At 45.4% G+C, this 51,336-nt stretch carries 48 protein-coding genes; 29 read left to right on the top strand and 19 right to left on the bottom strand.

Annotated elements, in window-relative coordinates; translation table 11 throughout:
- The first annotated feature begins 103 nt into the window (after positions 1-103).
- The 5 genes from QUB77_RS27010 (at position 104) to QUB77_RS26990 (ending at position 2,217) form a co-directional block, all read left to right on the top strand.
- On the top strand, positions 104-262 hold the full coding sequence (locus tag QUB77_RS27010; RefSeq protein WP_333179378.1) for a nucleotidyltransferase domain-containing protein: 159 nt from the start codon (positions 104-106) through the stop codon (positions 260-262).
- Between the two features lie 214 nt (positions 263-476).
- Complete coding sequence (locus tag QUB77_RS27005; protein WP_333179377.1) at positions 477-860, top strand: hypothetical protein; 384 nt, start codon at positions 477-479, stop codon at positions 858-860.
- Positions 850-1,197, top strand: a complete 348-nt coding sequence (locus QUB77_RS27000; RefSeq protein ID WP_333179375.1) for a DUF5615 family PIN-like protein — start codon at positions 850-852, stop codon at positions 1,195-1,197. The genes QUB77_RS27005 and QUB77_RS27000 overlap by 11 nt, the downstream gene beginning before the upstream one ends.
- 27 nt (positions 1,198-1,224) lie before the next feature.
- On the top strand, positions 1,225-1,500 hold the full coding sequence (locus QUB77_RS26995; RefSeq protein WP_333179373.1) for a nucleotidyltransferase domain-containing protein: 276 nt from the start codon (positions 1,225-1,227) through the stop codon (positions 1,498-1,500).
- A 345-nt stretch (positions 1,501-1,845) separates the two neighbouring features.
- Entirely contained in the window at positions 1,846-2,217 is a 372-nt protein-coding gene (locus tag QUB77_RS26990) for a DUF4342 domain-containing protein (RefSeq protein ID WP_333179370.1), read from the top strand.
- A gap of 86 nt (positions 2,218-2,303) precedes the next feature.
- Here QUB77_RS26990 and QUB77_RS26985 read toward each other — a convergent pair whose 3' ends face one another.
- The 4 genes from QUB77_RS26985 to QUB77_RS26970 form a co-directional block, all read right to left on the bottom strand.
- Positions 2,304-3,635 (bottom strand): serine hydrolase, encoded by a 1,332-nt coding sequence (locus QUB77_RS26985; RefSeq protein WP_333179367.1) that lies wholly within the window; start codon positions 3,633-3,635, stop codon positions 2,304-2,306.
- A gap of 121 nt (positions 3,636-3,756) precedes the next feature.
- Entirely contained in the window at positions 3,757-3,897 is a 141-nt protein-coding gene (locus tag QUB77_RS26980) for a hypothetical protein (protein ID WP_333179365.1), read from the bottom strand.
- Positions 3,898-3,926: 29 nt separating this feature from the next.
- Positions 3,927-4,259 (bottom strand): hypothetical protein, encoded by a 333-nt coding sequence (locus QUB77_RS26975; RefSeq protein ID WP_333179362.1) that lies wholly within the window; start codon positions 4,257-4,259, stop codon positions 3,927-3,929.
- A gap of 44 nt (positions 4,260-4,303) precedes the next feature.
- Positions 4,304-4,477, bottom strand: a complete 174-nt coding sequence (locus tag QUB77_RS26970; protein ID WP_190659259.1) for a hypothetical protein — start codon at positions 4,475-4,477, stop codon at positions 4,304-4,306.
- A 277-nt stretch (positions 4,478-4,754) separates the two neighbouring features.
- On the opposite strand from QUB77_RS26970, the gene QUB77_RS26965 reads away from it, so the two are divergent.
- Both QUB77_RS26965 and QUB77_RS26960 read left to right on the top strand, forming a co-directional pair.
- A complete protein-coding gene (locus QUB77_RS26965; protein WP_333179359.1) occupies positions 4,755-6,620 on the top strand; it encodes an AAA-like domain-containing protein in 1,866 nt (621 codons plus the stop codon).
- A gap of 211 nt (positions 6,621-6,831) precedes the next feature.
- Entirely contained in the window at positions 6,832-7,431 is a 600-nt protein-coding gene (locus tag QUB77_RS26960; protein ID WP_333179356.1) for a Uma2 family endonuclease, read from the top strand.
- Between the two features lie 13 nt (positions 7,432-7,444).
- Here QUB77_RS26960 and QUB77_RS26955 read toward each other — a convergent pair whose 3' ends face one another.
- Positions 7,445-8,203 (bottom strand): 5-formyltetrahydrofolate cyclo-ligase, encoded by a 759-nt coding sequence (locus QUB77_RS26955; RefSeq protein ID WP_333179353.1) that lies wholly within the window; start codon positions 8,201-8,203, stop codon positions 7,445-7,447.
- Positions 8,204-8,321: 118 nt separating this feature from the next.
- On the opposite strand from QUB77_RS26955, the gene QUB77_RS26950 reads away from it, so the two are divergent.
- Positions 8,322-11,129, top strand: a complete 2,808-nt coding sequence (locus QUB77_RS26950) for an AAA-like domain-containing protein (RefSeq protein WP_333179351.1) — start codon at positions 8,322-8,324, stop codon at positions 11,127-11,129.
- A gap of 46 nt (positions 11,130-11,175) precedes the next feature.
- On the opposite strand, the gene QUB77_RS26945 is transcribed toward QUB77_RS26950, so the two are convergent.
- Positions 11,176-11,640 (bottom strand): COP23 domain-containing protein, encoded by a 465-nt coding sequence (locus tag QUB77_RS26945; RefSeq protein WP_333179348.1) that lies wholly within the window; start codon positions 11,638-11,640, stop codon positions 11,176-11,178.
- Between the two features lie 344 nt (positions 11,641-11,984).
- On the opposite strand from QUB77_RS26945, the gene QUB77_RS26940 reads away from it, so the two are divergent.
- The 5 genes from QUB77_RS26940 to QUB77_RS26920 all read left to right on the top strand — a co-directional run bounded on the left by QUB77_RS26940 (position 11,985) and on the right by QUB77_RS26920 (position 20,310).
- Positions 11,985-12,482 carry an HNH endonuclease gene (locus QUB77_RS26940; RefSeq protein ID WP_333132866.1) on the top strand — a complete coding sequence of 166 codons (498 nt, stop codon included), beginning with the start codon at positions 11,985-11,987 and terminating at the stop codon, positions 12,480-12,482.
- Between the two features lie 238 nt (positions 12,483-12,720).
- Positions 12,721-13,995, top strand: coding sequence for a bifunctional oligoribonuclease/PAP phosphatase NrnA (locus QUB77_RS26935; protein WP_333179345.1), 1,275 nt, complete (start codon positions 12,721-12,723; stop codon positions 13,993-13,995).
- Between the two features lie 729 nt (positions 13,996-14,724).
- Positions 14,725-18,369 (top strand): diguanylate cyclase domain-containing protein, encoded by a 3,645-nt coding sequence (locus QUB77_RS26930; protein WP_333179342.1) that lies wholly within the window; start codon positions 14,725-14,727, stop codon positions 18,367-18,369.
- 67 nt (positions 18,370-18,436) lie between these two features.
- A complete protein-coding gene (sixA, locus tag QUB77_RS26925) occupies positions 18,437-18,931 on the top strand; it encodes a phosphohistidine phosphatase SixA (RefSeq protein WP_333179340.1) in 495 nt (164 codons plus the stop codon).
- A gap of 233 nt (positions 18,932-19,164) precedes the next feature.
- The gene (locus QUB77_RS26920) at positions 19,165-20,310 is read left to right on the top strand and encodes a citrate synthase (RefSeq protein ID WP_333082657.1); all 1,146 of its coding nucleotides are present in this window, start codon (positions 19,165-19,167) and stop codon (positions 20,308-20,310) included.
- A gap of 310 nt (positions 20,311-20,620) precedes the next feature.
- Here QUB77_RS26920 and QUB77_RS26915 read toward each other — a convergent pair whose 3' ends face one another.
- Positions 20,621-21,127 (bottom strand): hypothetical protein, encoded by a 507-nt coding sequence (locus QUB77_RS26915; protein ID WP_333179338.1) that lies wholly within the window; start codon positions 21,125-21,127, stop codon positions 20,621-20,623.
- Between the two features lie 290 nt (positions 21,128-21,417).
- Between QUB77_RS26915 and QUB77_RS26910 the strand changes: the two genes are divergently transcribed.
- Both QUB77_RS26910 and QUB77_RS26905 read left to right on the top strand, forming a co-directional pair.
- Positions 21,418-21,921, top strand: a complete 504-nt coding sequence (locus QUB77_RS26910; protein WP_333179336.1) for a hypothetical protein — start codon at positions 21,418-21,420, stop codon at positions 21,919-21,921.
- A 105-nt stretch (positions 21,922-22,026) separates the two neighbouring features.
- A complete protein-coding gene (locus QUB77_RS26905; protein ID WP_333179333.1) occupies positions 22,027-22,524 on the top strand; it encodes a tetratricopeptide repeat protein in 498 nt (165 codons plus the stop codon).
- Between the two features lie 308 nt (positions 22,525-22,832).
- On the opposite strand, the gene argZ is transcribed toward QUB77_RS26905, so the two are convergent.
- The 3 genes from argZ to QUB77_RS26890 all read right to left on the bottom strand — a co-directional run bounded on the left by argZ (position 22,833) and on the right by QUB77_RS26890 (position 29,987).
- Positions 22,833-24,947, bottom strand: a complete 2,115-nt coding sequence (gene argZ / locus QUB77_RS26900) for a bifunctional arginine dihydrolase/ornithine cyclodeaminase (RefSeq protein ID WP_333179331.1) — start codon at positions 24,945-24,947, stop codon at positions 22,833-22,835.
- Between the two features lie 378 nt (positions 24,948-25,325).
- Positions 25,326-28,478: a PAS domain-containing protein gene (locus QUB77_RS26895; RefSeq protein ID WP_333179329.1), complete on the bottom strand. Its 3,153-nt coding sequence runs from the start codon at positions 28,476-28,478 to the stop codon at positions 25,326-25,328.
- Between the two features lie 570 nt (positions 28,479-29,048).
- Positions 29,049-29,987: a glycosyltransferase gene (locus QUB77_RS26890; RefSeq protein ID WP_333179327.1), complete on the bottom strand. Its 939-nt coding sequence runs from the start codon at positions 29,985-29,987 to the stop codon at positions 29,049-29,051.
- Between the two features lie 571 nt (positions 29,988-30,558).
- On the opposite strand from QUB77_RS26890, the gene QUB77_RS26885 reads away from it, so the two are divergent.
- Complete coding sequence (locus QUB77_RS26885) at positions 30,559-31,767, top strand: argininosuccinate synthase (RefSeq protein WP_333179324.1); 1,209 nt, start codon at positions 30,559-30,561, stop codon at positions 31,765-31,767.
- 356 nt (positions 31,768-32,123) lie between these two features.
- On the opposite strand, the gene QUB77_RS26880 is transcribed toward QUB77_RS26885, so the two are convergent.
- The gene (locus tag QUB77_RS26880; protein ID WP_333179321.1) at positions 32,124-33,593 is read right to left on the bottom strand and encodes a GTP-binding protein; all 1,470 of its coding nucleotides are present in this window, start codon (positions 33,591-33,593) and stop codon (positions 32,124-32,126) included.
- Between the two features lie 212 nt (positions 33,594-33,805).
- Here QUB77_RS26880 and QUB77_RS26875 point away from each other — a divergent pair, with 212 nt between their 5' ends.
- Both QUB77_RS26875 and QUB77_RS26870 read left to right on the top strand, forming a co-directional pair.
- Entirely contained in the window at positions 33,806-34,639 is an 834-nt protein-coding gene (locus QUB77_RS26875; protein WP_333179318.1) for a type II CAAX endopeptidase family protein, read from the top strand.
- Between the two features lie 81 nt (positions 34,640-34,720).
- A complete protein-coding gene (locus tag QUB77_RS26870) occupies positions 34,721-35,095 on the top strand; it encodes an S-layer protein (protein ID WP_333179315.1) in 375 nt (124 codons plus the stop codon).
- A gap of 81 nt (positions 35,096-35,176) precedes the next feature.
- Here QUB77_RS26870 and QUB77_RS26865 read toward each other — a convergent pair whose 3' ends face one another.
- From QUB77_RS26865 to psbH, 4 genes are all read right to left on the bottom strand, one after another.
- A complete protein-coding gene (locus QUB77_RS26865) occupies positions 35,177-35,443 on the bottom strand; it encodes a DUF3146 family protein (RefSeq protein WP_006633689.1) in 267 nt (88 codons plus the stop codon).
- Positions 35,440-36,102 carry an aminoacyl-tRNA hydrolase gene (gene pth / locus QUB77_RS26860; RefSeq protein WP_333152462.1) on the bottom strand — a complete coding sequence of 221 codons (663 nt, stop codon included), beginning with the start codon at positions 36,100-36,102 and terminating at the stop codon, positions 35,440-35,442. Before pth ends, QUB77_RS26865 begins: the two co-directional genes overlap by 4 nt.
- Positions 36,103-36,363, bottom strand: coding sequence for a TatA/E family twin arginine-targeting protein translocase (locus QUB77_RS26855; RefSeq protein WP_333179312.1), 261 nt, complete (start codon positions 36,361-36,363; stop codon positions 36,103-36,105).
- A gap of 151 nt (positions 36,364-36,514) precedes the next feature.
- Positions 36,515-36,718, bottom strand: coding sequence for a photosystem II reaction center phosphoprotein PsbH (psbH, locus tag QUB77_RS26850; RefSeq protein WP_015176007.1), 204 nt, complete (start codon positions 36,716-36,718; stop codon positions 36,515-36,517).
- 212 nt (positions 36,719-36,930) lie between these two features.
- Between psbH and psbN the strand changes: the two genes are divergently transcribed.
- The 8 genes from psbN (at position 36,931) to QUB77_RS26810 (ending at position 45,386) form a co-directional block, all read left to right on the top strand.
- The gene (gene psbN, locus QUB77_RS26845; RefSeq protein WP_006633693.1) at positions 36,931-37,062 is read left to right on the top strand and encodes a photosystem II reaction center protein PsbN; all 132 of its coding nucleotides are present in this window, start codon (positions 36,931-36,933) and stop codon (positions 37,060-37,062) included.
- A 244-nt stretch (positions 37,063-37,306) separates the two neighbouring features.
- Entirely contained in the window at positions 37,307-38,407 is a 1,101-nt protein-coding gene (aroC, locus tag QUB77_RS26840) for a chorismate synthase (protein ID WP_333179309.1), read from the top strand.
- Between the two features lies 1 nt (position 38,408).
- On the top strand, positions 38,409-39,320 hold the full coding sequence (locus QUB77_RS26835; RefSeq protein WP_006633695.1) for an MBL fold metallo-hydrolase: 912 nt from the start codon (positions 38,409-38,411) through the stop codon (positions 39,318-39,320).
- Positions 39,321-39,617: 297 nt separating this feature from the next.
- The gene (locus tag QUB77_RS26830) at positions 39,618-40,709 is read left to right on the top strand and encodes a transposase (RefSeq protein ID WP_333179306.1); all 1,092 of its coding nucleotides are present in this window, start codon (positions 39,618-39,620) and stop codon (positions 40,707-40,709) included.
- 499 nt (positions 40,710-41,208) lie between these two features.
- Positions 41,209-42,132 carry a hypothetical protein gene (locus tag QUB77_RS26825; protein WP_333179302.1) on the top strand — a complete coding sequence of 308 codons (924 nt, stop codon included), beginning with the start codon at positions 41,209-41,211 and terminating at the stop codon, positions 42,130-42,132.
- Positions 42,133-42,982: 850 nt separating this feature from the next.
- Positions 42,983-43,594, top strand: coding sequence for a class II aldolase/adducin family protein (locus tag QUB77_RS26820; RefSeq protein ID WP_333179300.1), 612 nt, complete (start codon positions 42,983-42,985; stop codon positions 43,592-43,594).
- A gap of 594 nt (positions 43,595-44,188) precedes the next feature.
- Positions 44,189-44,743 carry an Npun_F5560 family protein gene (locus tag QUB77_RS26815; protein ID WP_333179298.1) on the top strand — a complete coding sequence of 185 codons (555 nt, stop codon included), beginning with the start codon at positions 44,189-44,191 and terminating at the stop codon, positions 44,741-44,743.
- Positions 44,736-45,386 (top strand): hypothetical protein, encoded by a 651-nt coding sequence (locus tag QUB77_RS26810; RefSeq protein WP_333179296.1) that lies wholly within the window; start codon positions 44,736-44,738, stop codon positions 45,384-45,386. Before QUB77_RS26815 ends, QUB77_RS26810 begins: the two co-directional genes overlap by 8 nt.
- A gap of 44 nt (positions 45,387-45,430) precedes the next feature.
- Here the strand turns inward: QUB77_RS26810 and QUB77_RS26805 are convergent, their stop codons facing one another.
- Positions 45,431-45,775: an STAS domain-containing protein gene (locus QUB77_RS26805; protein WP_333179294.1), complete on the bottom strand. Its 345-nt coding sequence runs from the start codon at positions 45,773-45,775 to the stop codon at positions 45,431-45,433.
- A 348-nt stretch (positions 45,776-46,123) separates the two neighbouring features.
- Between QUB77_RS26805 and QUB77_RS26800 the strand changes: the two genes are divergently transcribed.
- From QUB77_RS26800 to QUB77_RS26790, 3 genes are all read left to right on the top strand, one after another.
- On the top strand, positions 46,124-46,747 hold the full coding sequence (locus tag QUB77_RS26800) for a DedA family protein (RefSeq protein ID WP_333179291.1): 624 nt from the start codon (positions 46,124-46,126) through the stop codon (positions 46,745-46,747).
- Positions 46,748-46,939: 192 nt separating this feature from the next.
- Positions 46,940-47,674, top strand: coding sequence for a hypothetical protein (locus tag QUB77_RS26795; protein ID WP_333179288.1), 735 nt, complete (start codon positions 46,940-46,942; stop codon positions 47,672-47,674).
- A 62-nt stretch (positions 47,675-47,736) separates the two neighbouring features.
- Positions 47,737-48,357 carry a Uma2 family endonuclease gene (locus QUB77_RS26790; protein WP_333179286.1) on the top strand — a complete coding sequence of 207 codons (621 nt, stop codon included), beginning with the start codon at positions 47,737-47,739 and terminating at the stop codon, positions 48,355-48,357.
- Between the two features lie 36 nt (positions 48,358-48,393).
- On the opposite strand, the gene QUB77_RS26785 is transcribed toward QUB77_RS26790, so the two are convergent.
- The 3 genes from QUB77_RS26785 to QUB77_RS26775 form a co-directional block, all read right to left on the bottom strand.
- Positions 48,394-49,317, bottom strand: coding sequence for a type IV pilin-like G/H family protein (locus QUB77_RS26785; protein ID WP_333179284.1), 924 nt, complete (start codon positions 49,315-49,317; stop codon positions 48,394-48,396).
- Positions 49,318-49,366: 49 nt separating this feature from the next.
- A complete protein-coding gene (locus QUB77_RS26780) occupies positions 49,367-50,485 on the bottom strand; it encodes a hypothetical protein (protein ID WP_333179282.1) in 1,119 nt (372 codons plus the stop codon).
- A gap of 116 nt (positions 50,486-50,601) precedes the next feature.
- A complete protein-coding gene (locus tag QUB77_RS26775; protein ID WP_333179278.1) occupies positions 50,602-51,015 on the bottom strand; it encodes a hypothetical protein in 414 nt (137 codons plus the stop codon).
- Between the last annotated feature and the right edge of the window lie 321 nt (positions 51,016-51,336).

The raw sequence follows: 51,336 nt of genomic DNA, 5'->3' as shown, positions 1-51,336 counted from the left end.
TTATTCATTTTTTTATTCACGATCGAGTATTGCATATAATTGTATCATAGTCTTGATAATGATTTAGGATTGCTATACCTAAGAGAAAGATTGAGGAGGCTGAATGAAAACTCCGATCGCCCTACCAATTGACCAAATCACCAAATTCTGCCAACATTGGCAAATCATCGAACTCTCCCTCTTTGGTTCTGTCCTTGAGGACAACTTTCATGGAGACAGCGATATCGATATCCTAGTTGCTTTTGCCCCCACAGCCAACTGAGGTCTACTCGATCGCGCCCAAATGCAGGAAGAACTCGAAGCACTGCTAAGCAGACGAGTCGATATAATCAGTAAACGGGCGAACGATCGCAGTTTCAACCCGATTCGCCGTCAAGAAATTCTCTGTACCCCTCAAACTATCCCCAGTCAAATAATCGCGAGCGCGCTTCCTTGTACTATAATTCAGATACCAACCTTTGTTGGAGTATTTTTTTATGTCCTTGCAAGAGCTTAAAGAAAAAGCCAGCCAACTATCAGTCAGCGATCGCCTTGCCCTGCTAAGTGCGATCGTTCAATCGCTGCAAAGTACACCAGAAATCGAGAATTGGCAATATTTAACTGCACGTCCTCATGCTTGGCGCAAACAACTTTATATTAAGGGACGTAAATTACTGGTATCGACTATTTGGCGAGACATGACTGCTAATCAAATGTCCCCCGAACAAGCAGCCGAAAATTGGGATTTACCGCTGTCTGCTATCTATGAGGCCATTAATTACTGTGAAAGTCATCAGGAACTCCTAAAATTAGAAGCAGACGAGGAACGCTATCGATTGGAAGCAAAAGGAGTTCAACTTGAGTCTACGAATGCTGCTTGATGAAGATTCTCAAGCAAAGTATTTGGTCAATCTTCTTGAGGCAGTGGGTCACGATGTAGCCACAGTCAATACACTGGATTTAATGAATCGTCCAGATTCAGTCGTGCTAGGCGCTGCAAGACAAAATGAAAGAGTGCTGCTTACACGCAATTGTGATGATTTTCAACAATTGCATCAAGCCAACCCAGAACATTCAGGGATTTTGGCAGTTTACCAAGATTCTGAGGCTTCTAAAAACATGAGTTATCAGGCGATAGTGAAGGCAATTGATAATTTAGAAACAGCAGAATATGATCTCAATAATCAGTTTGTTGTTCTCAATCAATGGAGTTATTAATCTAAAGAGAAAGATTGAGGAGGCTGAATGAAAAGCCCGATCGCCCTACCAATTGACCAAATCACCAAATTCTGCCAACATGGGCAAATCATCGAACTCTCCCTCTTTGGTTCTATCCTTCGCGACGACTTTCATGCAGACAGCGGCATCGATATCCTAGTTGCTTTTACCCCCACAGCCAAAAGGAGTTTACTCGATCGCGCCCAAATGCAGGAAGAACTCGAAGCACTGCTAAGTAGACGAGTCGATATAATCAGTAAACGGGCGAACGATCGCAGTTTCAACCCGATTCGCCGTCAATAAATTCTCTCTACTGCTCAAACTATCTATGTCAAATAACCGCGATCGCGCTTCCTTCTCGAAAGTTTCAATAAAAAATTCAATACAGCAGCCACCCAGACGCGGGCTAGCAGTGTGAACCTTACTTGTATCTAGAGACGGGTTGTTTCAACAATATCTTCTCTACCTTTCGGAAGAGATAAACCCGCCCTGATTTAACGCCGCAGAAATAAAGTTTTGAGTAAAAACGCAGGGGTGGAAAGTACGAATGCAGATTGTAGGGTTTCCTTGCCTGTCATTCCCAAGTGCGATCGCCGAAGATAAGAGTATAGAAATTAAACGGCTGGTTTTCACCCGCCCTTACACAAAATGAACTCACAAATAGAACAACAAGTAACAATTCTACAAGACGAAACAGCAGCGGCAGGAAATTCAGCCAACCCAACATTTGAAACTCCTTTATACGCCTCAGAATTTGCCACAGAGGAAAAAGTCAGAGTGGAAGAATTTAAGATTAGCGGCGACAGCTTAATTGGCAAAGTTAAAGAGCTAATTCAGCAAGGAAAACTCCGCCGCCTTGTCATCAAAAACTCGCAAGGGCGGACTTTGGCAGACATTCCGCTGATGGCGGGATTGGTAGGTGGCGTTGCAGGCTCAGTAGTCTTTCCAATTGCTGCTGTACTTGCTACAGTGGGAGCAGTTGTGGCTCATGTGACTGTAGCCATCGAGCGCCAAGAATAGTCATTACTGATTAAAAATCTTCTCTTCAAGTCCGCGAAGGCGGACTTTGTTTGTTTAGTAGCGATTTCAATCGCCGAATTTTCTTATCAACGCAAATTATCCGGTACTCTCGCCGCAGGTTGGTCTAAATAATTGTAAACAATCCGCGAAATGCGACGGACAAAATCTCTCACAATCGGGTCATTGTAAGGACGTTTGACAAAGATTGCCGCTAAATAACGCTTGCCGTTGGGCATATCAATAATTCCCGCATCGCCAACCACAAAGCCGATATCTCCGGTTTTGTCAGCAATCACGGCTCCCTGCCCCAAACCGGAAGGCAACAGCGTTCTAGTTGTAGTATGTCGCAGTAATTCTAAAGCTTGTTCGCGACTCGATTCAGAGACTAATTTATCGCGAGACAGCATTGCCAGCAGCTTTACCATATCCACAGAGCTTGTGGTATTTGTTCCTTGAAAATCGCCGAGCCAATTGCGAATTCTGGTGTCAGTTAATCCCCAACTGCGAAAACGCTCGTTGAGTTTAGCAATTCCCCCCAAACGTTCAATAATCATGTTGGTGGCTGTATTGTCGCTGATGGTAATCATTTTATCTACGGTTTCTCTGATGCTAAACCGAGTTCCATTTGGTTCGTCTTGCATAGTGCCAGAACCGCTGGCAACTAAGTCGGACTTCATAACTAATGTTTCGTCTAGGCTAACTTTGCCTGCGTCTACATCTTGATAAAAAGCAATCAGAATTGGTAATTTGATGGTACTCGCGGCCGGAAATACTCGATCGCCCTTGATATCCAAATAGTTTCCTGTATCTAAATCCAGAAAAAACATTCCGGCGCTCAGGGATCTATACTGTTCGATCGCACTTTCGATTTGAGGCTTGATGGCTGTCATTTCCGAGCCTGTTGACAGCCCCAAATCAGCGGAATAGTTTCTCTGATTTCCCGGCGAAACAGTGGGCGTAACTTGACCGGCTGCTTGTTCTATGCGGGTAATAGCTGTTGGGATAAAAGACTCGTTCCCCGCTATTTGCTCTGGATTTGGCAACTGAAACGACCAGCGCGTGGCAGATTCTCTAATGACTCGGACGTTTTGCGGGTCTAACTTATAACCGGGAGTTAATTGTATCACTAACCTGGTTGTTTCGGTGTCAAACTGCCCGACTCTAATTTGTTGAATAGCTGAGTTGTAGCTTTGAGGAGTTTCGGGATATTCCAAGACTATTCCCGGTAAGTCAATTACTAAGCGGGTGGGATTGGCGATTAGTTTGACTTCCGGCTGAACTCCTGAATCTGTGGTTAAATTGAGTTGGTTTTGCCTGGGATCGAAGTGCCAAGATGTTAGTGTATCAGCTTTTGCGGGCAGGGCGATCGAGAAAAGACTAAGGGCGGCCGGCAACAGCCATCGCAGTTTTAGAGTCATGTTTAAAGAGAAAGAGTTTAACGGCTGCAGCGAGAAAGCGACTGGAAAGACGTTATCAACCGCTGTCGAGACGAAGCACCTAGCATCATACAGTCAACTCTTGCCCGCAGCCGTAATTTTTTTATTTTCTTTGAGAGTATTCCGTTTCCGGCACTCCTATCAAATCCGGTTCTATTACCCCTTTTTCTTCCCGTCTCGCGCAGGCCCACAAAACTTTGTACACTGGCGGATTCTCTTGGCAGAATTCTTGTTTTGTAGGCACAAATTTTATTCACCTGAGATGAATTCAAGTTAGGCGACTTCCCGATTTCTAGAATCTTCGAGCGAGTCGATCGCGGCTTTGAGAAAAACTTTTCCTTTCGCAACAAACCGGCGATCGCTCAAAGGATCGTAAGCTTCCCAATTACCGCTAACTTCGCGATCGCGCCACAAAAACCAGCAGCGGTAGATTTCCCCGCTATCTATATCATCGCACAAAGCCAGCCAATCGTCCCCCGTGAGAGCGCTAGCATCTAATGCTACCAATTCCATCCATGCAAGCGCTGTGCAGGCATCGATCGCCTCAGCGTCAACGGAGTCAGATTTGGTAGCTATAGGTTGTGGCGAACACAGTGTAGACTTCATAATTTCTCCTTAATTCAATTAAATCAATCAATCAATGAATTGCCCTATTTATGCAACTGACCCGGTACACCAAGTGGAAAAATTGTGTTTTGATAAATTTCTGGTTGGTCAAATTTACCAGCGGCTGATGCTTCTGTTAAATTATTAAGTGTATTAATTGTGAAAATGGCGGCGGTTCCCAAAGCGGCCATTGCCAGTCTGTGTAAGATTTTGCTCATTTGGCTGCTCCTTTTTTGCTTGGTGTATCTACTCTAAAAAGTTCAGTGGTGATTAGCGGCGGAGATTGGGGAGTTAAGAAAAACTTTTTCTCCTCAAATATATTCAACTGTTGAAGCCGTTATCAGGACAGAGTTTGAGGAGTCGATCGCCCTAAAAAACCTCTCCAAGTAAAATCCCTTAAATTCCGGCTGGCTGATTATCTTCCTTAAAATCGCCCAAAATAGGAACTTAAGGCGTTAAAATTTCTAGATTCGTTCCCCTTTCACTGCAAGCGAAGTGCTCAAGTCAAAACGCGATCGCGGCCGCATTCTCACTGCCTCTGGCTTAAAGAAACTTAACGAGGCGCTCCAAGAATGGTCTGACCGAAATAATATTAGAGGTACTCTGACTGAAATCGAGGCTGAATCTGGCGTTGGTGCCGATACAGTCAGCAAAATTAAGCAGGGTAGAGAAGGTGCGGATTTGAGTAAAATTCGCCAGTTGTTCGCGGCTTTTGAAATGACTCTGGCTGCTAGCGACCACCGATCGGCTAAACTGGAGGAACCGGAAAATTTAGACGAGCTCGACAATTCGCCGCCAGCGGAAGATACAGCCAGCAGCAGAATTGTTAAAGTATTTGTCAGTTATCGCAGCGCCGAACCCGATCGCGAGTTAGGAAAACAGTTAGAAACGACCTTAAGCGCGATCGGTCATACAGTTTTCACAGCCGAAAATAACATTAGATTGGGAGATAATTGGTTCGACCGCATTAATTTATTCCTCCAAGAATGCGATTATTTGGTGCTACTATTGCCACCAACGGGATACCAAAGCGAACTGCTAACATATCAAGTTCAGCAAGCAAAAGAACTGCAAGACTCCCGCCCTGACAGAAAACCAATAATTCTCCCCATCCGCGTCGGTTTTCCGTTGAATGCGCCTCTCAATCACGACTTGCGGGGCTATCTGTACCGCATCAAACAGAGGGAATGGAAAACCACCGCCGACACTCCAATTATTATCGAAGAGGTTCTGAATTTACTAGCAGAACAACCCGCACCCATCATAGAAGAAACGGAAGATTTAACACAAAAACAGCTATTAGAAATTAGCAGCGACGAAATACCTCTACCCGCCGCCGAACCTGAATTACCGGGAGGACAAGTCGATGTCGCTTCTCAATTTTATGTAGAACGCCCGCCCATCGAAGAACGCTGCTATCAAACTATTGTGCAGCCCAGCGCGTTAATTAGAATCAAAGCACCAAGACAAATGGGCAAAACTTCCTTGATGGCCAGAATTTTGCATCACGGAGCCCGTCAAGGCTATTGCACTGTGCCGCTAACTTTTCAGTTAGTAGATAAAGGCGTATTTGCCAACTTAGATAAATTCTTAAAGTGGTTTTGCGCTTACGTCGGCCGCGAGTTGCACTTACCCAATCAATTAGACGATTATTGGGACGAAATTTTCGGCAGCAAAGTCAATTGCAAAGATTACTTTGAAAAATACATTTTGCCACAAATCGACAGTCCTTTAATTTTAGGATTAGACGAGATCGATCGCGTTTTCCAATATCCCGACATTGCCGAAGACTTTTTAGGACTGCTGCGGGCGTGGCACGAAGAATCGAAGCGGCGCGATATCTGGAAAAAACTGCGATTAATTGTAGTTCACTCCACCGAAGTTTACATCCCGATGAACATCAATCAATCGCCTTTCAACGTCGGATTGCCTGTCGATTTACCGGAATTCAACCATCAGCAAGTACAAGAGTTAGCAGCGCGGCACAACTTGAATTGGTCGGAGGCAGAAGTTGAGGAATTGATGGCAATTGTCGGCGGTCATCCGTATTTAGTCCGAGTTGCATTATATCACATTTCGCGATCGGGTTTGACACTCGATGAATTAAAAGAAACTGCGATCGCAGATGTGGGAATTTACAGTGACCATTTGCGTCGGCAGTTGTGGAATTTGGAAGAATATCCAGAGTTGGCGCAGGGGATGAGAGAGATTGTGGCGGCCGACTCTCCGGTGCCATTAAAGGCGATGCAGGCGTTTAAATTAGACAGTTTGGGGTTGGTGAAATTGCAGGGGAACGAGTGCGTTCCGAGGTGCGAACTGTACCGACAATATTTTCGATCGCACTTGAGCGCGATCGTGTAAAATTTTGTGCGTAAGTGCTGTAAGTAATAATTAGGTGAATGATACCCATGAACGATATTTTTTTGATAACATCCGATAATTGGCTGGATTGGATAACCGTGTTTGGTTATCTAGGTGTTACTGTTTTCATTATGTGGCGCGTGTTCACCACAAAGTAGATATATGTTAAAACTAGGTAAAATCATAAATAAATCAACTCCCACATACTGTTATGTCGCCTGTTGAAAGCGTCGCAGCAATTCCCAACGATCTGATTTTGCGCTTGAGCATCGAGCAGTATCATGCGATAATTCAAGCTGGCATTCTCACTGATGATGACTCTGTAGAATTGCTGGAAGGTTGGCTGGTTTTCAGAATGCCAAAAAATCCACCGCATCGAGCAACAACTCGTCTTGTCAGAACAGCTTTAGAGAATATTTTACCCCGTGGTTGGTATGTCGGTTCTCAAGAACCGATCACGCTATCCAACAGCGAACCAGAAGCAGATATAGTGGTTGTTCGAGGGGATACGCGACAGTATCTCGATCGGCATCCGGGTGCTGAAGATATTGCCCTGATTATTGAAGTATCCGATACGACGCTTCAGCGCGATCGAACTGTAAAAAAACGGATTTATGCCCGCGCTGGAATTGCGATTTATTGGATTGTGAATCTTGTTGAAGGACTGGTTGAGGTGTACTCTCAACCTCTTGTTGATGTTGAGCAGCCAGATTACAGTCAAAGGTTGGATTTCGGGCGGTCGGCTGTTATACCGATTATTATTGAAGGAATAGAAATTGGGGCGATCGCTGTAGATGCTCTTTTGCCTTGATTTTGATTGAAAGCTATTGATTATTGGTTAATTGCTGTCTCAACTTTCGCAAAATTGGAATTTGTTCCAACTGTTCCGGCCGTATACTATCCCAATTTAACCCAATTGGACGCGGATAACTTGTATTAGTCTCAATTACCTCCTGGGCAGTAACAATCCAATTCAGCGCCCAATCGTGAGCTTGCATTGGCAAACGCGAATCTGCGACTATTTGCAAAGGATGCACTGTTGTTACAATTGGCGTATCGATTTGTACTAACCCGAATTCTTGCAACATAGCCAATTCTAAATCCGCAAATCCTGCACCTTTCCCGGTTCTTCCACCGTTGGGGCCGGCGGCTACGCAGCCGACTATTACTAAATCAATTGGCTGCATTTCTGCAAAACTTACCAATTTTCCGCAACTCAGTGCTTTGCGGGCGATCGCACTTTCGGCAATTGATAGATTTTGCCGCTGCAAATCTTCAGCAGTTAACTCTACAAAACAGCGATCGTCTGTCAATCGCGGTACTGCCATATAGAGGCGTTTTCCATCTTGCAAAGCTTGCATCCGCACCGGAATTTGCGCCGAATCTGGATTGCACTTAATCGTTTTTGCTTGTTGCCATATTGGTAAAGTTGCCAATCTTTCGGCCGCCAACTCAGCACCCACAAAGTTGGGAATATGACCGAACGGATCGCCAATAGATGCGGCTTGCTGCTTCAGCAAAGACCAAATTTCAGCTCTTAACTTGTCTTTGTCGTCGTTATATCCCGTCCAATCAGTTTTCATACTGTATTGTGTTACAATTTCTCATACAGAATTATGCTTTAATACCGCCTCACTTCTTCAGTCCGCGAAGGCGGACTTTGTTTGACTCTTGAGCGGTTTCAACCGCCGAATAACTTATATGAATTTTACCACAAAACCGAGTTACTATCAAGTAGGTGGAAGTTTGACAAATAACGCTCCGAATTATGTCAAGAGGCAAGCCGACGACGACCTTTATAACGGATTAAAAGCAGGGGAATTTTGCTATGTTTTGAATTCCAGGCAAATGGGCAAATCTAGCTTGCAGGTGCGGACAATTCAGCGGCTGAGAAATGAAGGAATTGCTTGTGCTGCGATCGACATTTCGGAAATTGGCAACCGCGGCGTCACTCCCGAACAGTGGTATGCTGGTTTGCTACGCATTCTCGAAAATAACTTTAACCTGTCGGATATTGTCAACGTGCGGACTTGGTGGCGCGATCGCAATTTTTTAACCCCGGTTCAAAGATTGAGCGAATTCATCGAAACCGTACTCTTACCCAACATTTCCAGCAATATTGTCATTTTTATTGACGAAATCGACAGTATTCTCGCCCTAGATTTTCCCGCCGACGATTTTTTAGCCTTAATTCGATCGTGCTACAACAAGCGCGCCAACAATTCAGAGTTCGATCGCCTAACTTGGGCCCTCTTAGGTGTAGCATCCCCGACGGATTTGTGCCGCGAGCAAAATGCCAGCAGCAATACCCCTTTTAATATTGGCAAGGCGATCGAATTAACTGGTTTTGACGAAACAGAAGCTCAACCGCTAGCAGCGGGGTTGGCAGAGCTGACAGACAGCCCTAATCAAGTTTTGACAGAAGTATTGTATTGGACTGGCGGGCAGCCGTTCCTGACTCAAAAGCTGTGCAAACTATTGTTGGAAAATCCCGAATTAATCCCGAATTTACCCCCCCCAGCCCCCCCTTGGCAAGGGGGGGAGGATGATCCAGCCCCTGCTTGGCAGGGCGAGGAGAATGATCCAGCCCCTGCTTGGCAAGGGGAGGAGAAAGATAACATTCACCCTTCTAAAGAGTGGGTTGAAAAGGTAGTGCACTTAAAAATAGTGGAGAATTGGGAATCTCAGGATGTCCCAGAACATTTGTCAACAATTCGCGATCGGCTTTTCAAAGAAAACCAGCGGATTGTGAGGAGGCTCGGATTATATGAGCAAATTTTAGAACAAGCTGAAATTACCCCCGATGGTAGTGCCGAACAAATGGAATTGCGATTAAGCGGATTAATCGTTAAGCGCCGGGAAAAATTAACAATTTCTAATCCTATTTATGAAGCTGTATTTAACAAAGACTTAATTGAACAAAAATTAGAAACACTCTCGCCTTACTCGGAAGCTATCAAAGTATGGCTAAATTCGAGCTGTGAAGATGATTCCCAACTGTTGCGAGGGGATGATTTGCAGTCAGCATTAGTTTGGGCTGCGGGAAAAAGTTTGAGAAACGAAGATTTTCAGTTTTTGACTGCGAGCCAGAAAGTTATTTTGAGCGACCAAAATCAACTGCTGCATTCAGCTACACTAGAAACCAAGAAAGCAGTGTGCGATGCCGAAAAAGCTTGGAGTGAAGCTGACTCAGCCAAACAAAAAGCCAAACAGTGGATCGGCATCGGTTCTGCGGTACTGGCAGCATCGTTACTGGCGGCGATCGGCTTTTCAACTCTCGCTTACCAGCGGTTTAAACTAGCACAAGCAAGTATTGAAATCGAACAAAATGGCAGCGATGCTTTATTGTTGGCTGTTTCTCAAAAGACAGAAAATAGCGAAGCTTTATCAGAAGCTTTACTGAGGGCGATCGCCTCGGGGAAAAAATTAAAAACCTTGGTGGAAAACAAACATCAGCTAGAACAATATCCGGCAACTAGACCCCTGTTAGCCTTACAAATAATTCTCGATAAGATTAGCGAAAAACAGCAGATAAAAGCATCACCACTTCCACAAAAAAAGATAAGTTGGCAAGCTCATAAAGGTGCTGTTACCAGCGTCACTTTCAGCCCAAACAGGCAAGTTATAGCAACCGCCGGAATAGATGATAAAATTCGGATTTGGAACTTTTCCGGCCAAAAAATTGCTGAATGGAAAGCTTTACAGCAGTCAGTTACTATGGTAAATTTTAGCCCAAACGGTAATTTTTTAGCGACCGCCGGGAGGGACAGCACTGTTAAAATATGGAATTTATCAGGTAAAAACATTTCTACTTTGAAAGGAATTCAAGGTTCTGTTACCAGCATCAGTTTTAGTCCAGAAGGAAAGTTATTAGCGGCGGCAGGGATAGACAGCTATGCTGCAATTTGGGATTTGTCTAAACTTCCACAATTAGTATCGCCTAGCCTGAAACTCCCAGGTCACAACGGCTTAGTGAGAAGCGTAAATTTTAGCCCAAACGGCGATTTCATAACGACTTTAGATGGCAAATCTACAGTGCGACTTTGGAATTTGTCGGGCAAGCTGAAAAAAACACTGCCTGTTCAGGCCATTGGGCTGAGTTTCACTCCGGCTGAACACCAGTACCGCTTTGCTACAGTAACATTGAATGGCAAAGTTGGGCTGTGGAATGTGTCAGAAAAAGAATTAGTTAAGGAATTTCAAACCTTGCATTTTGATGCAAAATCAATTAGTTTTAGTCCCGACGGAGAACGGCTGGCTACAGTGGGAATTGACAAGACTGTACGGCTGTGGAATTTAGCGGGGCGGCAGGTTGCTCAATTTGAGTTCGAGGAGAATGTTGTTAGTGTCAGTTGGAGTCGAGACGGAAAGCAAATTGCTGTAGCTGGAAGCAACGGCACTGTCTGGCTGAGGCAGGTTGAAGGGTTAGAAGAATTGCTCAAGCAAAGCTGCAATTTTTTCACCACTCAACCGAAGTATTTTACAAGAGTTTCAACTCTATGCAAGTAGGACACAGCATTGCCATGTCCTACCCGTAGCTAATGAGTTATGACTATCAATTTACTTTAACAGGCGAAACACTTACATTAGGATTTGTAACTCTTTTTAAGAGTTCTTGTCGGGCTTGTTCGGGATTTTGCCCCTTGGGTACTTGATATAATAATCTACAGGAACCGTCTTGAGGATTAGCTGCACAAATAATTAGTTGACCGCTGGTCGATGCACCTGCTGTGACAATATTTTCCCAGCTTCCTTGCGGTTGCGAGTTGTTGAGAATTCCTGAGACTCTGGTACATCGAGTAATCGCATCTTCTCCTGATTCATTGAAATAGTTATCAGCTAGCCACAAAATAACGGGAATATTTTTGCCTTGTTGGACAGCAATTGTAGCTGGGCGGCCGCCAGCAGCGCCGCAGAAGAATGAAGGCGCTTGGGCAAAGGCTGGACTGTTTGCTAAAATCTGAGCAGCAAGGGCAATAATTGACGCGCTAAAAGCTGACTTTAAGAGCCGAAATTCCATGAGCAGTAATAAGCTTTTTCATTTAAGGTTACTAATAGTCTAAAAAGTTAAACTGTTTGTTGCCGGGAAGATTAGGCATTTAGAGAAAAAAATAAAATTGATTCTGCAAATTTTTGCCATCGCACACACTGGCCTCATCTGGGCCAAAACTCCGGGAAAAAAGCTCGCTGACAAACACCAAAGGGCGAAAATAGATGCAGCCGTAGCGGCGCAGACGCCAAGGTATAGGGTAAAGGAGTGGTTTTTCAGCGTTTTTTGCGATCGCCTCGCTGTTCCTGATGCCGTCCCACCTAAAGTGGAACCTGTGTTAACATCAAAAAAAATATTCTCTTTAATAATCAACAATGGGCAATGTTCTGGTGCTGAACGCCTCCTACGAACCCCTTAACATCACCAATTGGCGAAGGGCGGTAGTTTTGTTGCTGAAAGGAAAAGCAGAACAGGTAGAACACAACGGGAAATTTATTGCGCCAAACTTCCCGCTACCAACTGTGATCCGACTGCGGCATTATGTCCGAGTTCCCTATAAGGATATTCCGCTGACCCGCCGGAACATCTTGCACCGGGATGCACACTCTTGTCAATACTGCAGTTATACGGGGGACGATTTAACCCTCGATCATGTAATTCCCCGATCGCGCGGAGGGGGCGACACTTGGGAAAACCTCGTCACCGCCTGCGTCCGCTGCAATGTCAATAAAGGCAGCCGCACGCCGAAAGAAGCGGGAATGCCGCTGCGCTATCCGCCTAGGAAACCTCACAGCGGTCTGTATTTTGAAGTCACTAAACACGTTAAGAGCGGTATGCACAAAGAATGGCAAAAATATGTAATAGGCCTTTAAAACCCCTGTCAGCGCAAGCGCGGGGGTTTTTTGCAGGAGTTATTAGTTCTGAGATTGCTTCGTTCCTGGCAACACACACTCTCTGCATGAATTAAAAAATTAAAGAGAGAATTTACGCTCTTAAATCAGGTTTGTCATAAAAAGTATGGGCTTGGACAAACAGGCATCTACAAAGAAACCGGGTTTAAGATCGAATGTCGTGCAAATCCTGAAATAGTTAAATAGTTAATTTTCAACGATGAAAGACCAGCCCGCTAACAATTCCGATGAAACATCCGGCAACCGCGAAGGTGAACTTGATACCAGCAGCGAGGTGGTACCCCCAGCGAGTGCGCCTGCAAAACGGCGCAGCAAAGCCGAAGTTGCTTCCGAAGAGAATCGAGGCCGTCTCCGCGAGGAATTGCACGATCGCAAAGTCGAGCAATTGCGCCAAATGTTCGATCGGCACAAAGGCACTCGCCAGTTAATATTGCTGCAAGATTTTCCCGACCCCGACGCACTTTCAAGCGCTTGGACTTACAAATTAATTGCCGAACAGTACGATATCCAATGCGAGATTATCTACGCCGGCGCCCTCAGCCACCAAGAAAACATTGCCTTAGTTAAATTGACAGGGTTGCCGTTGCAGCGGTGGACGCTGGAAACAGTAAAAACTAAGGATTTGTCGGTGTTTCAGGGCTGTGCTTTCATAGACAATCAAGGAACGACTTGTAACTTAACCGAGTATATTTTAGCGGCTGGAGTTCCGATCGCCGCCGTCATCGATCATCACAATTTGCAGGGGGAAATGAACGCAGAATTTATCGATTTGCGCCCTCAAATCCGCGCTACAGCCACGATTTTTGCCGAGTATTTACAGGCTGGACTCCTAACTCTCGACGCCAGCGTCAGTCTGCACATCAAGTGCGCTACAGCTTTGATGCACGGTTTGCGATCGGATACGATCGCCCTCAGACAAGCTCAGGAGGAAGACTTTTTAGCTGCGGCTTATTTGAGTCGGTTTTACGACCCGCAGTTGCTGAATGCAGTGTTACAGTCGTCTCGTTCTAAGTGGGTAATGGACGCGATCGAGCGATCGCTCAAACACCGCACCGTCCAGAACAATTTTTCGATCGCCGGCATCGGCTACCTCCGCTATGACGATCGGGATTCTATTCCTCAAGCCGCGGACTTTTTAGTAACAGAAGAGAACGTACACACAGCCGTTGTCTACGCAATTGTTCACGACAAAGATGAAGAAATTGAAGTGGTAATTGGCTCGCTGCGAACTAATAAACTTACTCTCGACCCCGACGAATTCATTAAAGAAGCCTTCGGTCAAGATGCTCAAGGACGCTTTTTTGGGGGTGGCAGAAGTCAAGCCGGAGGTTTTGAAATTCCCGTGGGGTTTCTTTCCGGCGGGAATGAGAAGAGCGATTATGCAAGGCTGAAATGGGAAGTGTTTGATGCTCAGATTAAGCAAAAATTGCTAAATTTAATTAGTCCTAAAGACAATCCTGTTTACGATCATTAACTCGGAAGTTTCTAGGCGCGGCCTTGATTCCAGCAACAGCCTGGGTTCTACCTCCGGTTACTACGAGCTTTGGCCGCGTTTTTTTCTCGTTTCGGGCAAAATCTCAATTTGACAATCCGCACTGGACGCACTCTAACTCTCATCAACCGGGTTGTTTAACTCTTATTGAGGATTTGAACGAAGTAAGGGGGTTAAAAAACCCGGTTGCTCCGTCTAGGACTAACAATAATAAATTTAATCCCAGTTTCCCAAAAATACACACCCAAGAAACCGTTTTTTTTACTATTGTCAATGGATCCAACGAAGTATTTTGGTAAAAACCCCATGTTGCGGGGTAAAGTTAGTTTGATATAGTTTACTAAATTCCACAACATAATTATTATAATTTAATAATTATTGAAGCTGATTTTTGTGATAATTACTATAATTAAGTTAAAAACAACAACAAGTTTTTCGAGTTGATGCAGGAGACTTTAAAGTTAGATAAATTTTTATAAAAAAGCGCCGTACAATAAGTAACATAGAGAGTGGAAAACATAAATTTTTGGCTAACTCACATAATAAAAAAGAAAGTGTAGTATTTCATGAAAGTATTTATTTCAACATAAACTGTGGGTTTAATTTTTTTCAACCAAGCGACTTGTTGTTACGACTTAAAAGAAATTATTAACTTTTTTTGTAGCGGGTTAGAATAGTAGAAAATTGCTTGACAAAAAAAGGAACATGGAGATGTCTACAAAACAGACTTTCTCTTGGTCGTTAGAGAAAATCCTAGAAAAAGTTTCAGAAATTGCACTTAAAATCAACGAGTTCGTGGCTCTGGAGACAATTTTGCAATGTGCGCTAGAAGAAACCAGGGTGCTGCTGCAAACCGATCGCCTAATTATTTATCGCTTCCTATCGCATAGAGATGGCGTAGTATTTGCAGAATCGGTTGATGCCCATTGGCCGCCAACCCTAGGAAAACAGATTTATGATCCTTGCTTTGAAGCCACCTGGGTAGATCTTTACAGCCAGGGACAAACGAGCAGCATTTCTGATATTCACGCTGGTGATCTTCAAGCTTGTGATGTCGAATTGCTCGATCGCCTCCAGGTTCAGGCAAATTTAGTTGCGCCAATCTTGCTAGATGGCAAACCGCAGCAATCTCCGAAGCTTTGGGGACTGTTGATTGCTCATCACTGCCGAAGTCCGCGTCAGTGGGAACCTCTCGACGTTCAGATCCTGCAACAGGTTGCAATGCACATCGGGTTGACGATGCGGCACTTGGAATCTCACCGCCCGGTACTGGGACCAAATCAACCGCCGGAACTCGAAACAGAACCAAATCAAACTGCGACCAGTACAGAAAGCGCGCCTAGAGTCAATCATCAAAATTGTCTACCACTAAAGTTTGCCTATTCCCTGAGCGGCGATATTGTCCACCTCACGGCCTTTGACTTGTTGCAAAACCCGATCTGGATATTTGATATTGAGAATTTGCAAATGCGGTGGGCAAACCAAGCATCCTTGTACCTGTGGAATGCTTCTAGCCGGCAAGAACTTGTGAGCCGCAACTTTAGCGATGTGTCAGAGTCTACTGGGATTCGCTTGCAGACATATCTGCAGCAGTTTCAGCAAGGCAAAACCTTGTCCGAGCAGTGGACGTTTTACCCGGGCGGTCAGCCTGTTTCTGTCCGCTGTCGGTGTTCTGGGATCAGGATTGAGGGCGGGCGTTTGGCAATGCTAGTCGAGGGTACAGTCGAAAGCGCCGATCGAATGGAGCCGGAAATCCTGCGATCGATCGAGGCACTCCGGCACACCACGCTCATGGTTTCCCTGTACACCCTAGAAGGCTTACCGCTGCTGGAAAACCCGGCGGCATTGCGCTGTTATGGGGATGCGCTGCACCCTCGCTCTGCGTCAGATAATGCTTTTCTAAGCCACTTTGTTGACCCTCAGGTAGGAGAGCGAGCAATGGGAGTTCAAGGGTACGGCGAGGTATCGATCACTGAGGCTCAAGTGATTACTCTGGCTGGGATTCGCTGGCACAGGATCGACGTGCGGTGTACCAAAGACCCGGTAACAGGCAACCCGATGTTGGTCGTCAACGAAAATGACATTACCGCTCGTCGCCAGCAAACAGAAACTGCCCTGCAACAGAATGAAACCAGGTTGTCAGAAGCCCAGCGAGTTGCCCAAATCGGTAACTGGGAATGGGACGTGATTACGGGTAAAATTACCTGGTCTCCCCAACTATTTGAGATTTTGGGACGCGACAGGGCACTTGGCGAACCTACCTATGAAGAAAACCTGCGGCTTTACCATCCCGAAAGTGCCAAACAGCTACACCTAGTAGTTCAACGAGCGCTGACTCGGGGAGAGCCTTATCTATTGCGCCTCAAAGTCTTGCGCCCGAAAGGTTCTATCCGCCATACTGAAGCCAGAGGGCAGGCCGAACTCAATGCAGAGGGACAAGTCATTCGGTTGTTTGGTACATCCCAAGACATTACGGATCTTGTCAAGGCGGAAACAGAACTCAGAGAATTGAGTACAGCTCTTGCTAATGCAGTTGAGGGCATCTCGCGGCTGGATATTTTCGGACGGTACATCACCGTTAATCAAGCCTACGCGAATATAGCAGGTTATCAGCCTGAAGAAATGGTTGGTATGAATTGGCAGAAAACAGTTCATCCCGACGACTGCGACAGGATGATGGGGGCTTATCAAAAAATGCTGGCTGAGGGCCGAGTGGAGGTTGAGGCCCGTGGTATCAGGAAAGATGGTTCGATTTTTTACAAGCAATTGGTGATGTTGGCAGCCTACGACTCGCAGGAGCGATCGATCGGGCATCACTGCTTTATGAAGGATATCACCGATCGCAAGCAAGCAGAAGCAGCATTACAACTAGAGTTCCAGCGTCTGAGTATAGTGATTGCTACCCAACAGGAAATCGCCATCCGCAATCCCAATCTTGATGCAGTCATGGCTGTGATTGCAGAGAGGACTCAAGATTTGACCCGCGCCGATGGAGCAGTGATTGAAATGGTTGAAGGGGATGAAATGGTGTATCGGGCAGCCAGCGGTATCGCCAGGGCCTATGTTGGATTACGGATCAAAGTAGGGACAAGTTTATCGGGAAAATGTATTGCGACTGGTCAAATCATGCTTTGCGAGGATTCAGAAACCGATGCACGGGTGGATCGGGCTGCCTGTGAGCGCATTGGTCTGCGGTCAATGGTGCTTGTTCCCTTGTTCTATCAGGACGATCGGGTTGGGGTCTTAAAAGTGCTTTCAGCTAAACCCTCTGCCTTTACAGAGTCAGATATCCAGACCTTACAACTGATGGCTGGGTTTCTGGCAAGCAGCCTGAATCTGGCTTCAGAGTTTGATGCCAAAAACATTCTCCTGAGTCAATTACAGGAAAGTGAGGAACGCTACCGTTCTGTGATTACTAGCATGACAGAAGGTGTCGTACTCCAGCTAGCAAACGGACAAATTACTGCGTGTAATGCTAGTGCCGAAAGGATTCTAGGGCTGACCCCGGAGCAAATGATGGGGCGCACATCCGTAGATTTAGACTGGCGAATCGTTCGGGAGGATGGCCAACCGTTCCCGGGCCAACAGCATCCGGCAATCCTCACCCTGCGCACGGGACAAGGGCGATCGAATGTGGTGATGGGAATTCACAAATCGGATCAAACGCTGACTTGGATTTCGATTAATTCTCAACCGCTGTTCCATTTCAATCAGTCTAAACCCTATGCAGTATTGACAACTTTTGCTGATATTACAGAACTCAAGCGGGGCGAGGAGATGCTCAGACACTGGGCGGAACAAGAAAGATTAATTGCTACGACAGATGGGTTAACACAAGTAGCAAACCGCCGCTGTTTTGATGAGCGATTGCAGTCGGAATGGCATCGGCTGATGCAGGGCAAACAACAGCTTTCGTTGATTATGTTAGATGTAGATTATTTCAAGCGATATAACGATTGCTACGGACATCAAGCTGGGGATACTTGTTTGGTGCAAGTGGCGAAAGCTGCTGCCGCCGCGGTTAAACGTTCTACCGATTTGTTTGTGCGCTATGGGGGCGAAGAATTTGCTGCCCTACTGCCGAGTACGGATGCTGCAGGGGCGATCGCGGTTGCTGAGTCGATGCGTCAGGCAATCAGAGATTTGGGAATCCCTCACGAGCAATCTGAGGTAAGCTCGATCGTGACTGTGAGCATGGGAATTGCAACTGTGATTCCCACTGCAGAAACATCACCCGATGAACTCGTTGCCGTCGCCGATCGAGCATTATATGATGCGAAACGACAAGGGCGCGATCGCTACAAAAGCGCAAACCCGATGACGGCGCCAGCAGATTTCAATACAGTTGTAGAATAGGCAAAAAGTAGGTATATCCTCGACCGCTCATAGAAAAACAGGATAAAATGCCTGGAAGTATTAATATATGGTTATTTATCTGATCCGGCACGGTATCGCCGCCGCACCCGAAAAATATGATACAGACTCAGAACGCCCGCTGACTAAAGAGGGCGAGCGTAAAACCAGGAAAATTGCCGAACGCCTGTACGAACTCGAAATTCAGTTTGACCTGATTCTCACCAGTCCTCTACTGCGCGCGCAGCAAACCGCCCAAATCCTGCAAACAGTCGGTTTGAGTTCCCAAATAGAAGAATCCGCCACCCTTGGACCTTCAGGAGACATTGGGAACTGGTTGGAGTGGTACAAACAGTGGCAGGAAATAGGTAGCCGCAGCTTGGCCCTGGTGGGCCACCAACCAGACTTAGGCCACTGGGCAGAAACTTTGCTTTGGGCTCGATCGCAAGACGCCCTGATTCTCAAAAAAGCAGGTATCATCGGCTTAATCCTCCCCGAAACAGGCTCCCCAGTGGGCCGCAGCCAAATGTTTTGGCTAACTGCACCCAAGTTTTTGCTGCACTAGAAACAGCGAACCGCCCCGACATTAACAGGACGCGCCAGCAGTCTTAAAACCGCATTCTGGGACGGCGAAACCAAGTTTGAGGGGCGACAATACGCAGCGGTGCGATCGGGCTGTCTGTTGAAAAACCCGGTTTCTGATCCCCAATTAAATGATTATTTGTCAAGAGTGTGACACTATCTTCGTTTCTGGTAATGTACTTTTAGTAGATTGAACTCACACAAAACGGTATCGCAATGGTCGTCGGCGAATTCAAACCAGGTTTAGAAGGTGTTCCCGCCACCTTGTCCAGCATTAGCTACGTCGATGGACAAAAAGGGTTGCTGGAATATCGCGGGATTAGCATCGAGGAACTGGCACTGAAAAGCTCCTTTCTCGAAACTTCATATTTATTAATCTGGGGGGTACTTCCGACAAAGGAAGAACTAGAAGCTTTCGAGCATGAAATTCGCTATCACCGCCGGATCAAATATCGCATCCGGGACATGATGAAATGCTTTCCAGAAAGAGGACATCCCATGGACGCCCTGCAAGCTTCAGCGGCCGCCCTGGGCTTGTTCTACTCGCGCAGAGCTCTGGCTAACCCAGCATACATTCGAGAAGCTGTAGTGCGGCTGCTAGCTAAAATTCCCACAATGGTAGCAGCGTTCCAGCAAATGCGACGGGGAAATGACCCGGTGCGGCCGAGGGATGACTTGGACTACTCGGCTAACTTTCTTTATATGCTCAACGAGCAAGAACCCGATCCGCTGTTAGCTAGCATTTTTGACACTTGTCTGACTCTCCACGCTGAACATACAATTAATGCCTCTACATTTTCGGCAATGGTAACAGCTTCGACCCTGACAGACCCTTACGGGGTAATTGCTTCAGCAGTTGGCACTTTGGCGGGGCCGCTGCACGGGGGAGCTAATGAAGAAGTGATTGATATGTTGGAGCAAATTGGTTCGGTAGAAAACGTGCGGCCTTTTGTCGAGAAGTGCGTTGCAAATAAGGACAAAATCATGGGTTTCGGTCACCGAGTTTACAAGGTGAAAGATCCGAGAGCAACTATTCTCCAAGGGTTAGCAGAACAGTTATTTGAGAACTTCGGTCACGACGATTATTACGACATTGCTGTCGAGTTGGAAGAAGTGGTTGAGGAGAAATTGGGTCACAAAGGAATTTATGCAAATGTAGATTTCTATTCGGGTCTGGTTTACCGAAAAATGGGAATTCCGATCGACTTATTTACACCAGTTTTTGCCATCGCCCGTGTTGCTGGCTGGTTGGCCCACTGGAAGGAACAGCTAGAGGCAAACCGCATTTACCGCCCGACTCAAATATATACGGGCACTCACGGTGAGCCTTATATTGCGATCGAGGACAGGCTCCCATCCTAAAGCAAAATTATCAACCCCGATCAGAAAATAGCGAAAATAATTGTTTTGCTTTCGTGAAGTGTTGAATTAACAATTGCTTTCGCCTTCCGAGTCAGGAAGCAATTTTTGTCTGCCACAAGCTGCCGTGCTGGGTTACACCCCTCTTGTATGTTGCGCTGTTTGTTGGCGACAATAGTAAGAAGTGACGATTTTCAGGAACTCCGGTCCTCAGGCTTGCGGGTCTGAGGTTTTTTATTGCATATCAATATCAACCACCCCAGTAACGCGCTACATTACTGGTCATGTAAGCGGGGCGAGGCGCACCGTACTTTTATTCCTTCGAGTCTACCTGCTTAACTTCCTCCAAAGTTAGCCCCAGCAACTCTGCGATTTGCTCGTCTTTCAAGCCGAATTGGCGTAACTTACCCACCATTTCAATCTTGGCTTGATACTGGTCTCGCTGAAAGTCAGGAGTCGCAGGCTGGCTTTTATTTGGGGTAGGAGTGGGGCGATCGGAGCAAATATTGATGTAACCCATAATGTTGCTAATATTGTTATCGCCAAAACTAATATTGAGATTTCCTTTCCGTTCTAAGACCGATTTAAGATTGTGTTTATCAACGGGTTCATCAAACACATCTGATAACATTTGCAAAAGCTCGTAACCTCTATCCTTAACGTGACCTTCCGAAAGACGATAACTATCGGCAATCTCAGCATACTTTTGTCGATTCAGAGTTCCCTCGATAATTCCACGCTGTAAATCATTGAGGCGTTTACCTGTCTTATCGTAGACAACTTGATCTACAAATTCGAGTACCTCGCGAATATCCATCATCAAGGGTTGTGAGAAACTTCGATTATTATATCCGACTTTAACCGCCTCGCTCCGTCTTTTTCCGACTTATAACTGAAAGGTTAGAAAGATCCGTCTTTTCCCGCTTTTCAGCTTAGGGACGATCGCTATATTATGTGGAAGAGTGATAAAGATAAGCTTGACATAAAGCGGTAGCTGTAAGCAAAAGGCTATTCGAGAGAATTCTCAAAGCGTTGACGCCGATCGGTTTTAAGAAAAAAGCTGTAGGCTGAGCACTCAATACACTAGAAAAGCTCAAGGAACCAAGTGTTATGGCCAGACTTAAACTTCTGCGTGTGGTGACTTCCCTTTGTGCTGTCGTAATTCCGTTTTTGCCTTTGGGTTACAGCGGTGCGATCGCTCAAGAGTATCCGGGCTGTTTCTGGACAGATCCCAAAACGGGCAACCACATATCCCTTGAGCCACTATGTGAGAGAGGACGGATAGACGATGCTATAAAGGCAATAGAACGAAATCAGAACCCCTTAATTGCTAACTTAAGAGTATCGTCAGACTTAAAAAAAGGAATAGAAAATTGGGCTCTCATTGAAGGTAAAATCACGAACCGCAGCAGTAGACCCATTAAGATTGGTACCCCAAATATTCAGATCGGTAAAGGCAATACAATTCTCTACACGCATCTGGTGAGAATTAATCAAACGTTACAGCCTGGTCAATCAGTTGGTATCAACGAATCGATTCTTAAAAGTTGGTTAGGAGTAAGTTTTATGGGTGGACTGGAAGTTAAAATTGAGGATTGGGACTCTAGCGACTAAGGGGAATTAAAATCTATCCTCTTTATTTCATAAATCGCCCGACCCGAAAGGATAAAAAGCTTAAAAAGGCGCTCAATATACTTACATACACCCATCAATTTAATCATGAATTTTCTATACCAAGTTATCACCATCGTGGCAATTCCACTCACAATAGGTATAATCCCTAATGCTGCGTCTAGCCATTCTCCCGCAGTTATTATATCTCAAGCGAGTTCCACAGACTTCTATACAAGGGGTGACGATTTTTTTAATAACAAAGACTATAAAGGAGCAATTGAAGCCTACACCCAAGCTATCAAACTCAATCCTAATTTTGCTGAAGCACACCAAAGCCGATGTTTGTCACGACTTCTGATCGGGGACTATCCTGCTGCACTTGGAGACTGCAATAATGCCATCCGCATTCGACCGAATGATGCTGATGCTTACCGCATTCGGGGTACTGTTCGTCTTAACTTAAAAGATATTAGAGCAACAGTTGCCGACTGGCAAACAGCAGCGAACCTGTATAATGCTCAAGGAGATAGAGAAAACTTTGAATACATGATGAATCGCCTCAAAAACGTTCAGCAAGAACTTCAGCGGATACAGCAGCGATGACTGCTAATTTTAAGCAGTGAACAAAAATAGAACGAGCAACGCTAGTTAGTGTTTCAAAGTTCCCGGTTACTACTTCTGATTTTGCCCTCAAGATTTATAAAAATTTCCGAAGGTGGGCATTGCCAACCATTGGTATCCAGAACCAGGCTAAAACCACCTCTAAATTATGGTTGTAGCCTAGTCTCTATCCCCCTAAATCCCCCTTAAAAAGGGGAGTAGGGGTTGACTTTGAGTGCTTCCAGTCCCCCCCTTATTAAGGGGGGCTAGGGGGGATCTCCGGGTTTCAAAACACACCCTACTCGCTACATCTAAACAGATTGAGTTACGTGATGACGGCTGGTCAATTTATCCAATTGATTCACCAACAAACTGAGGAACAATCCCACATCGGTAACAACTCCAATAGATTCGATCGAACCCCGATCGCTCAATTTCGTCACCACCGCCGGATTAATGTCCACACAGACCATCTTCACACCAGCCGGCGTCATATTTCCCACACCAATTGAGTGCAGCATAGACGACAGCATTAACACCATATCTGCACCCCGTAACAGCTCAGTATATTCTTCTTGAGCCTTAACTAAATCCATTTGCGTGTCAGGAAGCGGGCCGTCATCCCGGATCGAACCTGCTAGGGAAAACGGTATATTGTTCTTCACGCACTCGTACATCACACCGTTAGTAACCAAGCCTGCTTCTACAGCTTTTGCAATACTCCCGTAACGTCGCACACTGTTAATTATTTTCAAGTGATGGCGGTGTCCGCCGCGCACAGCAATACCGCGTTTCATGTCAACCCCTAAAGAGGTTCCCATATTCGATTGTTCCATGTCGTGAACCGCGATCGCATTTCCGCCCAACAACGCTTGCACGTAACCTTCGCGAATCAAATGCGCTAAATGTTCGCCACCGCCGGTGTGGATAACAACAGGCCCCGCCGTAACTACAACTTTGCCACCGCGATCGCGAATCTGGCGCAATTCCCACGCTACTTGTTCCACTACCAATTCTACGCGGCGCTCGCTAGAAACGCTGCCCGACATAAAACTGAATTCTTGAGAATTGCGCTGTTCCCGCGATTCGGTTTTGCGGATAGTGCGGATACCCACTACATCAACAACGACTTTTTCACCTACTCTTAAATCTCGCAGTAATTTGCATTTAGCTACTGGGCCATCAGCAGTTTCAGTAATAGCAACTGCTCCATCCATCCGCTGATTTTGCGCTTTCACCCACTGGCCATTTACCCGCACTTCCGTGGGATAAATTGTACTCACATAAAAATCGTCCGGGCCGACACCATCTTGCACTACCGGTTCTAAAATAGCGTCGCAAATCTCTTGTGGTGGCGGCACTGCACCCAAGTCAATTAGCATTCCCATGATTTCTTCCATCACATCGTGGGAAGGAGCCGAAACTTTAACGTCTGCACTGGATGTGCTTTGCCGCTGCTCTCCTAAATTGAAATTGAGCACTTGGAAACTGCCGCCGTTTTCGATAATTAAGTCTAAAGCGCGACTGATTAAACCAGCATCGAGCAAGTGACCTTCCATGCGAATTGTGCGGCTTTCTACCATCACGTTTGGCGCTCCATCTTCTTGCACCGGTTCCGTTACCCGTAGTGTCAAGCACTTACAAGCGCCGCCCGCTTTCAGAAATTCGCTCATCGGCGTTTCAATTACTTGAAAACTAGCCTCAGTGATGCGCGTTTTCAAGGCTTCGCTAACCTTGTTCATTACCACAATTTTGTCAATATTGACGGCATTGCAGGCAAAGTTAGCGGCATCTGCTTCTTCAATGGCAATGCGTTTTTCTGGTGGTACCCGCATTTCAATTAAGCGGTTGGAGTAGGAATCAAATGCTGCGGGATAGTAGAGCAAATAGCCGCCTGTCAGAGGACAAAAACAGGTGTCTAGGTGATAGAAACGTTCGTCTACTAAACGCAGCGAAAGCACTTCAATGTTGAGCCATTTTGCTAGTAACGGGTGCGAGTCGAGTTCGGAACGGAAGCCGTATCCGGCCCACAACCAGCGTCCTTCGCGATCGAGCAAAGCATCGCCAGCGCCCTCAAACGGCAAGTCTTTCGGGAGTTCGTGCACTGTGAAACCTTTGCTTTCAAACCATGCTTTGAAATAGGGTTCTTCGCCTTGGCGTTCTTTGTGATAGAAACGGCTGAGGACGAAGGTATTGCCTAAAAGTAAGCCTGCGTTGGCGGTGAAAACCATATCAGGCCAACCTTTTGCAGGCGGTACGAGGTCTACCACAGCGTTGTCTTTGAGGACGTGGTAGAGTTTTTCCCACTGTTCGACGGCGCGATCGCGCGATGATTTGTGGACATTTCCTTCCATCCACGGATTAATCACGTAATCCACATCGTAGTGGTCGGGAGCACACATGAGGAAGCGAATTGAGTCAGTCATAATTCAGTTAAAATGTGGTAGACGCTACAGCAGACGTATGTTGACAGAGTTTGTATAATAGCAACTGTAATATTGACTACTAATTTTAGCAGCGCCACGTCTGGAGCCTCAAAAGGCTAACTCTTTACTATATCATGTTTAAGATGAGATTACACTAAAGGACAGAGCGTTCGCAGGAAATATTGGAGAAAATGTCAGGTTATGACGCACTCTAAAATAGGTTCTGATAAACGATTAATATGATCTCCGTTGCAATTGCCGCCCGTCTTACGTTCGGGGCGGGTTTAGGCTCATCTCTGGCTTATATTATAGATGGTTGGTGAACCGGCCCCTACAAGAATTAGGGTTAATTTACCCCCCATGATTTAACAGCTTATCCTAACTTTTAACTTTCAAATTTTGCGAAATCGGCAGTTCGATCGCAAATTCTGTTCCTCGGCCAACTTCTGAATGACAGTCCAACTTACCGCCGTGGGTGTCTTTAACAATTTGGTAACTAATCGACAACCCCAAACCAGTGCCGCTGCCGATCGGTTTGGTAGTAAAAAACGGGTCAAACATCCTTGACTGAACTTCGGGACGGATACCGGGCCCGCTGTCAGAAATCCGCACACACACTTGATTTTCTCCGCTGACTTCAGTAACAATGCGAATCTGGTGAACTTTGCAAGTAAAGTGGGCTGATGACTCTTCCATAGCGTCGATCGCATTCACCAGCAAATTCATAAATACCTGGTTTAATTGAGCCGGATAACACTCGACTTTGGGCAGTTCTCCGTAATTTTTAATAACTTGAATTGCCCGACGTTTTGGCTGTGATTGGAATCGGTGCTGCAAAATCACCAAAGTGCTCTCTATCCCTTCATGAATGTCTATTACTTTGCACTCTTTTTCGTCAAGTCTCGAAAAGTTTCGCAAAGACAGCACTATCTGCTTAATTCGGTTAGCACCTTCTTGCATTGAAGCCATGATTTTTGGGAAATCTTCAGCGATAAAATCTACCTCGACTTCTGCCAGTTCTTGGGCAATTTCGGGAACGGGTTCGGAATAGTATTGCTGGTAGAGATCGATCAATTTTACCAAATCGCGAGCGTAGTTGGCGGCGGGAATAATATTGCCGTAGATGAAGCTGATGGGGTTATTAATTTCGTGGGCTACTCCCGCTACCATTTGCCCGATACTTGACATTTTTTCAGCTTGAATGAGCTGAGACTGAGCCTTTTTTAAGTCTGCCAGAGTCTTTTCTAACTGTTTCGCTTTTTTTCGTTCTCGCTGTTCGCTAAATTGCAACTCTACTTGGGCTTGTTTGCGATCGCTAATATCAATATGCGTCCCCGTCATCCGTAAAGGATTTCCCGAAGCATCGTGTTCCATCACCTTTGCTTGAGCTAAAATCCACTTCCACTCGCCGGATTTTGTCAGCATCCTAAATTCCGCTTCGTAAGTAGGATTTTGGCCTTCGAGGTGAGCATTTAGCGCTGCTTTAGCCGGAGACAAATCCTCTGGATGTACCAGTTTCTCCCAGGATGCAGAACTATTGGCTATTTCTTCTACTTCATATCCCAGCATCGTTTTCCAGCGCGGATTAAAATAGACTTCTCCCGTGGCCAGATTCCAATCCCACAATCCCATCGCACTGCCTTCAAATGCCAGATAAAAACGTTCTTCACTAATTTGCAAAGCTGCTTCAGCTTGTTTTCGATCGCTAATATCCATCACTGTTCCCAACAGTTTTATTACTTCCCCGGTTTCGCTAAAAACAGCTTCTCCCCTTCCTTCCACGTATATAATTTGACCGCTAGGATGTAAAAATCGAAACTCTCTTTTGTAGGCAATGCCTTGTGAGATAGTTAGGCTGACTGTTTGTTGAAATAATTCTCTGTCATCGGGATGACACATCTTTAAAAGTTTGGCAGATGTCGGTTCAGTTGCACTTGAGTCAAGACCAAAAATGCGGAATACTTCTTCTGACCAAGTAATTTTATTGGTGACTAACTCAAATTCCCAACTGCCGATATGGGCAATTTTCTGGGCTGCTGCTAGACTAGCTTCGCTTTGTTGAAGTTTAAGTCGCTGTTGTTTATCTTGTTCGAGAAGATTGGCTTGAGCGATCGCAATTCCCATCTGTGCCGCCACAGCGCTCAATAATCTGATCTCATCCTGCGTCCAGTGGCGGGGGCGATCGTACTGATGCAAGCATATCATTCCGTTGGCTTTTCCCTGATAGGAAGTGCGGATGGATATCATCGACTGCAAGCCTATTTGACAGCACAACTCTCGGACGTTTTCTAGCAGGGGTTCGGAAAAAACATCGTCAGAAACTACAGCTTGATCTTGGGACAATAAAAACTCAACGTGAGGATTGCCCTGTATGGGAATTTCTAAATCTAAAAGCGATTGAGAGGCTGTTTTTCTGTACTCAGCGACATTAGAAATTCTGGGAACTGGGTCTTCTGTATATGTGTGAATCAAGCAGCAATCGGCATTAAAAATTCGACCTATTTGGGCGGCCGCTGTTTGAAAAACTTGCTCCGGCTTTAAGCTATAGCGAATTTCGAGAGTAATTGTTTCTAGCAGAAATCTTTGTTTGATTTGCCGTTCCAAAGCCGCTAAAGCTGTTTTAAGTTCTAGTTCTGCTTGTTTGCGATCGCTAATTTCAGTTGCCGTTCCCAAAATTTTCCAAGGTTTGTCGTCGGCTGTTCTGGCAAACACTGTATCCACGCTAACAAACCAGCGATATTCACCATTTTTGTGCTGAACTCGGTACTCAAACTCAAAGCTTTCACCGTCTTTTGCTGCTTCAATCCTCCTCATGTGTTCTGAGAATCCTGGCAAATCTTCAGGATGTATTAAGTTAGGAAGAAATCCTCCTGCCATCTGCTGGATTTCTTCAAAAGAATAGCCAATATCGCTATAAATTTCGCGGTTGATATACAGAGTTTGATGTTCAATCAAATCGGAAACGTACAAAAGATTAGGATGTGTTTGAATTACTGCCGACAGCCAGCGTTGGCTGTCTCGGAGCTCTGCTTCGATCCGCTTGCGTTCTTCTATTTCTGCTTGAAGCCGCGCATTTTGTGCTAAAATTTGTTTATAAAGGCGGCTCAGAAGTAGTTGATTTTCGACGCGACTCACAACTTCTTCTGTTTGAAATGGTTTACTAATGTAGTCTACCCCCCCCAACGAAAAAGCTTTGACTTTATCAAATACTTCATTTAAAGAACTAATAAAAATTACAGGAATATCTTTGGTTTGCGGACAAGCTTTTAGCTGTTCACAGACTTGATAGCCATCCATACCGGGCATCATGATGTCCAGCAAAATCAAATCTGGTGGATTCGACAGAGCAAAGTTAAGAGCCAATTTACCATCTCGTGTCGGCCGCACTTTATATCCCCGCTTAGACAAAAGCTGGGATAAAAGCCGCAAGCTTTCTGGATGGTCGTCCACCATTAAAATATTTTCTTGTAAGACAGTGTTTTGAAGTCTAAGTGTTTCTAGTCTTGGATTTTTATTGTCAGTTGTATTCACAGCAGACCCTCAAATTATTCAAGTTGTATATGTGGGAATATTTTTAAAGTCATTAACCGCTTGTAGCTAACACTCTCCGATAAACCAGCACAACTATTGGCTCTCTAGCACACTCCTAAATTATCTGTCATTATATCAAAAATAATGCTCATTTGAAAGTCTTGGTAGCTCAAATTATCGGAGCAGAGTGAGTAAACAGTCTAGATGCCTCAAATCACAGGCGAAGCAAGGAATTTTGATTAAATGTAAAAATTTTACACTTTCTATAACCCGGTTTTACCTGCCTTTATCTGGTGGCTTTTTTTGTGTTTTTTTCAGTAGATATCCTCACTGGAAAGGTTAATTAACACAGGCCGCAACATGGGTGTCAACTTAAGACTAAAATTATTTGTTTTTCTGGTTTGTATCCAAGTCTTGAGTTCCCTAAATCCCCCTTTTTAGCAGCGCTAGGGCAGTGTAGGCATAATTGTCAAACAGTATGCCGTTACTACATTTGAGCTTAAGTTGACACCAATGGGCCCTGAAATACTCCTACAATATCTTATATTTTATTTGCGCTGTCGGGCTGATTTATGGTATCTTTGTCTCCGTCTGCAATTCCCCGCACGCGGCGTACACGGCTTTCACGTTATACCAATTCAGAAAAATCCGAGCAATTTCTAGAGCTAACTGCGGCTTGCCTTGGTCAATCAACCACTGCAAAAAAGGAGTCAGAGTTCGCTCGTTCAGCATCCCACCTAATGATAAAACTCCCCACAGGATTTGGTGCAAAAAAGTCATTTGAATCATCATCCGTACTTCCAAACTTGGGTGTTTTTGATAAAACAAAACTCCCATTCTCCCGCGCTGAATTTCGCGGTCAATCATGCCAGGAATTTGCTCTAAACTAAAAGGTGGATGCCAGTGATAGCCGACAGCCTGCGGACATTTAAGGAGTTTCAAACCTAATTTTTTCAACCTAACTCCCAACTCTAAATCTTCCCATCCGTACAGTTGAAAGCGATTGTCAAAAAGTCCAGCAGCCAGCAGCCAGTGGCGGGCGATCGCCACATTTCCCGTAGCAAAATAAGCCGCCGAAAAATCCGTTATTTTGTAGGGTTCCGAAGTAGGATTGTCGAAATTGCAAGTATTAATTACGCTGCCGTAAGTAAAAACAGCATCAGTCTCTTTGTAAGCCTGTAGTAAAGCATCTGCGTGTGCTTGCAAAAAATGCTCTGTTACCACCAAATCGCTGTCAATAAAAATAATCGTATCGCCCTTAGCATCTTCAACGCCCAAATTCCGGGCCGCCGCCGGGCCCTGGTGAGATTGACAGATCGATCGCACATGAGGCAACAAGCCAGCATTTGCCTCCAACCACTCCAGCGTCCCGTCCGTCGATCCGTCGTCTACGACAATTACTTCATACTCTCTAACAATCTCACCGAACTGCTGATTTTCCAAAGCCAGTAGACATTTTGCCAAAATCGGTTTACGATTATACGTCGGAATCACAACACTAAAAAACACGGCTTTTCCCCATCGCCACAGTTACCGTATCCCACGGTAGCAGATTTTTCGCAGCAACTCCTGCGGGAAATAGCAAAGTTTAGCAAAAAAAGAATATATAAATCTGTACTATTTATGACAAGAATGGATCTCAATTAGGTGCATAATACAAAGTTGGTTAAATATCACATCTAAATTCAGGATGTAAATAGCAGTCAGTAACCCAGGTCTAAAAGATACTGGGCTTGATCGCGAGCAATTCCTGCAAGCCGTACTGACGGGCTTAAGTCTTAACTGACTACGTTTGTTGAGTCACGACACCCGGAAATGCGTAGCTAGTTTCCTGCTCTGTCATTTGCAATTAAACAGTTCTAAGGTCACTGGAACAGTGTTGCAAGTCTAAAAAGCTCTTTAAACATTGACCGACAAGCTCACTTTACTGGAATGGCAAGGCGCTCCCGGCAATACAGGGATTAGATAAGTACCATTCCTCTACTTGTCTAGCCCCGAAAGGGGTAGGCGGTTTTAACCGCTCGTGTCGTTTCCCTCTCAGGGCTAAAGCCGCTGAGTTTCCCACTTACCGAGTATTTTCATGAGTCGCGCTAAAAAAGTTGTACTAGCATATTCGGGCGGAGTCGATACCTCCGTCTGCATTCCTTACCTCAAAAACGAGTGGGGTGTTGAAGAAGTAATTACTCTGGCCGCGGATTTGGGACAGGGAGACGAATTAGAACCGATCCGCAAAAAAGCTTTAGCATCCGGTGCTTCGGAATCTTTAGTTATTGATGCTACCGAAGAATTTGTCAAAGACTATGCGTTTCCAGCGATTCAAGCTAACGCACTTTACGAAAACCGTTATCCCCTTTCAACTGCCCTCGCTCGCCCGCTGATTGCTAAATTGTTAGTAGAAGCTGCCCAAAAATACGGTGCAGATGCGATCGCCCACGGTTGCACAGGTAAAGGAAACGATCAGGTGCGGTTCGATGTGTCGATCGGCGCGCTCAACCCCAAGATTAAAATCTTAGCACCTGCGCGGGAGTGGAAAATGAGCCGCGAGGAAACGATCGCATACGGCGAGAAATGCGGCATTCCGTCGCCGGTGAAAAAGTCTTCGCCTTACAGTATCGATCGCAACTTATTGGGAATGGCAATCGAAGCCGGAATCCTCGAAGATCCTTGGGCGGAACCGCCAGAAGAGGTTTATTTGATGACAAAGGCGATCGAACAAACTCCCGACACCCCCGAATACCTAGAAATCGGTTTCGATTGCGGAAATCCTGTCAGTTTAAACGGCACAAATTTATCACCAGTCGCCTTAATTACCCAACTCAACGAAATAGTTGGAAACCACGGAGTCGGGCGGATTGACATGATTGAAAACCGCTTAGTCGGGATTAAATCGCGGGAAATTTACGAAACACCAGCGATTTTAGTTTTGATGCACGCGCACCGAGACTTAGAAAGCTTGACGCTGACAGCAGATGTAACGCGGTACAAGCGAGGCATCGAAGAAACCTACAGCCAAATGATTTACAACGGTCTTTGGTACAATCCTTTGAAAACAGCTTTAGACGCATTTATTCAGGACACGCAAAAGCGAGTAACTGGAACCGTGCGCCTCAAACTGTTCAAAGGAAATGCGACTATTGTCGGCCGCAAATCTGACAATTCTCTGTACAGTTTCGACTTAGCAACCTACGGCGCAGAGGACGAATTCGATCACAAAGCTGCCGAAGGATTTGTTTATGTTTGGGGACTACCAACCCGCATTTGGTCGGAGAAAAATAGGGGTTATAAATAGGAGCGAATTAGGTTTGAAAACCTGATGTTAAGCCGCCCAATCGAATTCCGATTAACAATTCGATGTTAACCCGCCGAATCGAATTGGCGGCTACACAAACCAAGTCCGCCTTCGTGGAATTAGAGTAGGGTGTGCACAGCACACCTTATTTGCCACAATCGCCCAACCTCTGCCAATTGCCTAAGTCATGAGTTAGTAAGATACAGTAATAATTGGTAATTGGTAACAGGTTATTATCCTAATAATTTGTTAAAGTGTCTTAACACAAATTTAGCTTTAAGGTAAGGGTTGAAACCCCTGCCGGGTTGCTGCAGGGCTGCGCCAGGATTGCTGGGTCAACGTAAAACAGCCGATCGCTAAGATTTCTGTTTTTCCACACTTCCCAAATCCAACTTAGCCCGCAACTCCTCCTTAATCCGATTTAAAATAGACTCCTCATCCAAAGAAGACAAAATCTTGCTCACCACAGCCTTTGGCCCATCATCTCCCCAAGAAGCACCATTAGCCAAATAAGCCTTAGTAACTTGACCGATACCGTAGGAAGAAACCCCCGCGATCGCAGCTTGTGTCGCCGCCACAGACAAATAAGGCCCTAAAGCCAAACCCCCCGTCGCCGGCGTCGCCAAACCCAACAATCCTTTCACAGAACTCAAACCAAAATTAGCCAACAATTCACCCGCAGTAATTCCCCCCATACTAATCGCAATCTTTTGCAGCAATTCCACCGCGCCCGCTTCCGTCATCGCAATGCCGTAAACTTTAGATAAAGTTAAGATCATCACCACATCAATTACCGCACCGCTAAGAATATCAAATACAGTAATTGGATTAAGTGCGATCGCCACCGCTTTCGTCATTACCCCGTTCCAGATAATTCGATTAGCCGCGTCATCTCGAATTTCCATTTTTCGTTGCACCAACTGCTCGTTAATATCCCCCGCACAGAGCATCGTATTCAGCGCGACCAAAGATTTGCCTTCTCGGTCTAAAATCTCCAAAATCTTTAATTTTAAATCTTGCACTTGTGGCAAACTGCGAGTCATTTGCACGCCCATACTTCCGTCGGGACGGCGCACCGCCCTCGCCGTCAAAGGCGAAGCCGCCGCCATCACAATTTCATCGGGAGACAACAATTCTCTTACGCGATCGTCTCGAATTTTATGATAAATTGCCAGCCTGTCTGCATCAGGATACTGGTCAATTTTATTAAACACTAATAACATCGGTTTTCCGGCTTCCCGCAACTGCGAAAGTGCTGCGTATTCCACCTTCGTAATGTCGCCAGCAACTACAAACAAAATCAAATCTGCTTGTTGAGCAACGCGGCGGGCTAAAAGTTCGCGAGTTTCGCCGTCAACTTCATCTATTCCCGGAGTGTCGATTAATTCAACTTGCGACAAACGGTAAATAACTGGCGAAAGTCGTAGCGTAGCGGGGCGTAAGCCATCGGGCAAATTCTCATCAATTCCCTCTCCGACATCCCACTGGCCGATAGTCGTCGTGCGAGTTACGCCGTGAGTCGGGCCAGTTTCAAACACATTTTGACCTAGCAGCGCGTTCAAAACCGAAGATTTTCCCCTTCCCACCATCCCAAACACAGCTATTTGCACGCAAGCGCGCTCTAGCTTGTCGAGCATTTTCTCCAATCCGCCAATTTCCGGTTCCAGTCCAGTTCGCTCTTGAACTGTCAAGTCGAGATTTTCTACTATATCTCGCAGAGCATCTTTAGCGTGGCGCAGGTTGAGTTCTGCCTGAATGTCTGCGAAGCTTAAAATTGTGTCATCTAATTCGCGATCGACATTTGAAAAATCCGAGGCTTCAGTCATTGTTACCTGATGTTATAGCTTTGCTTCACTTAAAGTTTCAACCGATACCATGCCATTCTAGCTTTTTCCGTCTGCTTTGTACATTAGGGCTACGGCAATGGTGTGTTTAGAATCCGGGTAGGGACACAGCAATGCTGTGTCCTAATCCTGGTAAGGACACAGCAATGCTGTGTCCCTACAGATGTCATGTAAAACCTGTTTAATTTACAACAATGATTAACCGCCTCCAAATAATAGCCAGTTATCCATTTCCTTTACGTGTGATAATTTTCCTCTTCATCTTGCTAGCAATTTGGCTGCCGCTAGCAGCACCAATTTATCTGTTAGTTAAAGATAGTAACCTAGCAACTATTCTGACAATGGGATTGTTGTTTGCTGAGTTTCTGTTCCTAGTGCCGCGCTGGGGAAAACAGGTTTACGGACAAACCCAATTACTCAATAGTTACGGTTTAATCAATACGCGAAAAAATGGTTTTGAGCTTTTAATCGGATTGGCGATCGGGCTTTTGCTCACTTTCAGCTTATTTGCGGTGCAAGGGCTGTTCGGCTTAGTCGCGTGGCAAAATTCTGATAATTTGCCGAGAATCATCGCAGAAGGGCTGTTAAGCGCCCTTGGAGTCGGTTTTGCGGAGGAGTTGGTATTCCGTGGTTGGTTGCTGGACGAGTTGCAGCGGGATTACAATTATAAAATATCCCTGTGGGCGAATAGCCTGGTGTTTGCCCTATCTCATTTTATCAAACCTGTCGCGGCCATGCTGCAGAGTTGGCCGCAGTTTCCGGGGTTGTTGTTGCTTGGTTTGATACTGGTTTGGGCAAAAAGATCGCGCCAAAATCGCCTCGGTTTGTCGATCGGGCTTCATGCAGGTTTAGTCTGGGGATATTACATAATTAACATCGGGCAGTTAGTGCGATATTCGGCATTTGTTCCCGAGTGGGTGACAGGAGTTAACGGCAATCCGCTAGCTGGGGCCGTGGGGCTGTTGTTTTTGAGTGTATTGGCCTTGGGAATGCGAAAAATGTCCCAACAGTCCAAAGGTTTGGAGTAAGGACGAAGAGTCCTTATTTCCCACAAGTTTCAGGACTAAAGTCCTCACTACCATCCAACTTATTCACAAATTTGTAAACTTATGAAAATCAGCATCTTTGGCACTGCTATACTGTTAACTTCTACAGGTTTGCTAGCTCCGGCAAATGCACAAACTACCGCTCAACTCAAGCCCCATAATTCTTTAGTTCAAGTGCAGCCAGCGCGAGAACAAATTCTCAATGCTTGCGTGCAGAATCAGGCTGAAACCCTGCCGAATCCTTTTAGCGATGTACCTTCCAATCACTGGGCTTACAAAGCTGTTTTGACAATGTATTATTGCGGGGCTTACCGAGAAGGGACGCCACCTGCTTTAATTAAAGAATCACTGGAATCGGGAGATCCTACTAGAGAAAGTTTGCCTTCCCCATTACGTTTTCACACTTTCCCATCACAGCAATTCCCGATAATTAATTAAACAATTAGTGGAAGCGGGATATCCTACTAAAGGAAGTTTTTATTCCCGATTACCTTTTCCGCATTTCCCATTACCAAGATTTTAAAACTGGGCCCGAACCGTAAACGAATAATCGCCACCTGGTTCTAATTGATAATCCCATTTCTCCAGGAAGCGGTGCAGGGGTTCCTGAATCAATGCCCTACCCTGAGAAGGCTCAAGTATCAGCGTTTTTTCTGACGTGAAACGCCACTGAAACTGCCACTCAAAATTGCCGGCAGTCACTTCGCCCTCAATCGTGCCTTTTTGCCAAGATTGACCAGTAACCCGGACATATGCAGTTGTTTCGGGCAAACGTCTCGAACTCACCTTTTTGTTTCCGCGTTTGTTTCTGCAATTGTGCGACTATTGTAAAGGCTCATGGCTTTTTCTACTCCTTGGTGCAGACTTAGTTCCACAGCTTCTACAACCAGTTTAAGCACTTTTTCTACTAACTGACTTTCCTCTGAGGAAAACTTTCCTAACACGAAGGAAATCGTATCTTTCTCATTTTTAGCAGCATCGTTTTGAGGTTTGCCGATGCCAATCCGCAAACGGGGAAATTTGTCTGTGCCCAAATGAGAAATTGTCGATTTCATGCCGTTGTGTCCGCCGGCGGAACCAGCAAGCCGCATTCTCAATTTCCCGATCGGCAAATCCATATCATCGTATACTATTAATACCGACTCCGCAGGTATTTTGTACCAATCCGCCGCCGCTCGAATCGCTTGACCGGAGAGATTCATGTAAGTAAGCGGTTTCAGCAAGCGGATTTTCTGTCCCCGCGGCCGGTTTCCCTCGCCAAATATGCCTTGAAATTTGCGATTTTCCGACAGCGAAATCTGCCAAGATTTAGCCAAGGCATCGACAGCATTAAAGCCTATGTTGTGTCGGGTGCGATCGTATTTAGGTTCGGGATTTCCCAACCCAACAATTAGCTGGGGAATCACTAACTCCGCTGGTGTTTCCGACTTCTGAGTGTTGTTCATTTAACTGTCTGTGCTATCTTCCTTGGGAGTAGCCGCCGTGAGTTTTTCAGTTGCCGATTTGCTGCTAGTTGCTACTGCTTCTTCTAACTGCTTAGCTTCCCGCGTGAACTCCGACTCAAAATCCCGCGAAGCATCTTGAAAGCCGCGAATTGCCTTCCCCATACTCCGGCCGATTTCAGGTAATTTTTTCGGGCCAAATACCAATAGGGCGATCGTAAAAATAACTGCCATTTCGGGCAAACCAATGCCAAAAATATTCATGGTTTTTCTCCAGCAATTTGTTTAGTTACTTCTTGTTTATTTATGGCAAAAGTAATCGGGAAGGGTAAGGAAAAACGGGAAAACTTAGCTTTTACCCTTTCTCCTCAACCCTCAGCTTTTACTTTTAGCCTTACTGTTTTGCGCTCAATTTTTAGCGGCCGAGACTCGACCAATCCATATCCACACTCTCCAGAATCAGAGAAGAGTTGTAGATTTGCAAAATAATCAACAAGAACACGAAAAACAGTCCAATGAAAACGCTCATCAACAGCGTGGTGCCCCAACCCGGAGCGACCTTGCCGTACTCTGAGTTAAGGGGTTTGAGTATATCTCCTAACCAAGTCCGTTGTGCCATAAGTCACCTACAATGAATCTCTACAGAGAAGTTTGACATATTTTCACCGCTAATTGCGATCGCAATTTCTCAGAAATGCTGCAGGGGGACTCGGAAAATGGGGAGTGGGGGTTGGCTACCATACCGTACAGCGCCTAAAATCACTAGAGTTTCAGACGGATTGTTATTTTTTGTAATATTATAGAGTGGAGCACTCATAATCGATCAAAAATATGGAACCTGCAGCAGTTCTAGGCATTTCACTGGGCGTGTGTCTGGTGGCAATCACCGGATTCTCGATCTACACCGCTTTCGGTCCCCCTTCTAAGGAATTGAGAGATCCTTTTGAAGAACACGAAGACTAAAGAAGAAGGAAGGCACAACACGGATTCGGACACGGATACACGGATGAATTTAAGTGTGTTTCCAGATATCTCCTATTCTCTGTCTCTCCCTCTCTCCCTGGTAGATATTCTTCTAGGGGTGGGAAGGGAGTGATGCGGCGGGGCGATCGCCTGTCGCCTACTCGTCAATGGTATATTTTTCAGAAATACAGTAAATCTCTATTCCATTTAAGCTAAAAATTATTAAGTTTTAGGGAAAAGCATAATGGGCAATACCTTTGGGCATTTATTTCGGATATCGACATTTGGGGAATCTCACGGCGGCGGTGTGGGAGTAGTAATTGACGGTTGCCCGCCCCTGGTGTCGATCGACGCATCGGAAATTCAAGCCGAACTCGATCGCCGCCGCCCCGGCCAAAGCAAAATTACCACACCTCGCAAAGAAGCAGATACCTGCGAAATTCTCTCAGGGGTGTTTGAAGGCAAAACTTTGGGAACGCCGATCGCAATTTTAGTCCGCAATCAAGACACTCGCCCCCAAGATTACGGCGAAATGGCGACAACTTACCGCCCTTCTCACGCTGACGCTACCTACGATGCTAAGTACGGAATTCGTAACTGGCAAGGCGGAGGTCGAAGTTCGGCGAGGGAGACAATAGGTAGAGTAGCAGCAGGGGCGATCGCTAAAAAAATTCTCTCTCAAGCAGCAGGAGTCGAAATAGTCGGCTACGTCAAACGCATCAAAGACTTAGAATGTGTCGCCGACCCGGACACTGTTACCTTAGAACAAGTAGAAAGCAACATCGTCCGCTGTCCAGATGCCGAATGTGCCGAAAGAATGATTGAACTGATCGAAAAAGTTCGCGACAGTGGAGATTCGATCGGCGGTGTAGTCGAATGCGTCGCCCGCAATGTACCCAAAGGGCTGGGAATGCCCGTATTCGACAAACTCGAAGCCGACTTGGCAAAAGCCATCATGTCCTTGCCCGCCAGCAAAGGCTTTGAAATTGGTTCCGGGTTTGCCGGGACTCTGCTCAAGGGCAGCGAACATAATGATGAATACTATACTGATGATAAGGGTGTAATTCGTACAGTGACGAATCGCTCTGGCGGAATTCAGGGTGGGATTGCTAACGGCGAAAATATCGTTTTGCGGGCGGCATTCAAGCCAACTGCGACAATTCGCCAGCAGCAGCGTACAGTTACCCGAGAGGGCGAAGAAACCCTGCTGGCTGCCAAAGGACGGCACGATCCTTGCGTTTTGCCAAGAGCTGTGCCAATGGTCGAAGCAATGGTAGCTTTAGTGTTGTGCGACCATCTACTGCGCCATCACGGACAATGTGGAACCTTAAAGCCTGAATTTTAAAATGGAAATCAGCTTGTCCTCTGTAGCGGCAACTCCCGTTGATTGCCCTCAACCCTCCGAATCAATAAAAGGTATAGATGATTTTGTAGTACAGTTCTGGGGCGTGCGGGGCAGTGTTCCGACACCCGGACAGGAAACTGTTCGCTACGGCGGCAATACTTCTTGTTTGGAAATGCGAGTCGCTGGCAAACGCTTGATTTTTGATGGCGGAACAGGCTTGCGGATGCTGGGAGACCAGTTGGTGCAAGAAATGCCCGTGCAAGCTTATATGTTTTTTACTCACTATCACTGGGATCACATTCAAGGTTTCCCGCTGTTCGCCCCAGCTTTCATCCGCGGCAATAGCTTTGATATTTACGGGGCGACTCCGCCGGATGGAGATTGCATGAAAAGGCACTTTGTCGAACGGGTGTTGCACTCGAATTCGCCGGTGCCGCTGATGGGTTTGCAGGCAGATTTGAATTTCTACGAACTCCATCACAACCAGACGATGATGCTGGACGATATTGAGATTAGGACGGGTTCTCTGAATCACCCCAATACTGCGATGGGCTATCGAGTGACTTGGCAGGGACGATCTGTTGTTTACTGTTCGGATACCGAACATTTTCCCGATCGCCTAGATGAGAATGTCTACAATTTAGCCCTCGACGCTGACGTGCTGATTTACGATGCGATGTACACAGACGAGGAATATCACAACCCCAAGTCTCCGAAGGTGGGTTGGGGACACTCGACTTGGCAGGAAGCGGTGAGAATGGCTAAGGAAGCGCGGGTGAAACGAGTGGTGATTTTTCACCACGATCCGGCTCATACTGACGATTTTCTCGATCGCATCGCCGAAGACGTGCAAATTGCTTTTCCGAAGGCTGTCATGGCACGCGAGGGTCTGATTTTGCCGATCGGCTTCTGAACATTCGCCCTGGTGAGATCGATCGAACCATAATTGTTATGTGAATATGTGGATCTGGCGGCGAAACCAGCTCCACAATTTTTTTTTAAGGCGCAGCAAACTCTTAACTGCATGGTATAATTCTTGCTTGTTAAGTTTTTAGGCAGAGTATTTAAGGTTTTTTTTATTCTTCAACCGCGTCCGCAAGACGCCAAGACGTAAGATAATTGGAGAATTGCCAAGGGTGAAAAGGAGCAAGACTTAAGTGCCAAATAGTTCGCTAAAAATATCCATAGTTAATCGTGGAGGAGAAGTTTTGTGTTTGCCGTCAAGCGAGCGCTCAAATTGAATAACCGGGAAGCGACCTTGATGGCAAAACACGCAGGATTTCGGCGGGTAGTGTTTAACATGGGGTTGAGCTTGCGGACTCAAATGTATAGCGGGGGACAATTCACAGACTCAAAGGTACTTAACGAAGTCAAAAAAGTTCTCACCAACTACGTCAAGAAACAGCCTGAATTCGGTTGGATGAATCAATTATCTAGTCGAGTTTATCAAAATGCTTTGATTGACTTGAAAGATGCTTTTAGTCGGTATCGCTCTGGAAAGGCAGGTCATCCAAGATTTGCTAGCCGCCGAGACGGTCAATCTTTTACAGTTGATTCATCTAACGGCAAAGTTTTACTAAGCGCTGGTAAAACCATTAAGATTCCTACCTTGGGGACTTTTCGACTCTACGAAGCCCTAGAATGCGGTTATGTGTCTCAAACTTTTACGATTTCAAAAGAAGGAAGTCGTTGGTTTGTTTCCTTTTTCGTTGATGCCGAACGTTTGCCAGTTCAACAATCTGAAAGCTCTGTAGGAATCGATGTAGGCATTAATTCTTTTGCCACGCTGTCAACTCAGCAGGTCTTTGATGCGCCGAAGCCGTTAAAACAAGCGAAAACCAAGCTTGCCACCTTGCAACGCCAAGCATCAAAACAGGTAAGAGGCTCCCAAAATCAGCGCAAAACCTACCATAAAATCCGTCGGCTCCATGCACGGATAGCTCGTATTCGCTTAGGCTTTCTTCAGAAGGTAACAACTTATTTAGCCCAAACCTTTAAGCTAATTAAGATTGAAAACTTGAAGGTTCAAGGAATGATGGCGAACCACAAGCTGTCCGGGGCAATATCTGACTTAGGTTTTTACGAGTTCAAACGTCAACTCGATTATAAGTGCAAAATGTATGGGGCAAATTTAGTGCTGGTAGACCAATGGTTCCCCAGCACTAAAACCTGTTCTAATTGTGGCACTAAAAAAGATATGCCACTAAGCATTCGGACTTTACACTTTCCCGCTTGTGGCATATCTTTAGATCGTGATTTCAACGCCAGCATCAACATTTTAAACTGGGAACCCTCGGCTTGAGGGGGATAGCCTACTTATCTTGGGATTAGCCGTCTACCCAACAGCGTAGGAAGTAAACTCCGAATTGTGTCTAAAGATGGCTTTAGATAAGTTTAGATAAGTTTTACAAAGCAGACTGTTTTGAATGTCAACAAACACGGGGAGGCGAGGCGATCGCACGCCTGAGTGCTAGTCTGATGCCAGTAGACTTCCAGAAGCCTTGTTACAGATTAATTATTAAGGACAAAAACTGAAGTTATAGCTCGGCTCAAATAAAAGCGCGATCGGTTTTTTCTGCTCATGAATATTGACAACTCTCAAAAGCTAATAGCTTTTAGGTAGAAACTGAGAAAATTTTCAGCAGTCAATTGGACTAACCAAAAAGAAACGATGGCTCTTGGGTTTGGCAGGAGCTGCGGCAAGCGAATGTTATGACTTGACTATCAAAATGGGAAATTTACGTTTTAGATCTTCAGCACATCAATACAGATGGATTGCCCTAGGCAGTTTTGCTGTAATTATGGGTATTTCAGGCGCCCTGGCTTACCGCCTCGCCCCGCCCCCCGGATTCATGGCTCAAGGCACTCTCTCTTCTAATAATCCGCCAGTCAAATTTTCGAGTACGGGCACGACAATTCTCAAGCAGGGAGAGCAACTCACCCCAGAGGTTCTGCTGGCAGATAATGTTGTCAAAGCAGTGGCAGATGCAGTTAAGCTGTCGCCCCAGCAAGTTCGACAAAATGCTAGTGTCAAGATTTCTAAGCCGGAACAACCCCTAGAGATTGTTGTTGGGTATCGCTCGCTCGATCAGGAGCAAGCAATCCAAACGGTGGATATGTTGATGAAGGGCATGGTGGAAAAAAGCCGCCTGATTAACAGATATCGGTGGCAATCAGTCAATCAGTCGCTCAACCAACGCTTGGCACAAGTCACTCAAGACCTAAAACAAGCTCAGCAAAAACTCGACCAATACGAAAGAGAACGCGCTCGCCTGTTGCAGCAAATGAAGCTTCAGCAAGACTTTTACAACAAAACTCAGCTTGCAATGGCGGATACGCAAGCTTCGGAAAAAGAAATGGTTAGCAGTTTGGCCGCCGCTACAGTGCCGCAAATTGTGGCGACGCCCACGAGCGATCCAACAGTGCCTCTGATTTTGGGAATTGGCTTGCTGTTGGCGATTTTGGTCAGCCGCGGTTTGATTCCTTCGGTGGCAGATTGGAGGTACAAAGCAGCTTTTCAGCGAGAAGAGAGCGAAAGACTCCAAAGTGCTTTGTACCGACTGATCAAAGAAGGCCGCGGCGAAATAACTCTGGTGCGGTTTGCGATGGAAACGCGGCTGTCGCCGGATGTGGCTCAGCGTTTTTTGAACCAACAAGCTGAAGTTTTTAATGCCAATTGCGAAATTAAAGACGACGGCAGCATCTTGTATCACTTCCACATTTAAAGGGCTGCGAGCGATCGCGCTTTACAGAATAATTTAGCCGATCAAGTCATCAGTGCTCGATCGGCTTGTTTTTTTCTGTGGAGGACTTATATCAGGTTCGGTCGATCGACTCTCCCCCTCTAGGTAGGCGCGGGTTTACAGAATCTACAATTTAATATTATCACTACAGATTTTGGTCAACCCGGCGACGCAAGCTGGCGTTGCGGTAATTTGACCCGACATGATATTACGCTCAACTCGGTTTCTTAGCTTGTAGGATGCCCCGGAGCTAAAAATTGCTCGACCGACAGAGGTCTTGACTAACGTAGAGCACCCGAAGATTGTGCCAGTTCCTCCCTGACTGGCTCAAAAATATTTTTTGTGTTCTGCTTGCTTTTTGCTTAAATATATGTATAATGATAAAAATCAGTAAATATACGGTTGCTTTTTACCTAAGTTACCGGATTGAGGGGTAATTTATCCTTAAATATTTCTTAAGGGAGAAGTCAACTCAGTAGAAATGCGGTAGTCTTGATGTGTAGCGGATTCAGCGAGATTATGTAGTTTCACATCAGAAACTCGATCGGGCAAAAGCCTGGAATCAAACTCTCCAACTGATAGCTTACATTTTCATATTGAACTTTTGTAATCACCTAGAGGCTAAATCATGATTTTTGGAATAATTGGTTCTTCTTTGGTAGCTTACTTTTTGCTAATGTCGATAGCTAATTACGGCGACACGGGAATGTAAATTAGTTAAGGCACTTATGCAGCGAGACAGAAGGCAGCAGGCAACAAAAAAGAGTTTGACAACTTCGATTAAGTCTGTGCTTGAATTGTGTCTGTGGTGTCCGCTCTGATCGAAAAATGGATGGATGAAGGAGTCGTTAAGTACCACTGCGACTGGGAAAAAGCAGACCCTGTAGCTGCCCAGACCATAGCTGATTTGATGGACTGGCGCGATCGGCTACACTCTTGGGGATTAATTGGCGTCTACGAAAATGGCATAGGGTTTGGCAACGTCAGCGTCAGACTCGGCAATTCTTGCCAATTCGTGATTTCGGGAACCCAGACTGCCCACTTGAGAACTCTGGGACCAGAATCATACTGTACTGTTACCGAATTTAACTTAGAACAAAATTACCTCGGCTGCCGGGGCCCCGTACAAGCTTCGTCGGAGTCCCTGACGCACGGGGCCCTGTACCTTCACAGAGATGATGTGGGCGGGATAATTCACGTCCATAATCCTCAGCTATGGCGGCAACTGCTGTTTAAGATTCCTACTACGAGAAAAGAAATACCTTACGGCACTCCCCAGATGGCCTTAGAAATGTTTAGACTTTTGGAGGAGGAGAATTTGGCAGAGCGCAAAATTCTGGCGATGGCCGATCACGAGGACGGCATTATCTGTTTTGGCAGCACCGTGGACGAAGCTGGCAAAGTGCTTTCGGCTGTGATTAATGAGATTGGAGTTGACGGTTGATCTCTCGAACGATCGATCCATCGCCTAGGTTGTGGCAAAGATCGAGCATCAAACTCTCGCAACCAACTCAAAAATTGCCAAGTGCCTCTTGCCTCTGTGGTAATGGAAAGATATTCTAAATAGCAGATATATACTATATTAAATCGTAAAAGCTGAGAGTCATCGTCAGTAACCTAGCCCTAAAGGGACTGAGCTTGGTCGCTAGTGATGGAGCAAGCTGTACTGACGGGCCTAAGACTTTAAAGGTCTACGTTATTGGGGTCACGACACCGGAGAATGCGACGCTAGTTTTCCGCTCTGTCGCTTGTAGTTAAACAGCCTTAAGGTCACGCTCGGCAGTGCTGCAAGCTTAACAAGCTCTTATAACTTTGGTGAAGCGAACATTACCCCGAAAGGGAGCCGGAGACAACCATATCTCCACAGAGGGGTACCTATACCCCTCTACCGCCGCAAGGGGAAAGCGGATTCAAGGCGGTGGTCACGCTTGCCCTTCGGCTTCGCTCAGGAGAAACTCCGTCGAATGTATTGAAACCGCCCGTGTCGTTTACCTCTCAGGGCTAAAGCCTCTGAGTTTCCCACTTACGGAGCATTTTTATGAATCAAACTAAACTTGTAAGCTCAAAAGAATTGCAATCAGAGGTATCTCGTCTCACCGAAGAGCTGCAAATGCGCGACCAATTGGTGCAGCAGTTGTCTCAAGAACTTTTCAGGCTGGTGAAGGGCAATTCTAATTTTGTGCCGACACCGGAAGTTTCCGATCGCCACCAAGCTCAAATGCAGGCAATGCGGGAACAACTCCAAGCTGTTGAAGAACAGGTGGGTTTTTATCAGGAACAAATCGCCGAGCGGGATGCTGAGGTTTACCAACTGCGGCAGTCGGTACAAGAATTGACGGATCGCTCTCGGATGCTGGAACAGGTGGTTCAGGAATTGCCGGGGGTTTACCGCCAGAAGTTTGCCGAGCGAATCGAGCCAATTAAGGAAAAATTGGATCAACTGCAAAAAGAAAATCGCCAGTTGCACACAGAGTTGCAAAGCGTCACTTACCGTCTCGCTGTGCGGAGCCGCAAGGCTAAGGGCTTGGATCTGCCGAGCGTCGATGAAACGGACGATCGAGGAATTCAAATGCCGAGCTTTGGCAATGTCTAAGGTTTTGATTGTGGCGGGTGGTGAGACAGATCCGGCCGCAAGTCTCAAGGCAGCTATCGCTCAATCTCATCCTTTAACTGAAGTCAATATCTGTGGGGTTTCTGAACTCAATTCTGGCGCGATCGCTTCGGATGGGGCGATCGTTTGTCCTTTGACGCTAAATGTGCCAGAAAATCTGGTTTTTCCGGCTCAAGAGGTGTTTCGATTTTGTAGCAATGTTTCGGCGGCGCGCGATCGCGTGGCTCAGGAGTTGCTTTTTCCCGTCGGCGATGGCAATTTTTGGCTGCCTGTGGTGTGGACGGCAAAGGGGCCACTGTATGCTGAGGCGATCGGTGGGGAACCTGACAAGCAGTCGGGCGAGTTGAGTTACTCTCAACCGGTGCATTTTTCGGATGTTTGGCGACAGCAGTTGTATGAGTTGGCTTACCGCTTGCTGAATCTTTTAAATGCGCCGCCGGCGACTTATTTGATGCAGTTCGGGTTTGTAGGGGAAAGGATTTGTTTCGATCGACTTTGGCCTTTTCCGGCTGCACCTGCGATCGCTTCTGTCGGCGTTCAAGTGCCGGATTTATTTGTTTGTCATTGGTATTGCTTGACAAATAAGCCTATTTATGATATTCAAATTAACTCTGCGGTTGCTTGAAGTCTCTTGGAAACTTGAGATTTAAACTGGGCAGCTAATTTTAATCAAGCAACTAAAGCCGGAGTTTCAGTGGAGATAACTTGCTCGAAACTGTCGAAGATTTCAAAGAGTTGGTCGAGTTGAGTAATTTCAAATATTAGCCTGACTGTTGCTGAGAGGTTGCAGATGACGAGGCGGCATCCCCGGTGGCGGGCGGAGTTGAGTCCGCCGACTAAGGCGCAGATCCCGGAACTGTCGATGAAATCTACGGCGGCCATGTCTATTACCCAGAGTTTGTGGCGATCGGGCACAATCTCGGCTAGCTGTTGCTGCAGGAGGCTGCCGGCTTGGGAGTCGAGGCAGTTGTGAGGTTGAAGGACGATGGGTGGGTTGAAGTTGGGAGATTCCATAGCAGTTATCCTACGATCGTAAAGTATGAATAAGTTAGTTTAGTTGCTGACTCTCTTGAGAGACTCAGGGAATTTCAGCGTATGTTTTAGGATGGGCGATCGCCCTTGTGGGAATCGGGGGCGAGAGCCGTTGTGATAAATTTAGTAGGAAACTAGCTAGCGATCGCGCGGAACGCAACCGCAACAATTCTCTATTCCTCTAGTATGCCTGAAAGGCTAATTTTTAGTTAGCCCAGCGATCGCGACAACAGTGTGTTCTTCATCACAGCGAAAGATTGCACTATTGGCTGAATCGAGCCAATATATAAATGTATTGAGCTTTGCAAAAGTTTACGAAGGCAGTATCGAATGTCTTTTGAGTTTTTATCGTTAGAGACTATTCAGCAGTTTGCGCGTGATTACGGCTACTGGGCAGTGTTTCTGGGAATTTTGCTGGAAAATCTGGGAGTTCCTCTTCCAGGCGAGACTATTACGATAGCTGGCGGGTTTTTAGCTGGCAGCGGGGAACTGAATTACTGGTTTGTACTCGGCAGTGCGATCGCCGGTGCTACATTGGGGGGGAATTTTGGTTATGCGATCGGCAGGTACGGCGGCTGGCCACTGCTGCTGAAGCTGGGACAATTTTTCCGCTTTCGAGAAGAACAACTGTTTGACTTAAAAGAACAGTTTAGCAAAAATGCAGCTAAAGCCGTATTTTTGGGTCGTTTCATCGCACTGCTGCGAATTTTTGCTAGCCCCCTAGCGGGTATTGCAGAAATGCCTTTTTGGAAATTTTCGCTGTTCAATGTTCTGGGTGCTGCAAGCTGGGCATCTGTAATGGTAAGTTTATCCTACTTCTTGGGACAAGTTGTGTCTTTAGAGAAATTGGTAGCTTGGGCTGCTCAATTTGCGGTATTTGCTTTGCTGTTAGCAGTTGCTTGGATTGCAATTCCTATTTGGTTGGAGTCGCGGAGTTTGGACAAGACTAAGTAGGGTTGGAAGGCGTTCCCCAAAAACTCAATATTCTTGTGGAACGGGCATCTTGCCCGTTCTTCAGAATAGTGAAATATATGAAAATCACATTTTGCACCAATGTCAGCAACGGGCTAGAAGCCCGTTCCACAAACAATAAACTTTATTCTGAGTTGGACTTCGACACCATACATTTATAAAGAGGTCGAAATCATGGGATACACTACAACATTTGACGGAATATTTCATTTAAACAAACGGTTATTAGACAGCGAATCTATTTACTTATTGGAGTTTTCTCGAACTAGACGAATGAAGCGAAATCCGGCGATTTTGCAGAGTATTCCCGATCCAGCGAGAGAAGCAGTTGGTTTACCTGTGGGCGAAGAAGGCTGCTATTTTGTGAATGAAAAATGGGATAAAGATTCCGAGGTTTCTGTTGTTAATTACAACCGCCCGCCCAAGACTCAGCCCGGTTTGTGGTGTCAGTGGATTCCGACTGCTGACGGCGGGGGGATTCAGTGGAGCGGCGCAGAAAAGTTTTATGATTATGTGGAATGGTTGCAGTATATTATCAACAATTTTATCGAACCTTGGGGTTATGTTTTGAGAGGCGAGGTGAATTGGCAAGGGGAAAGAGAAGAGGATGTGGGTATGATTTGGGTTGAGAATAATGTGATTATTTCACCAGAGGGTGCAGAGGAATTGTTGAGGTATGCGGTGTCGCCGGTATCCGTACCAAAGGTGGTTTGGGATTGTTTGCAAGCGGTGGAAGCGACGGGGAAGCCTCTGACACATTGGCATGGGATAATCGATCGCGCTGTGGAGTTGGGACACGGGGAAGCGGCGCTGTGGATTAAGCCTAATATGGATAAGTATTTAGATGGTTGGGACAGGGGTTTTGAGTTTGAGGGGAAGGTAATTAAAATCACAGATAGCGAGCTTTAAACGGTTGTTTCGATCGCGGATGATCCGGTTATAATGTGAGTACGATCGCACGAGGATGTAGTATGACGGCATCAACAGAAATTCGCGAAGAAGTAATTGAGAGTAAGCCACAGGCTTATTATACTCCTGAAGAGTATTTAAAGCTGGAAGAGGCGGCAGAATTTAGAAGTGAATACCACGATGGCGAGATAATTCCTATGACAGGCGGAACACCGAATCACAATCAGATTGCTCTGAATTTTGGCGGGGCAATCAATTTTGCTACGATAGGAAAACCATATCGAGTAAATGTAAACGATTTGCGTTTATGGATACCATCGAAGCGGGTTTATACTTATCCTGATGTCATGCTGGTGGGGGGAAAATTGGAGTTTGCTGAGGGTAGGAAAGATACCATTACTAATGCGGTGATGGTGGCTGAGGTTTTATCGAAATCGACAGCAAGTTACGATCGTGGTGACAAATTTAAACTTTTTCGTTCTATTCCTAGTTTTCGAGAGTATGTTTTGATCGATCAATACGAGATGCACGTCGAACAGTTTTGCAAGACGGATGATAATAAGTGGGTTTTGTCTGAGTATGATGGTGCTGATGCGGTTCTGATGTTGAGTTCGGTGCAGTTTGAGATGCGGTTAGGTGATATTTACGATCGTGTGGATTTTGAGTCTGAGTCTGAGGAGTGAGGAATGGGGAAAGCGCGATCGGGCTTTTGGCTGCACTCAGTTAATTTGAGAATAACCAACAGGACATTGTAGATTGCTCGTAGAGTTGTTAACGACTGGTGCTCCTGGAAGCTTTTTTGAGGGTTGATGGCTTTGACAAAGTATACTTGAGGTAGTTTGTTCACCACCAGCGCTTTTAACTAAATAAACTATACCTGTATAATTTCTCAATCCATCTATCTTTGGCAAAGCGATTGATTGAACAAAACGCTTATTGTTGCTCAAAACAATCCTATAGGAGTAATTTTCTGTCTCTGATTTTAGACCTAGAATTCCTCCTTTTTGAAATTCTTCTAAGGTAGATGCGAAACGTCCTTGTTCAGCGTAAAAAGCTTGTTGTCCTCGATTCATAGAGCTAACATACTGTTTTGCCTCTGCCTGTTTCGCCTTGTTTGCTTGAGCTTGAATATCTTGATTATTAATGACTGTAACATTTGCAGGCAATGTCGTTTGTTCAGATATTTTATTAAAAACCGTTGCATTGGAACTAAAAGATGTAGGTCGAGATTTTTTGATATCATAGAATTCTAAGCGCAACTTACCGTCAGCCGTGAAATCAAAAATTGTATTTGTGGCAATTTGACCTCCTACTAATAGATCCAGATACTTGGGTTGACGAGTTACGTCAGTACGATACTCAAATTCAATAGCTGAAGTAGATGTCTGCAAAATAAATAACTTCCCTTCCGGTGTAAAAATTAATGTTAAAAGGCGACCTGAAATTTCCCCTTGCCATTGACCTATCAATTTTTTAGAAACAGAATTTTGAGGGATAGCAGTAGCTACAGAATTTGAGAAAATTTGAGGGGCGAGCAAATTCCAGAATCCCCAGCCATCTAGCACTAATAATGCTGTCGAACTAGCACCAATTAAGCTCCCTTTCAACAGTGAAAAATTAGACTTTTTTTGAGGGGGAGTCATATTTTTTGGGAAGTGAGTATTTACAGCTAGGAAGCTAGTTATTAGATAACTATTGAGCAGTCATATTCACAGTATAGTTTGTATTGCCTCCTTTTTCTTGAACCACAAGAATATAGTCATCAGCACCTAAGCTTCTTTTAATTGTTCCGGTTGAATTGCTATAAGCCGAAGCGCTGTCCACCTGTTCTCCAGAATCTATAACTCCATTACCATTTGTATCAACATAAAGCCACATTCCAACTTCATTAGTTACTTGATCTAAGGAAATGCTGACATTGCTGGTACTCTTTAATGTAAATCGGTAATATTTTTGGCGATTTTTGCGATTTAAAGAACCCGTCTCACTAAAGCTTTTACTAGCGGGCAATTCTCCCACCTTAACGGCATCATTGGTGTTGTTAATAATCTGAAAAGTGTAGTTAGTATTGCCACCTTTAAATAGAACGGTAGCAATATAGCTGTCTGCTCCTAACATTTTACTAATTGTTCCGGTTGAATTGCTATAAGCCGAAGCACTATCTATTTGTTCTCCAGAATCTATGACTTTATTACCATTCGTGTCAACATAGAGCAAGATTCCAACTTCGTTAGTTACATTATCCAAGTAAAGACTGACATTGCTTGGCGTGTCTATACTAAAATAGTAGTATTTTTGATTATCTTTTGAAGTAAGCCGATCGCTAAAAATGCGGCTTTCTTTTAAAATACCAATATTAGGATCGCTGGATTTGGTGGGTTCTACAGGTTTTTGCTCAATCTCAGGTGTTTTCGTTGGCGATGGCGAAACTGGCGCTGGAGTCTCCGGCGCTGGAGAAGGAGTGGATGTTGGTGATGAAACAGGAATAGGATCTTGTTTAATAGGCTCAGGTGAAGGCGAAGAGCTAAATGTTGTGGTCGGTGGAGTTGGAATGACAGGTCTAGGTTCTGGTGGATTTGAACATTTCAAAATACCAAATTTACATAGAACACTATCTCCAAACAGCCAAGTTCCTATATTCGCTACATTTTCGGCCGCAACTAAACCGCCTGCAATACCTCCCAAAACTATAGCAATCCCTATTCTTCTTGTAGGTGCGCTAGAACCTCCACTGCTGCCACTACCACCGCTACCAGTTCCACTGTTGCCACTACCACCGCTACTGCTACCACCGCTACCACCAGATGACATTAATAATTTCCTCTTCTACTAAGAATTGTTTTTCAGTCACATTGCTTTCTAATAACTAGCCTGATGTTGTTGAGAACGATATCAAGCTAGTAGCGTTATTTTTTGCCTAGTTCCACCTAATCATCTTTTATATTCAGATCCTTAACGAAGAAGCTATCAAATAAATTATTGCCAAAAACCAATCCTGTTAACGCCCAACTTCCATCGGTATAGCGCGAGAATGTCGCTTCCCCCGGCCCCGAAAAGTTTTGCTCACTTATTGTACCAAGCATGTTTGTTTTGACAATTAAATTTGATACCTGTAATGTAGCTACAGCAGTATTATCGGGATTTTCCCGAACTCCTGCTATCTCAATTGTTCCACTTCGGGAAGCTTTCCATTTATTAACTATTTTTTCGGCTTTTTTTGTAGAAAGTGACTTATCTTGTTTAATCAAGTCACAGCCCGTAGTTAAAGTAGACAAGACTCCTACACTACCAATGTAAGATAAGGTAATTAAACTGAATGTTAGCAAATTTTTACTTAACATGAAGCTTCCTGTTAATTAATTATCAGCAATATTGGACAGAGGCTGGGATATTCTATGAGACTCCAACACAAACACTGTTTCTGTTGATTACATTCCATATTATCAAATCCACATCTGTCTTAAGAAGCAAAAAAGTAATATAAAAGTATCTTAAAAGTAGTATAAAAGTAATAATCCAAGAGGAATTACGCAACTGACAGAATTAGTAGGGTGCGTCAGTTGGGAAAACCCTAATTTTTCGTACTATAGTCATTTCAAATAAATGTGAGACAAATGCAAGATGATGTAAAATGAAGAAAAATGGTTAACTCGGAGCTGAAA

This window comes from Microcoleus sp. AT9b-C3 (assembly GCF_036705485.1).
In the GTDB taxonomy this organism is placed as follows: Bacteria; Cyanobacteriota; Cyanobacteriia; order Cyanobacteriales; family Microcoleaceae; genus Microcoleus.
This window is presented reverse-complemented; position numbering and strand designations above follow the sequence as displayed.

Excerpts from the sequence above, each read along its gene's own strand:
- QUB77_RS26920 (WP_333082657.1), top strand. The coding sequence starts at position 19,165 with ATGGTCGTCGGCGAATTCAAACCAGGTTTAGAAGGTGTTCCCGCCACC.
- QUB77_RS26990 (WP_333179370.1), top strand. The coding sequence starts at position 1,846 with ATGAACTCACAAATAGAACAACAAGTAACAATTCTACAAGACGAAACA.
- sixA (WP_333179340.1), top strand. The coding sequence starts at position 18,437 with ATGGTTATTTATCTGATCCGGCACGGTATCGCCGCCGCACCCGAAAAA.
- QUB77_RS26775 (WP_333179278.1), bottom strand. The coding sequence starts at position 51,015 with ATGTTAAGTAAAAATTTGCTAACATTCAGTTTAATTACCTTATCTTAC.
- QUB77_RS26780 (WP_333179282.1), bottom strand. The coding sequence starts at position 50,485 with ATGTCATCTGGTGGTAGCGGTGGTAGCAGTAGCGGTGGTAGTGGCAAC.
- QUB77_RS26975 (WP_333179362.1), bottom strand. The coding sequence starts at position 4,259 with ATGAAGTCTACACTGTGTTCGCCACAACCTATAGCTACCAAATCTGAC.
- QUB77_RS26910 (WP_333179336.1), top strand. The coding sequence starts at position 21,418 with ATGGCCAGACTTAAACTTCTGCGTGTGGTGACTTCCCTTTGTGCTGTC.
- QUB77_RS26915 (WP_333179338.1), bottom strand. The coding sequence starts at position 21,127 with ATGATGGATATTCGCGAGGTACTCGAATTTGTAGATCAAGTTGTCTAC.
- pth (WP_333152462.1), bottom strand. The coding sequence starts at position 36,102 with ATGAACAACACTCAGAAGTCGGAAACACCAGCGGAGTTAGTGATTCCC.
- aroC (WP_333179309.1), top strand. The coding sequence starts at position 37,307 with ATGGGCAATACCTTTGGGCATTTATTTCGGATATCGACATTTGGGGAA.
- QUB77_RS26935 (WP_333179345.1), top strand. The coding sequence starts at position 12,721 with ATGAAAGACCAGCCCGCTAACAATTCCGATGAAACATCCGGCAACCGC.
- QUB77_RS26930 (WP_333179342.1), top strand. The coding sequence starts at position 14,725 with ATGTCTACAAAACAGACTTTCTCTTGGTCGTTAGAGAAAATCCTAGAA.
- QUB77_RS26825 (WP_333179302.1), top strand. The coding sequence starts at position 41,209 with ATGGGTATTTCAGGCGCCCTGGCTTACCGCCTCGCCCCGCCCCCCGGA.
- QUB77_RS26950 (WP_333179351.1), top strand. The coding sequence starts at position 8,322 with ATGAATTTTACCACAAAACCGAGTTACTATCAAGTAGGTGGAAGTTTG.
- QUB77_RS26960 (WP_333179356.1), top strand. The coding sequence starts at position 6,832 with ATGTCGCCTGTTGAAAGCGTCGCAGCAATTCCCAACGATCTGATTTTG.
- QUB77_RS26955 (WP_333179353.1), bottom strand. The coding sequence starts at position 8,203 with ATGAAAACTGATTGGACGGGATATAACGACGACAAAGACAAGTTAAGA.
- QUB77_RS27005 (WP_333179377.1), top strand. The coding sequence starts at position 477 with ATGTCCTTGCAAGAGCTTAAAGAAAAAGCCAGCCAACTATCAGTCAGC.
- QUB77_RS26870 (WP_333179315.1), top strand. The coding sequence starts at position 34,721 with ATGAAAATCAGCATCTTTGGCACTGCTATACTGTTAACTTCTACAGGT.
- QUB77_RS26880 (WP_333179321.1), bottom strand. The coding sequence starts at position 33,593 with ATGACTGAAGCCTCGGATTTTTCAAATGTCGATCGCGAATTAGATGAC.
- QUB77_RS27000 (WP_333179375.1), top strand. The coding sequence starts at position 850 with ATGCTGCTTGATGAAGATTCTCAAGCAAAGTATTTGGTCAATCTTCTT.
- QUB77_RS26995 (WP_333179373.1), top strand. The coding sequence starts at position 1,225 with ATGAAAAGCCCGATCGCCCTACCAATTGACCAAATCACCAAATTCTGC.
- QUB77_RS26805 (WP_333179294.1), bottom strand. The coding sequence starts at position 45,775 with ATGGAATCTCCCAACTTCAACCCACCCATCGTCCTTCAACCTCACAAC.
- psbH (WP_015176007.1), bottom strand. The coding sequence starts at position 36,718 with ATGGCACAACGGACTTGGTTAGGAGATATACTCAAACCCCTTAACTCA.
- QUB77_RS26875 (WP_333179318.1), top strand. The coding sequence starts at position 33,806 with ATGATTAACCGCCTCCAAATAATAGCCAGTTATCCATTTCCTTTACGT.
- QUB77_RS26835 (WP_006633695.1), top strand. The coding sequence starts at position 38,409 with ATGGAAATCAGCTTGTCCTCTGTAGCGGCAACTCCCGTTGATTGCCCT.
- QUB77_RS26905 (WP_333179333.1), top strand. The coding sequence starts at position 22,027 with ATGAATTTTCTATACCAAGTTATCACCATCGTGGCAATTCCACTCACA.
- QUB77_RS26885 (WP_333179324.1), top strand. The coding sequence starts at position 30,559 with ATGAGTCGCGCTAAAAAAGTTGTACTAGCATATTCGGGCGGAGTCGAT.
- QUB77_RS27010 (WP_333179378.1), top strand. The coding sequence starts at position 104 with ATGAAAACTCCGATCGCCCTACCAATTGACCAAATCACCAAATTCTGC.
- QUB77_RS26785 (WP_333179284.1), bottom strand. The coding sequence starts at position 49,317 with ATGACTCCCCCTCAAAAAAAGTCTAATTTTTCACTGTTGAAAGGGAGC.
- argZ (WP_333179331.1), bottom strand. The coding sequence starts at position 24,947 with ATGACTGACTCAATTCGCTTCCTCATGTGTGCTCCCGACCACTACGAT.
- QUB77_RS26815 (WP_333179298.1), top strand. The coding sequence starts at position 44,189 with ATGAATCAAACTAAACTTGTAAGCTCAAAAGAATTGCAATCAGAGGTA.
- QUB77_RS26985 (WP_333179367.1), bottom strand. The coding sequence starts at position 3,635 with ATGACTCTAAAACTGCGATGGCTGTTGCCGGCCGCCCTTAGTCTTTTC.
- QUB77_RS26970 (WP_190659259.1), bottom strand. The coding sequence starts at position 4,477 with ATGAGCAAAATCTTACACAGACTGGCAATGGCCGCTTTGGGAACCGCC.
- QUB77_RS26800 (WP_333179291.1), top strand. The coding sequence starts at position 46,124 with ATGTCTTTTGAGTTTTTATCGTTAGAGACTATTCAGCAGTTTGCGCGT.
- QUB77_RS26790 (WP_333179286.1), top strand. The coding sequence starts at position 47,737 with ATGACGGCATCAACAGAAATTCGCGAAGAAGTAATTGAGAGTAAGCCA.
- QUB77_RS26940 (WP_333132866.1), top strand. The coding sequence starts at position 11,985 with ATGGGCAATGTTCTGGTGCTGAACGCCTCCTACGAACCCCTTAACATC.
- QUB77_RS26945 (WP_333179348.1), bottom strand. The coding sequence starts at position 11,640 with ATGGAATTTCGGCTCTTAAAGTCAGCTTTTAGCGCGTCAATTATTGCC.
- QUB77_RS26855 (WP_333179312.1), bottom strand. The coding sequence starts at position 36,363 with ATGAATATTTTTGGCATTGGTTTGCCCGAAATGGCAGTTATTTTTACG.
- QUB77_RS26820 (WP_333179300.1), top strand. The coding sequence starts at position 42,983 with ATGGATGAAGGAGTCGTTAAGTACCACTGCGACTGGGAAAAAGCAGAC.
- QUB77_RS26810 (WP_333179296.1), top strand. The coding sequence starts at position 44,736 with ATGTCTAAGGTTTTGATTGTGGCGGGTGGTGAGACAGATCCGGCCGCA.
- psbN (WP_006633693.1), top strand. The coding sequence starts at position 36,931 with ATGGAACCTGCAGCAGTTCTAGGCATTTCACTGGGCGTGTGTCTGGTG.
- QUB77_RS26795 (WP_333179288.1), top strand. The coding sequence starts at position 46,940 with ATGGGATACACTACAACATTTGACGGAATATTTCATTTAAACAAACGG.